Here is a 57,671-nt window from a genome sequence, read left to right on the forward strand (position 1 = left end):
CAAACATTATATCGGTCGTTGTCAAAAGATGTGACCCCGGATCTCAGTGCCCAGGGGCGTTTCAAAGTGGGGGTTAAAACCCTGGATATCAGCAATGATAATTACCTGGACCTTGTTACCCAAGAAAAAGGCTCACGTAAACTCAAGCTTGAAATATGGTATCCAACCAGCGATACCAACTCAAAACCAAGTAGTTATGAAAATGAAACTCGTAGTGGCATTCCTTTTTCAATTCAGGCAAATGCCAGTCGGGATACAGCTTTAACAACTGATTCCGGGCAATTTCCTTTAGTCGTGTTGTCCCATGGCTATACCGGGTATCGCACCATTATGTATTATTTGGGGGAGCACCTGGCGTCCCATGGCTACATAGTGGCGGGTATCGACCATACCGATTCTACTAATGCTGATGTTGATATGGTCAAAACACCTTTTTCTGGTTTTGTCAGCACCTTGCTTAATCGTTCACGGGATCAAAATCTTGTATTAGACAAGCTCCATTCATTGCCTTTTTTTAAAGGGGTGATAGACCCAGACAAAGCAGGTTTGATTGGCTATTCCATGGGCGGTTATGGCGCGGTTAATACCATTGGTGGTTGTTTTAATTTTTCTAAAGAAATGGCCGGGCGTTTTACCGGTCAAACCGATGAGCAAAAAGTGACCTTTATGCAACGTATCCTCAATACTTGTGCCGGGGGTAAAACTTCAGTTGCAGACGTGGATAGTCGCTGGAAAGCCGCCATGGCTTTTGCTCCCTGGGGTGGACAATATCAATTGTTTGATACCCAAGCCTTGGCGCAAATCACTGTGCCTGTGATGTATATCAGTGGCGAACTCGATGATATCTCGGGTTATCAGGGTGTGCATTGGCTTTATGACAATACGGGTAAAGACAATGTATATATGCTGACCTATCGACAGGCTCGTCACAATATCGCGCCACATCCTGCCCCTCAAGAAGCATGGGCAACAGAGCTGGATCTTGGGCATTATTACGAGCCGGTTTGGGATAACCAGGCTTTAAATGCCAATAATAATCACTTTGCCTTGGCCATGATGGATTGTTATGTCAAAGGTGATGCTAAGGCGTGTGAGTATCTAACCCCACGTGGTGAATCAGATCAGCAATCTACTGATGGCAGTGAAATTAAAGCCTGGATAGGCTTTGATAATCGCTTTGCAGCCGGTATGAAAATGGAAGGTAAATAAGCTGAAGTCGGATTAAATAGCAGGTGTTGATGTCATTTTAAAATTACATTCACGCTAAAAACGCCCCTTTTGGGGCGTTTTTAGGTTCGCACGCCCCACACCGCCTGGTTTTTTGTCCGTTGGCCAGGATGTTAACAAGGGCTTCAGGTGTTTTCGCTGTTAGGAGACCAGCATAATATAGCACCGCATATCGCCACTTAGGTGTTCGTTACTGGCTATCAAAAATAGGCTGGTAATACCGTGTATTATGGGAACAAAAGGCAGGAAGTGGGCAGAGCTAGCAAAAAAACAAACGATTCCCGTAGTAAATCCTTCATTCTATTAATACTATACATCATACAAATCAAATCGCTGCGATGTTCGATAAAATTCGAATGCGGATTAGGTAAATATTTACGAGGAGAAAAATATGTTAGGAGTCTGCTATTACCCAGAGCACTGGTCGCCATCTATATGGCAACAAGATGCCAAGGAAATGCGCGAGTTAGGTCTCAAATACGTGCGAATAGCAGAATTTGCTTGGTCGCGCATTGAGCCACAAGATGGGCAGTTTGATTTTGACTGGCTCGATCAGGCTATTGATACCTTGGCTGCACAAGGCCTGAGTATCATTATGTGTACGCCTACCGCAACCCCACCCAAATGGTTGATTGATAAATACCCCGATATCTTAGCGGTAGACGTCAATACCGGGTTAACTAGAGGATTTGGCTCTCGTCGGCATTATGATTTTTCAAGTGAAACGTACTTGCAAGAATCACTGCGGATTAGTGAGGTTTTGGCCAAACGTTATGGTGGCCATTCTGCCATAGTAGGGTGGCAAACTGACAACGAAATTGCGTGTCATGATACAACCCCAAGTGCATCTGCCAGCGCAAAAGTGGCGTTTCAGCGTTGGTGTCAGCAACGTTATGGCGATATCAAAAGCCTGAATGAAGCCTGGGGTAATGTGTTTTGGTCCATGGAGTTTCCGTCTTTTGACAGTATCGAAGTGCCTTATTTTGCGGTAACCGAAACCAACCCCTCCCATCAACTGGCTTTTCGCCGTTTTAGTTCAGATCAGGTAGTACGATTTCACGATGAGATGGTCAGCTTACTCAGGCAATATTGTGGTGAGCGTTTTATTACTCACAATTTCATTCCCATGGCAGATACCCAAACTGACAATTATGCGTTAGCCCAAGGCTTGGATTTTGCCAGTTTTGACAACTATCCATTAGGCAGAACAGATCTGTTTTTTGCCGATAAGAGCCCTGAAGCTTTTAAACCTTATATGCGCACCGGTCATCCAGATTTTTCGAGTTACTATTTTGATCAAACCCGAGGGTTATGTGGCCAAAACTTTTGGGTGATGGAACAACAGCCCGGCCCGGTAAATTGGGCAACCCACAATCCACGCCCGGAACCAGGCATGATTGCCTTATGGTCGTGGGTCGCTTTTGCTCATGGCGCCGATACTTTGTGTTATTTTCGTTGGCGTCAGGCGGGTTTTGCACAAGAACAAATGCATGCAGGTCTTAAACGAATAGACAATTCACCATCAGCCGCCTGGCCCGAAGTTGAGCAAGTCAAGGCGCAACTGGATGCTCTTAGCCTTGGGTTAGGTGACAACATACCTGCTCGAGTGTGTATGGTTAGCACCACTGAAAATCAGTGGGTGACAGAAATTGAGCAGCAAGGTCAGAGCTATAGCCATCAGCAAGTAGAATTTGAATATTATTCAGCCTTGCGTCAATTAGGTTTAGATATCGATTTTATTTCACCCAAACATAACATGTCTGTTTATGATCTGGTGATCGTACCCACGCTGACTATTATTGACGATGCCTTTATAGACGCCTGCAAAGAGTCTGATGCGGTGTTTGTATTTGGACCACGTTCCGGTAGCAAAACACAGGAATTTCATTTAGCACCAAACCTCGGGCCAGGTAAGCTGCAATCTTTGCTGCCTGTTAAAGTGCTGTCGGTTGAAACTATTCGTGGTGATATCGATGAAGACTTGTTTTACCAGGGGAATACTTTTAGAAGTAACAGATGGCGTGAAGAGTTGCAGCTCCAAGATGGATGTGAAGTGGTGGCCCTATACCACGACAACAAACCGGCTATGGTAAAACAGGCCAATGTTTATTATTCGGGGACCTTGACCTGTAATAATTTTCTGGTGGAAATGCTGAATGATATTGTTACTGGATTAGGCATTGAAACCTACCGATTACCTCAGGACGTGCGTTTGGCACAGCGAGGCGAATACGGTTTTGTATTTAACTATTCAGACAAAAACGTGGTTCTGGATCCCCTGGCAGATAAGACCTTTGTTATAGGCGCTAAGGAGCTGCCTGCTTATCAATACGCGGTGTTTGAACGTTAAAAATAAGGTCGCTTCGCTGACATGGAGCGACCTTGCTAATTTAAAATAGGCGGCTCTATTTTACTAACTTATTATGGTCTACTTTAGAGATGCCATCACGACTCCCCCTGGCCAATACTCGTTGATTGTCGTTATGGTTGATATGTTTTCATTGTGACACTCATCTAGCCCTCTCTTTTATGTAAATTGTTTGGAGGATTTAAGGCACAGCAGACAATAAATACCGCAGAATTTGATATGGTTGCTGTGGGACGTTCAATCGCCCCACATTATAAAAGTCTTAATATGATCCAGGCGTTAAACAAATATGGAATATAATCACGAACATAAAGCCGACCGAATAGGCTGGATCAGAGCGGTCGTATTGGGTGCCAATGACGGCATCGTCTCAACGGCAAGTTTGGTTGTGGGGGTAGCCGCAGCCAACGCGGCCCCAAACAATCTGTTGTTAATTGGTGTGGCGGGTTTGGTGGCCGGAGCCATGTCTATGGCCGCCGGCGAATATGTCTCGGTCAGTTCACAAACGGATATCGAACACGCTGAGCTGGCGCTAGAAAAACGCCATATTGAAAAGAACTGGGCCCTGGAAGAGCAAGAGCTGGCTGGCATTTATCAGGATCGCGGTCTAGATCACAATTTGGCCAAGCAAGTGGCCAAGCAGCTGATGGCTGAAGATGCACTGGGCAGTCATGCCCGGGATGAATTAGGCTTAACTGACCTGGCCCAGGGCAATCCTTTACAAGCCGCGCTATTTTCAGCCCTTTCATTTGCCGCAGGGGCCTTATTGCCATTGCTGGCGATAGTGCTGTTTGATGGCCAATGGCTTATCCCCGCAGTGGCGCTTATCTCATTATTAGCCCTAGCGGCTTTAGGGATTGTGTCTGCCAAGGTGGGGGGCGCGTCTAAACGTAAAGGGGCGATACGGGTTTTGTTTTGGGGTGCATTAGCCATGCTGGTTTCGATCGGTGTCGGCCAATTATTTGAAATGGCCTTTTAGCATCTTTGTGTGGCCAGTGATTTGAATGCAAACATGATGAGCAGGCTTGGGTCTCCGCCTTCTCACCATGTTGGGCACTAAGCGGTAACTACAGGCTTAGAGTGATCCTGTTTCTGCCATCAGATTTGGCGCGGTACAAAGCCGTGTCGGCAGCACAAATCAAGGCTTCGGTGGTGCGGTATTGGCCACTGTGTTCACAGGCAATGCCCTGGCTAACACTGACCCGAAAGTTGGTGGGTAGCCCTATATCATTAAAATTCAGGGTATTGATCTGCTGTTGAATACGTTTGGCGACCACCTCGGCATTGGCAGCGTGGCAGCGGGGCAAAATCACCGCAAATTCTTCACCACCATAACGCGCCGCCAAACTGTCTTGTGAGGGTAAACAATCCTCGATGGTTTTGGCGATTTTTTGCAGACACTTGTCACCGTTTACATGGCCGAACTGATCGTTGAACAATTTAAAATAATCCACATCAATCAAGATCAAGCTGATGGGCTGGGCGCTAGTGATGTTTTCATTCCAGCTTTTATCCAGAGTTTTTTCGAGATTAAAACGATTCGCCAAACCGGTTAAATGGTCGGTGCTGGCCAGTTTGCGTAGTTCACTGTATTCGGCTTTATGTTTAGTCAGGTCATGCAATACCCCAACATAAAGCGGGGTAGAGTCGGTCAACGACGCTGGCAAACATGACACCGATAAATCCGCCTCTAACCAGGTGCTGTCTGGGCGATTCAGCAGTATTTCTTTGGGGCCGTGATTAAGGGGCATGTCGCGGTTATCCTGCCAGTTCAGAAAAAGATATTCATATTGCTCGCGGTAGCGGTCGTGTAAAAAATGAAACCACTTTTGCCCGACTAACGCTTCTTGGGGGGCACCAAAAAACTTGGCTGCCAAGGGGTTGATCATCTCTATAACACCTTGGGCATTGACGATAAAAATACCTTCGGCAATCACATTGACCATGTTAGCAAAAGCACCCATTTTTTGATTTAACAGCGGTATGGACAATTTCTGAAGCATAGAAATCGTGTCATCATTTGTGTGTTTGTTATGTTTATCTGCATTAGGTTTTGACATCTTAATTCCCGTGAGTCTGTAGGACTGCAATTGGATGACAAACACTTTACTTAAAAGGTACCGCCTTAACCTTCTGGTAATCTTCTGATTTTAACTTATTGTTTTTAAATGGGTATTTAGGTCTTGGGGAAGGTTTTTTTACTGGCCTAAGTAATGGTGTTAAGGCTTTTTTAATAAAGAGAGAGCGATGGGGTTATAGATTTTAAATAAAAATGCTGGCAAATAATGCCAGCATTTTGGGAGTGTTAGTTAATACGACTGCTTACGATGGATGTCCTCGTAAATCTCTCGTAAATCTTCTCAATTAAAATTTACTACGAAGGGACATTTTTAATCCTGGGATCAGCGCTAATAATGGCGTTGTCGAGGTCTTCGGCATCCCGTTTTATGAGGGTAAGTCTGATATCGATATCTTGGGTATTTTTACAATTATTGGTAAAAGTGATGATATTACCCTCACCATTTATCAAAAAATCCCAGTTGGTATCTGGAGTACAATCTTGTGGTACTTGTTGTAAAGCACCAAAAAAAACATAGGGCTCTGTCGTAATATCGGTATCCAGAGTAAAGATTGCCATACCTGAGGCGTTGAAGGTTACCGTAATATCTTGCTCCCATTGATTGTTAGATGAGTTATAAAACTCAACCACAGGTTGACCGGCTACAGTTGCGACGCGGGTTTGCACAGTTATAATTATCGGGAACATATTTTCTCCAGTTGTTGATTATTATTGAATTAAAATTGGTAATTGTTTACTTGCATTTTTTCTAACTTATCCACAAAATCCTGCACTGCACTTAAATTACCCAAGCAATCTTGTGCTCGCACATAAGGCAGCAATAACTCATAGCTGCTGTTATCGATGATAATGGGCTCCAAGATAGAAATAGCCTGCTGACAGGCATCAAGTTTGGCGTCTTTGCCATCAACAGCTTGTCTCTTCACACTCTGATTATTGACCGCTTGCTTGGCTTGAGCGAGATAAGTATTGCTTAATGATGCCCGCAACATACTATTTTCCGGTCGATTATTGACTAACTCCTCTAACCGGGTTTTTGCTAATATGATGGCACTTTGTGCCAAATCCCAATAGCCGTTGATTTGGTAGCTTTTTATAATATTTGCTATGAAAGACGAGGATTTTTCAGCCCCGCTCAATACTTTTTTAAACTCTTCAAGACTGACAGGCGATACTGAGGATCCACTGTGGATGATTTTGGCCAGATAATGGTGAAAGGCGTTAGCAATGATTAAATTTACCTGCCAAACCTGATTAGAGAAATCCTGCCTTAATAGGGTATTCAGGTGGATTCTGGACGACAAAATGGCTTTGTTAGCCGCTATATAATCGCCCATGTAATATAGAATGTTGGCCTGGTTAAGGTAGGAATAGGCCAAGCTTTCTAATAAATCGCCATTAGACGAAAGGGTTGCTAGTAAGGCTAAAAGAATAGATTGTACTTCTTGTCTGGTTTGCGCGGCTTTCTGCAAATTGCCTAACTGTTCTTCGGTTTCTGCTAGCCATTCCTTTGTGTCGGCTATATAGGAATGGGATATATCATCTTTAGGCAGGGCATCAACAATTTTATATTGAATGGTAAGTGCCGCTTCGAAAGCATTCTTAGCGTCAATTTGTCGCTGCAATTTGGTATTAATGGCCCCGATAGCCAAGTAAGCATAGGAAAGCTCCCACTGCGCCTCTAAATTATCCGGCGCTAAATTGAGCATGGCCTGGCTGTAATTGAGATAAAGCTGAAAAAATGTTTTGCCCTCAATGAAAGCGGCTTTATCCATTGCCAGTTGCCCGAGCCAAAAGGCATTGGCGCCTATGGTTTTAAGTAATTCCAGATTCTCTGGTTGTTCTTGATATAGTCTATCCAGTATCACTTTAGCGGAGACAAAGGCTTGCATAGCTTCGTCGGTTTTAGCCCGTGAGTAGGCCACTTCCCCCATGGCACTCAACGTTTGTGCATGCTGAAAGTGTGCTTTAAAGTTTAAGACTGGGTCAGCTAAAAAAAATAGTGCCGACTCTGCTTGCTGATCATCCTGGTTACTAAAATATTCCAGGGCTTTGTTGCTGATACCATCGAGTAAGTCCATGCGTTTTACGCTGCGCAGTTTGTCGGCAAATTCTCCTACCATAAAACCTAAGAGGCTTTCGGCGTCGAGGCGCTTTTGCTGAGCGAAGACTTCGGCTTGTTGGCTTTTTACGCTCATAAAGATGGCGGTTAAGGTTAATACACATAACAGGGTAATAGTGGTGCGGGTCAACCAGCGCTTGGTGTTCACCCGTTGTTGTGAGGCCTTGATTAGGGCAAGTTCATCCCTGTCTAAAGTAAATACCGAGTTGCCTGCCAGGCTTTGGGCTTCGTGTAAGGGTTTACCCTGGGCCAATAAATAGGCAGAGCTTTTGCCTTCGCTTAACCAGCGTTCGGTTACCCGTTGCAAACGACTCTTTATTTCTAAGCCGTCTTGATGGTCGGCTATCCATTCATTGGCTCTGGGCCAACGGCGCAGCAGCGCCTCGTGAGCGAGACTAAAACAGGCCTCGTCATTTTGCAGGTGTGAAACAAACAAACGGCTGTCGACCAAGGCCTGTACAAATTCATTTTGGCTGGTGCCCTGCAATTGTGACCAGCGGGCTGCGCGGCTGGTGATGGTTTCGCCATCCGGGCTTAGGGTGACTAATAAGGATAATACATAAGCTAATTGGCTTTGATGTTTAAGGGGGAGTTGCTGGTAAACTTCTTCGGCTTTTTTACCGATAGCACCTTCAATACCACCTAAAGCGGTGTATACCGAAAATTGCAGTTCGTTGTCTTCACTGCGCCGCAAATATAACTCTTGCAAGGAGTATTGCAGCATCGGCAGTGAATCGGGATTATTGGCGGCTTCTGCACATAAAATTTCATCCAGTGGGGTCGCGCTTTGTGGATCTGTTGACCAGCGTAGATTGGCCGCCACTGCCGGTAAGCGGATCATTTGCATAAGCTCAGGGCGTTGGGGGTGCATCAAATCAAAATGGGCCCCATTGGCCTTGCCGGCCATTAAACTGGGTTGATTGACCACCAGGGGGTAAAAATCATTGCGACAGGCGCTGAATACCATAATGCAGCCAGAGGTGGCCAGGCTTTCAATGACCTGTAAAAATAATGCTCGTTCTTCATCACTGAAAAGGGGAGATGACAGCAGCACTTCCAGACGGTCAATAAACAAGAAAAAATGCGGTCTGGCAAAAGGGCTAATGGTTTCGTTTAAGGCCTGTTGGCAGAGCGTGATCACCTCCTGACTATTGGTTTGTAGTTTTTCAGCGACTATATCCGCGCTCAAACCCGCAAAAACCGGTTGTTCGTCACAATCCCAATCGAGTAGCGCTGAGGCCAGATCGATAAACAGTCGGGCATGGCTGACATCGGCGAAATCCAGGCTGGTATAAGAAAGCACACCTATGCCGTCGTAGCCATTGTGTTGCAATAGCTTGGGCAACAGGCCCGCGTTAATCAAAGATGATTTACCGCTGCCGCTGGGGCCTAAGATCAAACAAAAGGCCCGGCCAAAAGTGACTTGCGCTGAGATGCGTTCAAGTAAGGTGGCAATTTGCTGATTACGACCAAAAAATACCTGAGCATCATCGGGCTCAAAGGCACTCAAACCAGGAAAGGGAGAGTCACCTTGCCAATCATTTTGCTCGGCTTTTAGGTCATCATCTAGGGGGAAACTAAGCTCGGCAACAATGCGATAACCGCGCTTACGAATGGTTTCGATGTATTTAGGCGAGCTGGGTTTATCGTCAAAGGCTTTACGCAGTTGATTGATGGCTTTGTGCACTGGATTGTCACCAATGTCAGTATTGCCCCAGCATTGAGCGGCAATATCGTCGGCACTGAGTACCACATTCTGTTGTTGGCACAGTAACAGCAATACATCCATGGCCTTAGGCTCAAGTTGCTTGATGTTATCCCCACTGCGCAGGCTGTTGGTGGTGGGTGAAACTTGCCAATCACCGATAAAAAATAAAGTGGCCATTTTATTCACGTTCTTATTGTACCCATTCATTCAGCGCGCTGGCTGAAAACAGAAGTTGGGCCCCCAAATGGGTTGCATTAATTTGGGAGAATGACGTTTTTGTATGTGGGTAGTTTTTACGCCGCAGGCACCGCGTAACTTCCAATACTATACCTGAATATACTTGATAATTAAGTACTTATCACCGCTTTGTTGCCGCTGTGGCATTTTTGATTCTGCATAACTTATTAAACAAATCTACTGGGGTAACTTCAACATAAGCACGGTTGTGCGCATTATTTTGATGGGCGCCGGTGAAGTTACAGGCTAAAAATCCGCTGGAAGCTGCTAGAATTGCCCACCAAAATGCCTGGGCTACTGTCAGGGCACTGCTTGTCTGGCATTTCTTGCGCTTAGCAAGGCATAAACAATAAATCACCTGTGGGTGGAGTGGATCGTTCTGAATACTAAAAATCTTGATGTGATCGTATTAGGTGCCGGCGCGGCCGGATTATTTTGTGCTGCCCAAGCGGGCAAACGCGGGCGCAGCGTGGCGGTGCTGGATCATGCCAAACGCATAGGCGGCAAAATTCTTATGTCGGGCGGTGGGCGCTGTAACTTTACTAATATGTATGCCGCCCCTGAGAATTTCCTGTCTGATAACAAACACTTCTGTAAATCGGCGTTAAGCCGTTACACCCAGTGGGATTTTATTGGCTTAGTCGCCGAATACGGCATCGCCTATCACGAGAAAACCCTGGGCCAGCTATTTTGTGACGACAGCGCCAAAGACATTCTGAATATGCTGCTTAGCGAATGTGACAAAGCCGGAGCCAGTGTCACTAAAGAATGTGAAGTGCTAAGCGTTGCGAAAACCGCCACTGGTTTTACCTTACAAACCAGCAAAGGCCAATACCAGTGCCAGTCATTGGTTATCGCCACAGGCGGGCTGTCGATCCCCAAACTAGGCGCTAGCCCTTTTGGTTACAAACTGGCCGAACAATTTGGTTTACGTGTTAAACCCACCCGGGCCGGATTAGTGCCCTTTACGCTGCACGAGCAAGATAAAAACGTATTGGCCGAACTAAGCGGTATTTCTCTGGATGCCAGCGCCAAAAGCAATGGCACCAGCTTTAACGAAAATATTCTGTTCACCCATCGCGGCTTAAGTGGCCCAGCGGTATTGCAAATTTCCTCATTTTGGCAGCCGGGTGAGGCGGTGGAGTTTGATTTATTCCCCCATGGCGATTTACTGGCCTTGTTACAACAAACCCTGCAAAACCAGCCGGATGTCTTGTTAAGTACCGCCTTGGCAAGCCATTACCCGAAACGTTATGTGCAAGCCGCGCTCCCTTATTTGGGTTTAGAAAATAAACCGTTAAAACAATATCAGGGCAAACAACTCAGTGAAGTGACCCAAGCCTTTCACCAGTGGCAGTTAAAACCCAATGGCACCGAAGGCTATCGCACCGCCGAGGTGACTCTGGGCGGGGTCGATACCGATGAGTTGTCATCTAAAACTATGATGGCCAAGGAAGTCGAAGGTTTGTATTTTATCGGTGAAGTGATGGACGTCACTGGCTGGTTAGGGGGCTACAACTTCCAGTGGGCCTGGAGTAGCGGCTGGGTGGCCGGGCAGGTAGTTTGATTGTGTAGGTATACATAAAAAAATGAGACAATCCATTTATAAAAGAGACAAAGTTAAGTTTGTCTCTTTTTAGTTATAAAAATTATGTGACAAAAATTGCGTGTATTTTGAATAAAAGATCTAAGTGATTTCAGCCATTAGCTTACTTTAATTTAATCGACTGTTTGAGGTACAAAAAGATACCTTTCATCTGCTCTTCCCCCGCAGTTACCCAATTAAATATTTAGCGATGGATACTATGCTACATGGCACATAAAGCTTGGACATCCTCACCCTTCCTTATTAGTTGCAGTTGGCTGCTCTACTACTATATTTTTAGTATTCTGTGCCGGTGGTGTTGATTCTGCGCTTTGTTCGTGAGCCTTGATCGCTGTCGCGCATTCTTCTTCATCTACCATTACGCCAAGCCCGCTCCACAAAGCATAGAAGCAGGCACCAACGATACATGACACTATCAATGGCATTAAGAAAGATCCGCTCTTTGAGGGCTTATCGTAGTCCTTAAAATAAACACCTAATTGACTGTGCTCGATCCCTCTGAATTTGTAATGTTTATACCCCCAAAATAATAAGTAGGCTATAAACGAGGCGGCTATTCCTACGATTGGCCAATATAGAGATTCCTTAGTCTGACATATTTGATACTCATGTTTCCACGAGCCAAATTTCCCACTGAACACTGCGACAAAAAAGGCTGTCAGAGCAATAAATATCTGCATAAATAACTTAAATGTGTCGTGACTCTTTTCGAGGGTAAAATGGATATGATGACTGGTGTTGATGTAACGCTGCTGATTTAACGCGCTCCAATGCGAAAAAGCTTCTTTTACACTGTCAGGTGATCCAGTAGCACTATCTTTCGCTGGAAATTTGCCTAGTTGATCACAGATATTTGATTCGAGAGTTGCAAACCTGTTTGTATTTTCCATTCGTGCTGCTTCATCCTTATCCTTTGTTTGCCGGAGTCTTAGTACCTCTAAAAATTTGTTCAACATAGCCAGCTTTCCCTACTCGTTGATTACGGTGTCTCTTAAACTTCCAAATTTTTTGACTAGGGGGTCACCAGAGATTTTAGTTAAATAAACAATAGTCTGCGTTAATTGAAGATTCAAGTTACCCCGCAAGTCCAATATATACAGTGCAGCAATTAAATGCCCGGAATCGGAAAGGATAATCCAGATTATGTTTATTGAATAACGTTATGACCGTTAACCAAGTCTTGGCTTTTACGCGGGACTTTTCTAAATGGAAGAACGTATTCCTATATCAAACCTTCGGAGCCGCGCCGAAGAGATGCTTGCTTTGGGTCTGAAATGGTCAAATAAGCTAAAATCTTCAAAGTACCGCAACTGTTACGTTTCGGATAAAAGCAAGGTATAGAAGATGTACATTGGCATTGAGCGTTCTGCACCGACCGCCAAGTTAATCACGCTGTACAATTTTGTATTATCAAATCGGGTATTACGCTAATACCAATAAATTTAATAACATCAACGTGTTAATTTTGTCTTCTTTTTAATTACATCACTAGGTTGATTTTATGGCCAATTTTACTGGGGTAGCAGACTAGATTGTCTTCGTTTTAAATCTACGAATACATGATTGACAAGAGATAATTAGAGCGAACAAATTGTTTCTTGTGATCCTGCGGTTAACTGTAATGGTTTAGTATATCCGCCTGTAATAAGGGGGCACAATTAGATCAACATATGCTCTTTCAAATAGCCGAACAATTAGAACAGTGGGATCTTCCCTACCAAATTGACCTATCCATTTATGCGCAAATTGAGAATGCCGGTTTACGCGAGCACATTGCGCGGGTGGGCAAAGTTCTATTTCATCGCGCGCTTTAGGCTGGTATTTTATCGCCGAAGTGGTGCACGTTACCGGCTAGCCGGTGGCTAAATGGTAATTACAGGTTTCTGGTTATGCACTTTACGAGATGTCAGCATTTGCTGGATCGCCAGTGCACTGTTTTTCAATGTGCGTTTTTGGGTTTCATAATCGACATGAACGATACCAAAGCGTTTTTCATAACCCTCTGCCCACTCAAAATTATCCATCAAACTCCAGACAAAATACCCCTTAATATTGACACCTTGTTTGATGGCTTTCATGACGGCATCCATATGGGTTTGTAAATAGCGAATACGTTGTTGGTCATTAATCTGGTTATTTTCTATGACATCGTCGCTGGCCAGGCCATTTTCAGTAATTAATATGGGCGGTAGAGCGTAATCGTTATGCATTTGTACCAGTAAGTCGCACAGTCCTTGGGGATATACTTCCCAACCCATAGCGGTAACCTCTTTGCCTTGTGCCGGTGGCAATTGTTCAGGATCGTCAGTGCTATCGTCGCGACACACATTACGCGTATAATAATTAACCCCTAAATAGTCTATGGCATAAGAAATAATACCCATATCGCCGTCGTGTATTTCAGGCTGATGGTCAGCGGGCAAACTCTCTAATAAATCAGGATACAGGCCTGCCAACAGTGGGCGAATATACCAATCGTTAAAATGAGTATGGGCTAGTTCTGTCGCTCGCTGATCGGCGATAGATTCGCTGGCTGAATAAAACGGTGTAAAGTTTAAGACGATACCATTTTCAGTATTTGGACTTAATCGGTCAAGCACCTCCATCGCCAAGCCGTGAGCCAACAACAAGTGATGGATCGCCTTTTTGCCATATTGTTTACCGACCTTTCCTGGGGCGTGTACGCCAATTTCGTAACCTAAATAGGCACTGCAAAACGGTTCATTTAAGGTTGCATAGGAAAAAACTCGATCACCAAATGCTTTACAAACGACTTCAACGTATTGAGCAAACTGATAAGAGGTCTCTCGATTCAACCAGCCGCCGTTGTCTTCGAGTGACTGGGGTAGATCCCAGTGGTATAAAGTCACATAAGGCTTTATACCACGAGTGTTAAGCTCGTCAAGAATATCGATGTAATAGGTCAAGCCATTTTGATTCACTGAGCCATCGGTATTCATCACCCTGGGCCAAGAAATCGAAAATCGATAGGCATCAACATTTAACGATGCAATCATTTCTATGTCTTCACGCCAGTATTTAATGTGTTCGCAAGCTAATAGACCATGGCTGGCATCACGTATGGCACCGGGCTTTTGGCAAAAAGTGTCCCAAATACTGGGTTCTCGGTGGTCTGCGCCCCCTTCAATTTGAAAAGAAGATGTAGCGACTCCTATGGTAAATGTCGGATCTGCAAACGCAGAATCCGGCGAAATCTTTATATCCATAAGACTATTACTTTCCTAAACAATTAAAATTAAGTAGGCAGACAGGTTGTGGTTTCTCGATACACCTGAGACGGTGTCATTAACGCCAAACCCTGTTTGCACACTGCTTTGCAATGAGAAATATTTCACAATAATACCACTTGTGTAAGCGCTTTTATAACGTGGATATATCTGACTTCATAAACTCTATTTGGGATTATTACAGAGCAAATTACGCCTGAGTTGTCCTAACTACTGTTTATGTCTGGGCTGTCGTTCAACCCTGCGATCAATCTTGTTTTGTATTGCACATGTAAGGTTGGGCTCTTGGTCCTACAGATTACCTATGTAAGCGCTTTCACGGAATGTTACGGATTCTGTCAATGTAATTCAAGTGTTTTTATTTTGTTAATGATACTGTGGGTGAATTATTGATTGAGTCTTGATGTATGCAAATGAAAGCGCTTACAATGAATTTACCGTTCAATCTGTCCAACCAAGAGTAGCCAGTATGAAATCTAATCCCGCATTAAACTTTACTCTCATCATTTCACTGGGTGGATTTATATTTGGTTTTGATGCTTCGGTTATCTCAGGCACCCTTGGTTTGGTTAGTACTGAATTTAGTCTGTCCCCCTGGCAGCAGGGATGGATAGTCGGGGCACCTACTTTAGGGGCAATACTGGCAACCTTCCTTGCGGGTTATGTCTGTGACGCGATCGGTAGGCGGAATACCCTGATGATCATTGCCTTGCTTTACCTTGTGAGTGCTATTTTCTCTGCGCTTTCGTCAACGTTTATGATGCTGGTGGCTGCTCGTTTTATCGGGGGTTTAGCATTTTCTTGTTTAATTATCGCGCCTATGTATATCGCCGAAATTAGTCCCGCGAAGAGCCGAGGGAAAATGGTTTCGATCAATCAGTTAAATATTGTATTCGGTTTGTCAGCTGCTTATTTTGCAAACTACTACATATTGCAAATCAGTCACCTAGATGCTCAGTGGGTGGCTGATCTTGGTCTTGCCACACACACCTGGCGCTGGATGCTTGGGCTGGAAGTTGTGCCGGCCCTGCTTTATTTCGGCCTATTATTTACTATTCCTAAAAGTCCTCGCTGGCTGGTGGTTAAGGGGCGTGATGCACAGGCCAGGTTGGTCTTGCAGCGTTTAAACCCAAGACACAATGAAACTCAAATCGATCTGTGTCTACAGGATATAAAAGACAATACAGGCAAAGGCCAACCGTTAGCAAAGCGGCTAACTGAATTATTTGGTCCATCACTAAGATTTGCGGTCATGATAGGACTTATTGTAGGTATTGCTCAGCAATTATCCGGGGTAAATGCGATTTACTTTTACGCCCCCAGCATCTTTGAGCAAAGTGGTGTCGGTACGGATGCCGCTTTTTCCCAGGCGATCTGGGTTGGTCTTATTAATATACTCTTTACGGTTGTCGCCATGTTGCTGATCGACCGTATCGGCCGTAAGCCCTTGTTGCTTGGTGGTCTTATGGGCGTAATCATTAGTATGGGCATTTGTGCCATTGGCTACTATCAGGCCAGTTATGTTCTCACCGCAGACACTCTAACCCAATTGCAAAATGTATTGGGGCATAACCAATTAAACAGTTTGCAGAATATTATTTTTGATAATGATGTCAGTTTTAAAACTGCTGTCATAAATATATTGGGAGAGCAGCAATTCCAGAGCAATCAAGGGGCTATTATTCAAGCGGCAGCTAACCTTAATGCGACTCTGATTTTATTTGGTATTCTGGCATTTGTGGCCTCATTTGCATTTTCACTTGGCCCTGTTATGTGGGTGTTATTTTCTGAAATTTTCCCGAACCATATCAGAGGCCTCGCCGTGTCGTTAGTTGGTGTTATCAATAGCTTGGTCAGTTTTATGGTACAGGTGATTTTCCCCTGGGAGCTGGCGACTATGGGAGCGACATTTACCTTTGCTTTTTATGCAGGCTGTGCATGTGTCAGCCTGTTTTTGGTATGGCAAAAACTCCCAGAAACTAAAGGAAAATCCCTGGAACAACTAGAACGGGATCTCATTGGCCCTGCAATGGTTAAAGGGGCCGTATGATTAAATGGGGGTATTAAGTGCAGGGCGCATCACCTTTACATTTCAGCTTTAAATTACTGGGGCCAAAAAACTGTTTTAGCGAGATAATGAGGCGACCTTTAAGGCCAATCTACTATTCCAATTTTATTTTGTGTTTGTTTTTTTGTTGGCTTAGCGATTAATAGCAAAATGCTCCCTCCATCAATATGCTTAACTTAGCTTTTTTGATGGGCTTAATTTGGTTGATGAAAACCAGTTCAAAGATATGCATGGCCTGATGTGGCAATTTAATTAGGCGATGCACCAGGCGATGGATTACAACATCAAACTGCCAACGCAATGTAAATTATCACCCACTGATTTTAAGGCTCATTAAAAGAAGATGCACCACTGCCTCAGAGGTGTGAAGGGTTGTTAGTCAGCCTTAAGTTGATTGACATACGTGTGCTCAATAAACCTCAGAAAACAGAATTGAAAAAGGCACAGTCAGGTTTGCCGCCTTTCTTAGCTATGACAATCTCAAACAACAATTTAACTATTTTGGCGACCAATGGCAGTTTCACAGGATCTGTTTTAAGCACCTGAAATTACAAACGACTAGAGCTTGCTCACACTTTTTGAACACGCTCTAAGTTTATATCTTTGCCCAAGTGTTTTTCTACATATAGGGGGTGTTTGTGAATACAAAATCAAACTATAAAACGGCTGACTTCTCCCGATAATAATTTTGCAACCGAGTCTAAACTACTGGCGGTCTGCTTTAACAAGGCCGCATTTTCATTTGTGCTATGGTAGGTTTGTTGGATATTTATGATATTTCGATTAACTTCATCTACGGTCGCTGACTGCTCTTCGGTTGCTGCTGCGTTCTGTAAATTCATATCACTCAATTGTGATGACTGACTGGTAATATTTTCTAATTGAGCGAGTACGCTTTGGAATCCTACAACCGTTTGATTTGTTGATTCCTGACTACTGAGCATTGCTTGGACTGCTTGTTTACTGCGGCTTTGCAACTGCTCTATCATTCCTTTAATACGCGCAGTAGACTCAGCCGTTTTTTTCGCTAGGGAGCGCACTTCATCAGCGACAACTGCAAACCCACGTCCTTGCTCACCGGCACGGGCAGCTTCAATAGCCGCATTTAGGGCTAATAAGTTGGTTTGATCTGCTACGCCATTAATCACATCCAAAATGCCACCAATCTCATCGCTATCATCTGCTACCAACTGAATGATGCGTTTTGATTGGTCAATCTCATTTGAAAGTTTGGTCACATCTTCACTCGCTTCGTTAACGAGTCGCTCTCCGCTATTTGCAGCTTCATGTGCCAGTCTAGACTTTTCTGCCGTGCCCGCGCAGTTGGCCGCCACTTCTTGCACGGCGGCTTCCATTTCATTAATAGCTACGGCCACCTGATCTGTCTGGCTCAAGCCTGAACGAACCTCGTCGTCTACGGTGTTAGTGATGTTCAGAATTTCAGACACTATCTTAGTGAGGTCACGGCTGGCGTCTCCTACATTGGTCGTTAGCGATGCCACATGTGTAACCATTTCATTGAAATCAGCAGCCAATATACCTAATTCATCCGTGCTCAGCTGTTTAGCTCGGGAGGTAAGATTTGACTGCTGTTGCACTTCCATCATCGCCTGTGAAAGAGAATTAATTTGCCTACCAATTTGACGCAGCAAAAACAGACTCAGACTTAAACTAATAATTAAAGTCACAGTGGAAAGGGCGATAAGCCATTGCAAGTTCCCCACAGCATCCGCTTTTGCGTTTTCTATAGATTGGATCAGCTGTTCAGCGAGTAGGTTTTCAAATTTTTTCAATTGATTGATTCGACCTGTCGCGACCTTAAACCACTGGGTTGCCGCAATCCCAAAATTATCTTGCTGTTGTAAAGCAATCTTGCGTATGCGCTCTACTTCATCAACATCCTGTCCCGTTACAATCTCATCAAGCGCTTTTGATTGCTCTTGTGATGCAAAATCCAAAAACACATTCAGGTAAGTAGTTTGTTCTGATAAGAGTGTAATAAACTTTTGAAAATCTCCTTTTGAAAATTGACCTGTAGAAAAAGTATTGCTTAGCACCGCCCGTTCAATACCCGCTCGTTCTTTACTCTGCAAGAAATTCAAATAAGCAGAAATTTGGTTGCTGATGCGGGGCTCATCAATGGTTGTAGAAATAATACTGCTAATACTTAACAAAAAAGCATTTGTTGAGGTGTAGTAACTAATAGCTTCGCCAACGGGGAGTGTTTTCTGGCGAACATCCCGGCGCATATCACCAAGCTTTTTAAAGCGTTGTGCTAAAGATGAAAGCAAAGAGGAAAGCCGCTGGTCATAATTTTCACGTTTAAGCTGACCAACCAACTGTTGATAATTATTTAATTGAAGATCAGTAGCAATTAGTTGAGTGTTTAACTCTGTTTCAAATTTCAGGCCTTTTGAACCAAGGTAACCCGCCGAAAAGCCCCGTTCTTTCTGCAGTTCGTGCACCAATTGACTAGCTGCTGTTGCCAGGTTTCCTAATGTTTGGGCCTGTTGCATAGAAGTAAGCACTTGATAATTTTTAAACACCCCATTCAAAATAAAAATTAATGCTAAAATTAAAGGTGTCAACGCTAAAAAAAGCAGTTTGTATCGAATTGACAAATTTCTTAAAAAAACCATATATATCCTTTCAGCCTACTCTAGGCAAAAATTTGCGCTTGTATTAAACGTTGAATTTATAAAATAACCATCTTAACCATTACCTTTAATCGAACAGGCATTCAAACGATACACGGTTAGCCCTTTATAAACATCACTTCAATCGCTCATGTTAGACGAAAGTTCTAGAAAAAAAGGTCTATTAATCTATTTTGATGACAGCCTGCCCCCTTAAATAAACATGATAATTACAAAATAAACATTTAATTAACATTACTGGGAGGGATCGAATCAACAGAACTAGATCAGCAGGAGTTCCATTTTAGTTTCTCCCGAGTACATTAGGTAAGTTTGGTAAACGCAATAGATTATATTTGCCCTTAAAAAATATGTTAGTTATAGGCAAAATTAATACCTATGGTTTTGTTTAAAGGCGTTGATAGCTCACAAATTGAATTATGAAGAAACGGGAAAGTGTGACGCTTCGAAAATAAAAAAAGTTAAGCCTGAACTTATAGCGGGTTTTAATTCAAAGAATGTCATTCACTTTTTGCCCTGCAGTATCCGCTACTCTTACAAAAAGCACTAGCCGACCTTGCAGGGGTAGTATTGGCGTTTTATCGGTTCGATCGGCTGCTATATAACAATGGCTGCACCCTTAAGCGCACACCGTTTCGCCAAATTATTCCCGCGCCGGAAACTCCTTAATATACAAATCATGTTTCGAATAGGGGATCTCGATTTCATGCTGTTTAAACAGCCTAAAAATTTCACAGTTTAATATATCTACTACTCGGCCTCTCAATGCTGGCTTGTCGATCCATACGAGTAATTCAAACTCTAGGGCAGAGGCGCCATAGCGGCGAAAGCGCACTCGAGGTTCAGGATCCAGGCAGACGTATTCTTTTTCTGCCAAGGCGATTTGCATCAGCACCGCTCGCACCAGGTCGATGTCCGCGTTGTAGGCGATGCCAATGGGTATCCTGCAGCGTGACTTTTCATGATGGCCGCCTGATTCGTTGATGATTTTCGAGTTGCCCATGACCGAATTTGGAATAGTCACTTCAACATCTTCCCGGGTTAACATGCGGGTGCTGCGCATACCAATATGGGTTACTTCACCGCGCTCGCCGGAATCGAGCACAATATAGTCACCGATTTTATAGGGCGCATCGGCCATTATAAACACCCCGGAAAACAAGTTAGCCAAGGTGTCTTTTGCGGCAAAACCCACCGCAATCCCCACTATGCCAGCCGATGCTAACCAGGCTGTCATGTCAACTCCCCAGCCTGAGAACACAAAGTACACGGCCAAAACGAGAATGATAATATTGATAAGATTAAGAAATAGCGGCAGGGTTTTATTATTGATCGCATTAAGGCGTTTGGGGTTTCTGGCTATGCTGATCAACAATACCCGGTTGGCCCGCAGCAAAAAGACCGACCAGATAATAATCGCCAGGGATTGCAGGATGGCAAAGATGATGTGTTGATAGGTCACTGCAGGGCTCAAAATAAGCGTCGCACTGGCAAAGCCAATCAGTAAAAAACTGAAATACACCGGAGAATGAAGTAACTCTAAGAAGTGATTATCCACATTCACCTGGCTGGAAGTCATCAGTCTTTTTAAACCCGCGATAACGACGTATTTAAAGATCGACGCAATCACAAATGAAAACACGATAACTACCGTCGCCTGGGTATGAGGATCTTGGCCAAAGGTATTTAATAATGGGGCAATAGCGGCTTGAAATTGCTCGAACATGTTTGGTTTCCACAGGTATATAAGCTCAAAAGTATAACTGAATCGTGCATTGAAAGCAGTTGCACGTTAGTCGTAGTGCAGTGACTATGTTCTCATGGTGTATAGGGCTCCCTTAAAAGACCGCTACGTTTTTACTTTTATCGGCAAGCAGCCGATAACAGCAAAATAAAATGGCTGCTGTGACTTTTTCCTATGCGGGGAAGTCTATTAACCACTATCTAGTCTATCGCGCGTTGTGAAAACTCCCTCGCCCTAGACCCTATACCGAGGAATCATACCTGTGTCTGTGCCCATAAAAACCCGTTCTTTGCCCTTTGGTGCCATGCAAGGCACAACTATCGAAGGTGTCGTCGCTTATTCATCGGATTATGATACGGTAAATGAGGCTCAATATCCGAATCGCAAAGCATTTCGTAGTTATTACGACGGCATTTATATGGGGTACAAATGGCAATGTGTTGAGTTTGCCCGCAGATGGCTGTACATCAATTTAGGGCTCATTTTTAATGATGTGTCCATGGCCTATGAAATATTCAAACTACGTTCGATTCGCGATGTGATTAACCACACCGAACTGCCTCTCTACGCCTTTGCTAACGGTTCGTCGCGCCATCCAGAACCTGGCTGTTTGCTGATTTGGGACGAAGGCGGTGAATTTGAGCACACCGGTCACATTGCCATTGTGACCGAAGTCTTCCCGGACAAAATCCGCGTGGCAGAGCAAAATATGAACTTTGAACCCTGGCCAGAGGGCGCGCGCTACTCCCGAGAAATCGAAGCCAAAATAGGGGCTAAAGGCGATTATTGGCTTAAATGTGCCTATAGTGGCTCAACTATTTTAGGCTGGGTAATTCAAACAGATCAGGAGCGCTATAGTGTTAAGTTGCCGGAGCCAGTGGCTGAGTTATATCAGTTAAAAGCCCACCAACTGGCTAGTTCAACCTGCATCGATGATCCCTGGTTAAATATTGCCAATGAAGATGAAGCCGCCTATGTGACTATGATGGATGGCCATTGGTTGAGCTCCAACCCAGATGATTATTTCAAATACTTTGCCGTGTCACAAAGTGCCCTTGAAACTTTGGAGTCTGCCACTGACGAATTGCACGGCCTATTCATGCATGCCACCGATTACGTTTTGCAGCATCCGGAACTACTGCACACCTTTGAATTACCCGAGTCGATTTTGCCCAAGGTAACGCGCTCCTGGGACAACCGTGACAATCAATTGATTACCAGCCGGTTCGATTTCGCCATGACTGAACACGGTTTAAAGGTATACGAATATAACTGTGACTCTGCATCCTGCTACATGGAAGCCGGTAAAGTTCAGGGTAAGTGGGCTCGCCACATTGGCTTAAAAACGGGCGCTGATACAGGTGCAGAGTTATTTAGAGAGCTAGTAAAAGCCTGGCAGGCATGCGAGGTCGATAGCACAGTGCATGTATTGCAAGATGTGGATGCAGAAGAAGATTACCACGCACTGTTCATGAAAAAAGCGATTGAAGCCGCTGGCTTTACTTGTGTTCGGGTCATTGGCTTGGGCTCATTAACATTCGGTGCACAAGGGCAAATACTCGATGAATTTGGTAACCCAATACGATGGGTATGGAAAACTTGGGCGTGGGAGACGGCGTTAAATCAGTTGCGTGATGAAGATAACACCAGCGACATTTACCGCCTAGATGATCAGCTACATGCTTTACAAGGTGTGCCCAATTTATCGGATGTTCTGCTTAACGATGATATTATGGTTTACGAACCCCTGTGGACACTTATCCCCAGTAATAAGGCCATATTGCCCGTACTGTGGTCATTATTCCCAAACCATCCACTGTTACTCAATACCAGTTTTGAGCTCAGTGACGAGCTTATAGCCACAGGTTATGTCAGCAAACCTATAGTGGGGCGCTGCGGAGAAAATATTCAGCTGATTGACGCAGATAATCATATATTAGCCAACAAAGACGGTGCGTTTGGCGAACGCAAAGTGATTTATCAACAGTTGTTTGCGCTACCAAAAATCAACGATTATTACGTGCAAATCTGCACCTTCACGGCCGCTGGGCATTATGCGGGTGGGATCGTCAGGGTCGACCCGTCAATGATCATCACTAAAACCAGTGATTGCATGGCACTACGCACTCTGGACGACGACGCCTTTTTAGCATTGTAGTTATGCCATGCATTCAATTTATTCTATCTGGAATACAACCTTGCCGGTGTGGTGTACTCCAGATAGTTGCGGCCAATAACCGGAGTGACAGATTATCGGGTTAGGGCGCGGGTAGTCCCAGCAAAACAATAGTGTAGCGGGTGTCCAGTTCGACTTTGTTATCGTGCACTGTCACTAACGTGTCCGAGTAATAGTCTTTGAGCACTGAGGCGTCTTTAAATAGGCCATGCACGGCTAACACCTTTTTACCTTTGGGCATGTCAATGCCCACCAAAACCTGGTCTGAATTGTCTGTGTTTTGCCATATACGGCTAAAGATATAGGGGGTGTCGCGACGTTTCTTATGCACACCTGCACCCACTGCCAAGTGAGCTTGGCGAAATTTGCCTAACTTCTGCCAGTGCTGCAGCAACGCTTGAGTGTCGCCTTTAGCCAGGTCTGGCCAATTCATGAAAGATCGCCATGTAGCATCTCCCACAGCATCCGGGTAGGTGAGATTACGAGCTAATTCATCTCCGTAATAGATTTGCACCGCTCCGGGTGCCAGCATCAGCTTTAGTGCGGTTTCATAAGGGGTGTTATGTTCGGGGTCGTAAGGCTCTGGATCATCATGTGAGACCACATAGTTCATGATACCCACGCCCTGCAAGGGCCCCTGGTTTAATTCCCGTGAATACCGGCTAAATATCTCTTCCATGGAACTTGCGGCATGAGTCGCAAAACCCATATTGATCAAGCTATCAAAGCCGTGGGCGAAAAAATCTACCTTTTTGTCACCGTAATCATAAAGGCGAGTTCCCGGTGCCGTACTTTTGAAACCGTCAACTCCAAAATGCATTACTTCCCCCACCATAAAAAAGGCTTTGTCATCCAGTACTTGTTGGGGATGGTTAACCTTCCATTGTTGGAAAGCCAAAGAGGCCTCCTCTTTAAGCACTTGCCACACTTGAGCTTCAACATGTTTGGCGGTATCCACGCGAAACCCGTCAATGCCGTATTCCCTGACCCAATCTGTTAGCCATTTCGTGATGTAATTTTTCGGTGCGCGGGGCAAACCTGTGCGGACAAAAAAAGCGTCCAGTTCGTCAATCTCTTGGGTTAGGCGTCCTTCGTTGCGCCACTTTTCAAGTAAAAAAGGGGGCAAGGCTACCTCTGCATCTGATTCGGTGCGAATATCCGTTAGGCTGGGAGCCAATGCACAGTTTACGTTGGCGGCATAACTTGTCCACTGGCAGGTGGGAAGAGTTCTGATCCAGTCGTCTGGCCACGCCACATCCACTTCGGTTTTCGGGCCGGTGTGGTTAATGATCACATCGGCCAATACTCGCATGCCATGGGCATGGGCGGTGGCGATCATTTTTTGCATATCCGCTTCGGTGCCGTAATTGGGGTCGATAGTGGTCCAGTCTTTTGGCCAGTAGCCATGAAAGGAATAACTTCTGCCCCAGTCCTCATCCCAATAACCATGGATTTGTTCGTTTAGAGGGGTCATCCACAAGACACTTACGCCCAGGTCGGCAAAATAACCTTCTTCAATTTTGTTGGTGATCCCTTTGATATCGCCGCCCATAAAATTTCTGAGTACCGCACCATCCTGCTGGCGGTCAAACGTTTTATCATTAGACTTGTCACCATTGGCAAAGCGGTCAGTCAGCATGAAATAGACGATGGCATTGTTCCAGAAGGGATCCAACTGCTGAAGTGGCTGCTGCTCTTGCTTAGCGGTGGCCTGGGGCGTGTTTATAAGCGTCAGTGCAGTCAAAATGGATAATGCTGTCAAAATGGATAATGCTAAACTCGTCATCTGTTTTTTCACCCTAGCTTCCTTTTTCTAGTCTCATTGATCAGTAAATGCCTGTTGCTCGCCCGCCCAGTTAATATAACGGGCTCACAATACGTGATCAACAGGGTGACGCGCACTGCAACTGGCGTCTTAAGTCGTTGTTTTATTATTGATTAATCATGAAAAGAAGGATAGTGCTGTGCATACGTATTCAGAGGGAATTTAGGCACTAGGCTAAAAAATGATGTTTTGGCGGGGCAACCCTGACTGGGCTGCAGGCAGCGTTTGCCCCCCATTGATGTTTAGAGGAAAGGCAGAATTTTGCCGACCCGTTGTTTGTACTCAAGGTAGGTGTGTCCAAATTCCTTGATCAGGTCTTTCTCCTCGAAATACAGACCCACAAATATATAAGTGGTCAGCCCGCCGGCTAAAAATAGATGACTGAGGGTAGCGGTGGGCACAAACCACATGCCGATTAAGATACCCGTCTGAATCGGGTGACGAACCCATTTGTAAAAGCCTGGTTGTTTAAATCGCGAGCTGGGCATCGGTTTACCGGTGAAATGACAATAAACTTGGCGCAATCCAAACAGCTCGAAATGATCCAGTTGGAAAGTAGCTATAACCAGCATCAGCCAGCCAAACGCTCCAATTAATCTCACCACAGCGATTCCAACGCTAGACTCCAGTTGCCAAACTTGCCCGGCGATGGGGGCCCAGCTACAACACACAAAACCCAGCACCAAACCGGTCATTAAACAGTAGGTGGCGCGTTCAACGGATGGATGAAAATAAGTTTTAAGCCAGTTTTTAAATTTCCCTCTGGCCATCAGACTATGTTGCAGACCAAACAGGGCGAGCAATCCCAGGTTAATCAAGGTTGCCGGAATAACTGGCTGGGTGTATGGGCCGGAATTGACCGTTATTGGGATGTAAAAATCACTGATAAATAAAATAAAATACACCAGCGCTAACATGGCGGTGGCATAAGCGACTAAGGTGTAACCTAATCGCAGTAAACGGGCCAGCAAGCTGACTGGCGGGTTAACACTCTGGTCGGGATCAGCGGCCAAGATTAAATTAGTTATAGACACTGTGGAAGGGATTGGATTGTGCATGTTGTCTCCTGTTCCCTTATACCCCAGGGAATAAATGATAGATTAAGTTTACGATTTTATTGCGAGTTATCGTAGGCACAATCCTAGATCGAACGACCACGATTAACATGAAGAACACTTGAAGCAACCCTGAAGATTGGCTGGAGGTTGGCTGACAAGTTCGACTAATCCGGTTCTGTCACTTATGTTTCTAACAGGCCTAATAAGAAAATGCGAATTTAGGATAACCAGGTGATATATCAATTCGGAGACTGTCGACTCGACACCCAGTTAGTCGAACTGACTTACCGCGGGCAATTGCAGCCCATCGAACCGCAAGTTTATAAGTTACTGCATTTGCTATTAGCAAACTCGGCTAGAGTGTTAAGCAAAGACGAAATAATGGCCCACATTTGGCAAGACAGGATTGTCACCGAAGCGTCTCTGTCAAGTTGTGTAAAAGCGGCTCGCCATGCGATCGGCGACAGTGGTGACAGTCAACAGTTTATTAAAACGGTTCGCGGTCATGGTTTTCGCTTTATCGCTGAGCTGCAGATTACACAGCGCGCGGCAGACACCAGCCTATCTATGGACACCGCACCGGCACTGTTACCCAATGTATCACTGACCGGGCGAGAGGCAGAGTTAGACCAACTGCGAGACCTTTTGCAGCAAAGCCTAAGGGGAGCGGGTGGGGTAGCTTTGCTCAGTGGTCCTGCAGGCATAGGCAAAACCCACTTACTTGAAACACTTGAGCTGACAGGCCACCAAAAAGACATGAAGGTGTCCTGGGGAAGGTGCCGTGAAGATGCCGGGGCACCGGCGTATTGGCCCTGGCGGCAGATGTTGGTCGATCAGTTTAGCGATCAGCAGTTTGTCTGCCAAAACGACGCCAGCGAGCTGGCCAATTTGGTTCCTGAACTGTTTGGCTTACCCAGCGTCAAGCCGCTGCCAGAAAATGGGCAAAATATCGAACAAACTCGCTTCAAGTTGTTTCATTGCGTGGCTGAGTTGCTCAGAAAAGCCGCGCAGAAACAACCTTTATTACTCATTTTTGATGACTTACACAGGGCGGATAGGCCGTCTTTATATTTGCTTGAATTTGTGGTTTCACAACTGAGTCAAAGCCGCGCTCTGATCCTGGGTACCTATCGGAATACGGATTTACATGCAGAACATAGGTTTCACGATACCCTATGCGAATTGTCCCGTTTGCAACACTTTCAGCATCACAGCCTAGGTAATCTGGATAAGCTGTCATGCAATCGGTTAATAAAAACCCATTTACCGGACGCCTCCGACACTTTATCCAGCCAAATTTATCAGCGTACCGAAGGCCACCCCTTGTATCTATTGGAAATTTTGCGCCATTTACGCCAGGGCGGTGCCAGGCTCACCTTACCCGCAAGCTTAAAGGCCATTATTAATCGGCGTTGCCGGGATTTGCCGGCTGCTACCCTAAACACATTGCGCTCAGCATCTGTTATCGGCAGACGTTTTGAGCTGGAATTATTAGCCGCCATTACTTGCCTGCAGGTTGGGCCCTTACTGGATACACTAGCGCCGGCGCTGCATAGTGGCCAACTAATAGAATGCCAAGCAATGGGTGAGTTTCAATTTGGACATGCTCTAATTCGGGAGGCGTTGTACGAGGCCTTATTGGGCCGAGAAAAGCTGCAGCTCCACGCTAAGCTAGCCCAGGCGTTGGTCAAGCGTAATGCCGATAAGGCGGAAATCGCCTATCACTTTCAGTTGGCGGCGCCTCTGGGCATGTCCGAACAGGCTACACGGTACTCCACAGAGGCTGCCCAGGACGCAGAACGACTATTGGGTTATGAAGTGGCCAGTCGTTTTTATAGCCAAGCACTGCGCACCGCCCGGCCGGATAAATTCGCCCAACTATCCCACGCTTTGGGCAGGACGCAGTTAAGGGCCGGTGAAAGTTTGCAAGCGATGGTGACATTTGCTGATGCGGTGGATTTCGCCCAACAAACCCATGAAACCGAGATCATGGTTGATGCGGCAATAGGTCTTGAGGAAGCGATGTGGCGTCCAGGAATGCCCGGTGACAAAGCGGTACACGTATTAACCAGAGTATTAAGCCGTTTAAAGCAAGGCCAGGCCCTGTTGAAATTGCGCATCATGTGTTCCTTGGTAAGAGCCTACATGATGAGTGGCAAACCTCAAGCCGCGCTTAATTTGCAAAAAGAAACAGAAGCCAAAGCCAGGGAGATAGGGGATCCTGAACTATTGGCTAGGGCCTTGATAGCAGGCATAGTGGCCAATCAACTGCAACCCCAGCGTGGTCAGTTTTTACCAGCGAGTCTAATTAAAGCCGAAGAAGCTAAGCGTCTGGCGAAACGAAGCGACAATCTGTTATTGCTGCTGGAAATCCTGGCTTGGCAAAGCCATGATCTGCTGACATTGGGCCATATTGGCCAGTTGGAGCAACTGCTTGGCGAACAACTATCGCTATTACTGAGGATCAAACAGCCTTTTTACCAATATTACGTTACCTTATATGAGGGGCTGCTAGCGGGTGCCAGAGGCCAGTTCTCCCAGTGCGCCCAGCATGCAAATGACGCCTTAGCCCTGGGGCGTTGGTTGCCTGGGCAAGACGGTGAAGGCGTTTACGGCATACAAATGTTTACCCTCAAACGTGAATTGGGACAATTGGACCAATTGGCACCCATGGTCGAACATTTCGTACGAACGACACCAGACAGCGCCACTTGGCAGCCAGGTTTGGCGATAATCTATTGCGAGCTCGGCCAGTATGACAAGGCGAGGACTATCTTTGATGCCTTGCTGGTTGATGACTTGCAAGTTTTGCCCCGGGATGGTCTGTGGATCACCTGTTTGGCTTATCTGGCTGAAGTATGCACTCAGCTCCAAGATGGCCATTATGCCCAAAAGCTCTACGGTTACCTTGAACCGTTTGCGGGTTGCAACGTAGTTATTGGAATTAGCGTCAGTTGCTTAGGTAGTGCCGATCGCTTTTTGGGTATGCTGGCTACCACGATGCAAGATTGGAGTTTGGCCAAGTCGCATTTTGAGCGGGCCATAGAGATGAACCGTAAACAGGGTTTTAGCACCTGGTTAGCCCATTGTTATGTGGATTACGCGGCCTGTTTATTGGCTGCACAACAAACTGATTATCGCCGCCATGCCCAATCAATGCTGGACGACGCGCTGAAGATTAGTGAACAATTGGGCATGCCAAGCTTGAACAAACGCGCTTTAGCTATGCGAGCAGGGCCCGTTCTTGGCCTTGTCAGCATACACGGGCACCCGATCAGTTGAGCAACTAAGAAGTTGAGGTGTTGGGGGTGATCGCCCCAGGCAAAAATAATTGTCGATTCAATCAGATTTTGGTTAACGGCAACAATCTGCTGACCCTCGTTGACCAAATCGGTTAGTCCCTGAGTGTACTGGCGAGCCAATAGTCAATACTGCCTTTGTTAGACAAACATTTCCGGACGAATGGTTTCGCTAATCTCAATGATCGAATCTGCAGGAATATTGGCGCGTTTGGCCGCATCTCTGATTGAAGCAGCATTAGCGGCTTCATACAGACAGTAAGTCTTTTTCTTATCCGCACTCAAGAACGAATATAACCAGCGCACGGCGCTATCATCATTGATTCGGATAATATCTTTAACCGTCTTGGTGTCGAGTTCAAGTTGTTGGGCAAATTCTCGTTCTATCACAAACAGCGGCATAGCATCCTCTCTCGCGATTGCTGGGTAACCCATTATCTATTCGTTAGATTAGCCTATACTCGGGCGAAAGCACGCTCAATTGTGCCTAGATGTCGCAGGCAAGGTGTCGGTAACCGCCTAATTCTGGGGAGGTAATCATTAAATTGGGGTGCATAGAGGGTAACAGAGCAGGAAAACGCCTTATTCGGCGCTGTCCTGCTGTGTATTAAAGCACTAGTGGCGGGAGTGGATTGAGGCGAACCCGTCAGTGCACACCGGGTTACAGGCAAGGTGTGCGGAGCCTAACTGATCGGCAACTGAGATAATGCTGCCATCACCGGTTGGACCATGGGAGCGTAACACCAGATGGATTTCAGCGCCCCGTAAGTTAGCCAGGCCGTAATTTTTAGTCTGGGCGAACAGCTCTCGTTGTGTACGACCAGGTGTTAGCTCCAGATAAGTTGCGCCATTTCCCCCGGCGTCGGCTAGCAAGCCCCCACCATAGAATACTGACACCTTGACGCTGGGATCCCCACCAAATATTTCCAAGTCGGTTACACGGCACTGATAGGGCTGAATGCAATGCTGGGGGTGGTTAAATACCGCCCACCACACTGAGTAAGCATCATTGGGGGTCAAGGCATGAGTGGCAACATTGGCGGTGACGATGCGGCGCCTAAAATCTCGCTTTAAGATGGTTGCTCCTGCCACCTTAATGTCAGTGTTGAAAATATAATGATCACTGACCTCAATGGATTCCCGTTGCATACGCGGTCTTTTGTGCAAACCTTCAGTTGCTATAACCTGTAAGCTCAGAACAACCAGACCCGTACTGACTAAAATTCGCGATAAAGTTTTCATCTTTCACTCCATATATGATTTAACGGTTGGGTGTAAACCAGACTCAACCTTGAGTTGGGTTGAGGCAGATATAGAGTGTGGGGTATGTGCGGTGGTGGGGCTTGAAGCTTAGGTGAAGTTACCTTGATGTTTGGCTGATTTTTATCTCCAGCAGATGGCTGCCAAGTCGTCCAGCATACCTGAAGCGCGACACATTTTAGCTAGGCTGGAACGATAAGCAGGGTAAATGTATTGTTTATAGATGATTTATAGACGTGTAGTGCAAACGTTGGTTGTGCAGATATTTTACAAAGTTAGCACCCGGGGCGGGATTAAGAACCGTACAGCGAAACCTCTAAAATTAGCGCAAATAGCCGCCTAGATTGTTTGGCTTATCAGCCAACTATAAAACGTGGCTAGGTGAGTATGTCAAGCATGCATCCGTGTCGGCTCAGCCTGTGGCTAAAAAGCCGAATCACTACGTGCAGAATAAGATGCATAGCTGCACCTTATTCTGCCGGGATTTAGAACGAGTATCGTCCTGATACTGTGATCATGTCTATATCGTCAGATGTACGATAGGCGAGATTGATGGCGGCCATGGGTGTGATGTAATAACTCGCACCCAGGTTCAGGTAAGTTTCGTCATTATCATCTATGTCTATATATGACAGCCCACCATCCAGTTCAATATTAGGGGTAACAAAAGACCGAACACCTGCCGTTAGGCCATAGCCATTATCATCAAAATTCCCTACTTCCATTTCTTCGTAGCTGATTATGCCGTATACATCGGTATTACTGGCTGCTGGTACGCGGTAACCCAAACCTAAGCTAAGTTGGTTAAAATCAACACCGTCTGAGGTATCTGTATAGGAACCATTAACAAAAAGGTTTTGACTGACCGACGCCGAACCTGAGATTTTAAAGCCATCCGGTTCAAAGTTAGCGTTATCAAAATCTAGCTTGGTGTAGCCACCTTCAACATAATTGAAATCGGGGCTGGCCGCGAAAACTGCTGGGGCACTGAGGAATGTCATGCTGATCAATAATGCGATGTTTGAATTTTTCATGTAATGTCCTTAAAAAGTAGAGTGAGTGAGCAACGTGTTTAAACCACATCTGCTACCGGGAAAACCTGGCTACAAAAATAACAGATGAGGTGAAATATCTAACGCGTTCTCGAGTCTAGATGTAATGACTAAAAGTTGAAATTCAATGCACTGTGGTAAAATTAATTGGCTGGCTTTTTAGCGGCGTCTGTGCATCGATAAACTTGGCAAGTACATGAAAATAAAGATTATTTTGTTTTTGATGGGTATCTTTTTTGCGACACGATCTGGTCATTCACATCGCACTTAACCCTGTGCAGGTATGGGTATAGACAGCCAGGGACGACAAATCCGTAGCTGTCTGTTTTTGCAGTCTAGGTAAGAGATTAAAACTAATCTTTGGTAATGAGGTTAGATTCTATATTATCCAGAAATTCATGGATGCGTTCGGCATTTTTACCTACATCACTTTTACCTACCCGTGATTTACTGCGTATATCCAGGGCGCTGACTTGGCCTTGCTGGCGAATGCGGATCACCACATCATCTTTAAAACCAAACCAGGCAGTGGTGTGGGTGGCCTCGATTAACCCGCGGGCTTTATCTGCGTTGGCCAGTTCCCAGCCGAGGTTATTTACCGAAGCTAGCGCGGCATCAAATACTTGATCCTGAGGCTGGGCATATTGTTGTGTCACTAGTTCAGGGTAGGCCTGACGTTGCTGGGCAGCGGTCTCTTCCCCAGGATAGGCAACCGGATTGGGGGCATCTATGCGCAAGGGTACTATGGCTTCAAATTTGGGTGGATCAACCAGATCCGTGCTGATGTCGTGAATAGGAGGCACCGATTTGGCCTTAAGCATCAAACTTAATGGCATGGCAACGGCGATCAGGGCCAGTACCAAGGCGAAACTTGTGGATAGCCAGGCCGTACTCCTACGCATAAAAATCAGTTGGATTAAGATCAGCACCAGTGCTGTGCCACCAACGTATACCCCCCAACGCACGGCGGTAAATGCTGGGCCAAGATCCAGCAGGCCGAATTTATATAGCGGGCCGGGTAAGGCGACGAGCAAAATAGCCAATAGGCTAACCAGACTGACCAAAGCTTTCATAGGAGGACTCCGTTATTGTTTTGTTAGGTAATTGTGTCTTAACATAATGATACTATCAGTAAACGATTTTGGACTTAACTTTTCGCCATTAATTTAGCCTCAACTCGGAATAGGAAGTATATGCACAATGAAACATGGCTGCGTATCGGCAGCTTTATAACCGTGTTAGTGGTAATGATGATCTGGGAAGCCTGTTTACCCAATCGCACCTCGTCTGTGGCTAATCCCCAGCGCTGGTTAAGCAATTTTTTCTTGGTATTTTGTGGTGTATTAGTGGGACGCCTATTGGTGCCCACGGGTTTGGCCGTTGTGGCGGTATTTGCTGCCGAGCAGCAGTTTGGGCTACTTCACCTTCTCGGTTTGCCGTATTTGCCATCCATAGCGTTGTCCGTGGTGCTGTTAGATGGTTTGATTTATTGGCAACACCGCTTGTTTCACAAAGTGCCGCTATTGTGGCGTTTACATCGGGTACATCACGCGGACCCACACCTTGATGCGTCCACCGGTTTACGTTTCCACCCCATAGAGATCGCCCTGAGTTTGCTGGTAAAAGCGTTAGGGATCTTACTGCTAGGTGTACCTGCTGAGGCGATTTTAATTTTTGAAATTGTATTAAATGCCAGCTCGATTTTTAATCACAGTAATATTAAATTGCCTGATTGGCTGGAATGGCCGCTGCGTAAATGGATTGTGACCCAAGCCATGCATCGCATTCACCATAGCCAAGTGGTGACGGAAACTAACAGCAACTTTGGTTTTAGTTTATCCATATGGGATCGCCTGTTTGGCAGTTACTGCCATGAAGCCGCCGCTGGGGATGACGGCTTAATCCTGGGGTTGAAAGAATATACCACCCAAAGCAGCAACACTGGCATCAAAACCGTATTACTTATGCCGTTTAAAAAATGACAACTATAGATTATTGCACTGGTTGGGAAGGTGTATTTGTGGCTAGTAAGGTGTGGTAACCGCTCCATATGCGAATAATCGCCGTTAACCAGCAAATGACCGAGAATACGCTGGCAATAAGTACAAAGTGGTTGGGCAGCAGGCAGAATAAACACAACACTAAAATGGTTTCAAAACCCTCGGCTAGCCCGCCCATATAGTGCAGACTTTTATGTGGATAATTTGGGCTGTCGATACCATGTTTGCTGGCCATAATCGCAAAAGCCAAAAAGCTGCCACCTGTGCCCATAAACGAGAGCATTAGAAAACTACCGGCTATGGCGTTTTGCGTAGGTGAGGCGCATACAAAGGCAAACACTATGGCGGAGTAGAAGATAAAATCCAGGGTGATATCTAAAAATCCTCCGGCGTCAGTAGGGGAGGTTTCTCGTGCGATAGCGCCATCTAATCCATCCCCAAGGCGGTTCAGTAAAATCAAGCTCAAGGCCAACATATAGTGGCCGTAAAAAATGGCTGGTACCGCTAACAAGCCAATCATAAAACCTACCAAGGTCACGGTATCTGCATTGGCTCCAAGTTTGATTAACTGCTTAGCCAGGCTGCAAAGTGGTTGTTTCAGTAGCCGGTTTAAAATGGGATCGATCATGATTTACCTTGTTAATTAAAATATTTACGCCTGTTGGCTTACAGGGCAGGTTATTTCAGGTTAATTGCCTCAGTTTATGTCTGTTTTGGCGATTACTTTAGGCTGCGATAATGCTTGGCTAAATCCAGGTGCTGGGCCTTGGGCGGTATGTTGTTTAGATCGTGGCTGACCATAATGGCTGGCACACCTTGCTCTTGCAGTTGGCTAAAAGCCCACCGACTTACCTGGGTACAAGTAAGGGGGTCGAGGGCGGCGAAGGGTTCGTCCATTAACAAAACCTGGGGCTGATTCGCCAGCGCCCGGATCAGTCCCACTCGCGAGCGTTCACCGCCACTTAATTGCTCGGATAAATGTTGTGCGACATAACCCATATCAATCTTATTTAGCATGTCCGTGGCAGCTTCCCGGCGCTGGGCTTTGTTCAATTTACCCTGGAGTTCTTTGGGAAGAGCAAAACAGATGTTGTCTACTACATTTAAATGCGGGAACAGATGTACGTCTTGCATTAACAAGCCAATACGACGCTGTTCAATCTTAAGAGAGGTCAGTGATATATCGTTAAGACTGATGTCACCACTGATGTTGGCATGCCTAATAGTGTCGCCTAATAACCAATGTAAAAACGTCGATTTCCCCATGCCGCTTGGACCGGTGATCACCAATAACTCGCCGCTATCCAGGGCAATGTCAGGCAGGTCGATAGACCAGTTTTGGGTGTGGATCCGGCAATCAGTGATGCGTAACATCGAAACTTCCTCGCATACGTTGGGCCAATAGACTGGCCACTAAGAAGGCAATAAAAGGCAGCGCTGCTTGCACCAGCATATATACCGCCGTGATGTTTTGCTCGTTGCCTGAGGCGATCGCCACCGCTTCGGTGGTGATGGTCGTCACGCGACCTGCGCCAATCATGAGCGTTGGAATATACTGGGCAATGCTCACCGAAAAAGCGATAGCCAAGGCGCTTAACAAAGCTGGGCGCAGTAAGACGAAGCGTATTTTCCACCATCGCTGCCAATAAGAATAACCAAGGCTGGCCGCAACCAGCTCATAATGGCGATTTAGACTTTGAAATGGCCCTCTAAGTACCAAATAACTATAAGCGAAAGTGAAGGGTAAATGAGATAGAACTATCCATGCACTGTGGTAACCGCCGGATACGCCGGTATGGGCCAATTGCCAACCATACACCATGGAAAGTTGTGGCAGCAGTATGGCCATCAACCAGATATGATCCGGAAAATAACGGTCTCTTTGGTGCTGTAACTCAAGGGCAAGCAAGGTTAGACCAACACCTATCACACTGCTCAATAACCCAATGTTAAGGCTGTTGAGTAAGGGCTTTTGCATGAAAAACCATTCTTCTTGCCACAGGGAAAAAGACAAGTCTGTCATATTGACAATGTTTTGGTTGCTCCACCCAATGGACCACAGTAAAAAGGTGGCCAATATCGCCAAGGTCAAAAGGCTAAAAAATGTTAACCACAGCACAAATACTCGACTCACCCGGGTTAGTTTAAGTGGGTTGGCCATCACCCCGAGGTGGGTCAAGCGTCTGACCGCGAGCCACTCGTGCACATAAATGGCTCCAACCAAGGCCCCGAGCATTAATAACAACATTATGTTTCCCAGGAACGCTTGAGACTGTTCCAAGGCGCCAAAACCGGTTTGCCAGTTGTAAAGTACTACGGCGTAAAGCTGGGGAATATTTGGCCCGATAAGTAAACTGATATCAAGCACAGACAGGGTATACGCCATGGCCGCCAGTAGCGCCAAACGGGATTGTTTCAGTATCACAGGAAGGACTAATAGCCACCAACTGGCCCCTTCGCTATAACCCAAGGCTCTGCCTTGGCGCAACCAGTCTTTAATAGGTAATTGGCGGCCCAGGGCGCTGAAGATCAACAGAAAAAATGGCACTTCCTTGATACCAATGGCTAAAATCATAGTGATCAGGCTTTTACGGGGCAGGCCCAGCCAGTCAGGGGGGACATGTGCAAATAAGCCCCAAAGTGCGCTCCATACCATGCCGCCAGAGCTAAATAGATACACCAGACCCAAAGCCACGGCTAAATGGGGTAGGGATAACAAAGGGGCAAGACGTTTTTCTAATGTTTGCCAGCGGGGACTAAAGCGATATTGGCTGTAGACCATAAAAGCCACATATAAGGCCAAAAGAGGCGCGGCCAAGGAAAGTAAAAGCGTACTGGCAATAGAGGAACCTAAACCGTTGTAGGCAAAAAAACGCGTAATATCAACCCAGGATACGGGTGCAGCTGGCCATAAACCCAGTACCACCCCAAACAGGGGTAACCCGGCAATAAGGGCAACCGTCAGCCAGCCTGCGCTGAGCGTTAAGCGCCGTATTTTTGTTGCCATCTATCTTCAATAATGTGCTGCCAAGAGCTATGTAATTCTTGTTGAGCGGGCAGGGTTGAAGTCTCATCTAACAAAGGTGTTATTACTGCTGGATCGCCCCAACAGCCATTGAGTTTTTGCCTTTGGGCTGGTTCACTCAATAAAAAGTTAATCACCACCTTTGCCCCGTCGGGGCTTTGCGCGCCTTTAGGAATGGCTAAGTTGTGGCTATTGGTTATCGCACCCTGGGCAAAGTACAAGCGCTGGGTTGTACTGGGAATCCGGTTTTCTCCTTGCTCTTTCGCCATTTGATTGGGGTTAAAGCTCACCGCTATCACCAGTTGCTGCTGGGCGAACAGTAACATTTGTTCGGTATTTGAACTGGGGAATGCCCGGCCTTGCTGCCAGCTAAGTGCATGAAGTTGGTCGAGGTAATCCCATAATAGCGGCAGTAATTCATCTTGTGCCTTGTGAGTTGCGGGGGCAAAGAGGCGCTTATCGTTATTGCTTAGTGCAACCAAGAGTTGTTTTAAAAAGGTGGTGCCGTGAAACTCGGGCGGGCGCGGGTAACTTACACCTCCGGGATGTTTTTTGGCGGCTGCCAGCAGGCTACCGGGGGTGATCTCGTTTTGATTAAACACCGCCGAATTGGCAATCAAATTGAACTGACCCACCCCCCATGGCACTTCGTAACCTTCCATGGCTACACCAAAATCACTGTACAGGGAGAGTTTTTGGGTGGCTAGCAGGGCGGTATTGGGGATCTGCGCCCATAACGAACCAAGCAATAAATGCTGCTCCTTAAGATAACTAAAATTTTCGCCGTTAACCCAGAGCAAATCTATGGCACTTTGACTGCCATCTTCTGCTTTTAAACGACTCACGGCTTCACTGATATCCGCGACTTTCACATGACGTAGACGAACGTTGTAGCGACTGCTAATTTCTCTGGCAGCCCAGCGTAAATAGTCATTGACCGGTTTTGATCCGCCCCAGGCATAAAAATACACGGTTTCACCTTGAGCCTTAGCTAAGGTTTGTTGCCACTGAGGGCTATTTGCTTGCTGAGTCTGTTGTGTTTGTTGGGCATTGATCCCGGTTAAGGGCAATAGCAAGCAAACGCCCAGCGCGATTAAACGCCTAGTACGTTTGCTAATTTTGCCCCAATGGGATGAGTTAGAAGTTAGCCACATCATTTAAGCGCCAGTCGTAGTCTTTAAATATAATTGGATAATTGGCGCTTTGTATTAACTTGCGCTGAGCTTGTGGGTCATTGTCATCTTGCACCAATGCATCGCTATAGGCGCTGAGCAAATCAAATAACGAGTTAAAATCCTCGTCGCCTTTTTCAAAATCACCACGATACCATTTGAAAATTGATGATAAGGAGGCTTTGCCCTGCTGACCATTCACAAGGATTTCATTGCGGTTGTTATCAGCTAAAAATAACTGCATTTGGTTATCAAGCTGTTCCGTCAGTTTATCGGCAACAAACGCTTCATCACGTAGTGGCGGGCATGAAACCGCTGCACACACTAATGCAGCATGGATACGCGGTTCTTTAAACCATTTACGTAGCATTTCGTGTTCGATGTCGTCTAAGTTGTGTTTTTTGGCAAATAACGTGAAAAACTTATTTTCCCATGGTGTGGTGAATAAGCTGCCCAAATCGCGAATAGATTTAGCATCGCCTTGTTTGAACTCATGCCAATTATCAACGATCAGTTTCAAGGTAAAGCCATTATAGGCGTTGATTAAAAAGCTAAGCTTTTGATCCTGGCTCCAAGCATCATATTGGCTTTTTGTTGTAACAGAAAACGACTGTAAAATTGTATCTAACGTGTCTAGTTTAACCGCCAGTTGCTGATACTTAATCCGGGTTTGTTTTTTGTCGTCAGAGACCTGCACCACTTCCTTTAGCAGCTGATCATAGTTTTGGTAAGTGTGGTCAAAGTCAGCGGCATGCACTTTAGTGGCCAATGCCACTAATATAAACAGGCTGCCAGCGAAGGTGTAATTTAGTAAACGGCTAGAAATACGTCGTTGCTTACTCATGCTATTCCTCGGTAAATTATCGTTCATCTGATGAATGATTGGATAAAAGTAAAGTCGAAGCAAATGCTGTTACAAATGCTGCGAAATTTTGCTGTCTGACTTTTTTATTGGCATCGTGGATATTAGCGATGCCAGGCCAGTGACTTGAGACATTACTTACGACGCCAAGTGTGAAAACGCTCAACGAAAGCCAACAGCTTTTGCGGGGCATGTTCACGTTTCCAGACACCGGCCACATTTTTGTTGGCTTCTGCCATAGTGGGATAGATGTGGATAGTGCCAAGCAACTTGTTCAATCCTAAGCCATGTTTCATGGCCAATACAAACTCTGCTAACAGTTCTCCGGCGTTTGCGCCGACTATGGTGGCACCGAGGATTTTATCTTTGCCCGGTTTAGTCAGTACTTTAACAAAACCACGGGCATGATCGTCAGCCAAAGCGCGGTCTAACCCGCCTATGTCGTAACGGGTGACTTCGTACTCAATGCCTTGTTTTTTAGCAGCAGATTCGTTTAAGCCAACTGTGGCAATTTCAGGCTCGGCAAAGGTCGCCCAAGGAATAACGCTGTAATCCACCTTGAAGGTTTTAAACGGTCTGAATAAGGCATTTACCGCTGCGTACCAGGCTTGATGGCTGGCAGTATGGGTAAACTGATAGGGCCCTGCTACATCACCGGCCGCTAAGATATTCGGATATTTAGTTTGTAAAAAATCGTTGGTGATAATTGTACGATCGGACTCAATGCCCAGCTTCTCTAAACCAAAGCCGGTTAAGTTTGCCTGGCGACCCACAGCTACTAAAATTTTGTCAAAGGGTATACGTTCTTCTTTGCCTTCAAATTCGACAACCATAACATGGCCTTCGTTGCTGCTCTGAACAGCCATCGCGCTGGTATTAAGGCGCAAATCAACACCGTCTTTTTCCAGCTGAATTTGCAAGAGTTTGGCTGCGTCTGGGTCTTCTTTGCTCAGCACATGTTCGCCCCGTTCAATTTGGGTGACATGGGTGCCTAAACGGGCAAACGCTTGAGACAATTCACAGCCAATGGGCCCGCCACCTAACACGATCATGTGTTTGGGCTGTACACGGATTTCCCATAAGTTATCGGCAGTTAAATAATCGATATCTTTCAAGCCTGGAATATCAGGCACAAACGCACGGGCACCGGTGGCGATCACTATATTGCGGGTGGTTAACGACTGCACACCTTCTGCGGTTTGAATATCTACCTGCCAAGGGGAAACAATGGTTGCACTGCCGATGGCAACATTAACGCCAAGGGATTCGTAGCGCTCAACCGAGTCGTGGGGTTCGATTGATTTGATGACGCTGTGCACCTTGTTCATAACGGCTTCGAAATCTATTTTTGGCGCCTCATACGTAACGCCTGCATTTTGTGAGGTATGGTGAACTTGGGCTAATTTACTGGCGTGCAGTAAGCTTTTAGATGGTACGCAGCCTGTATTCAAACAGTCACCGCCCATTTTGTGACGCTCAACTAAGGTCACCTTTGATTTAATTGCTGCAGCAATGTAAGCCGTTACTAAACCAGCCGAACCTGCGCCGATAACGACCAGGTTACGATCGAATTTTTTCGGTTTTTTCCAACCTTTGTACACACGGCGCTGCTGTAAGGCACTTAAAATAAATTTAGCCAAAATCGGGAAGATACCCAGCAATACAAACGACAATATCAGTTCGCTGGAGACGATGTCAGACAGTTGGTTGATTTCCACCAACTGGGTACCTGCATTGACGTAAACTGCGGTGGCAATGAGCATACCCACTTGGCTTACCCAGTAATAGGTCCAGGTTTTAATGACGGTCACACCCATGACTAAATTTATGATAAAAAACGGAAATATAGGCACAAGGCGTAAGCTGAGTAAGTAAAAGGCGCCGTCTTTCTGGATACCTTTATCGATTGACGCGAGTTTTTTAGAAAAGGTACTTTTCACCCAGTCACGAAGCAAGAAGCGTGATACCAAAAACGCCAACGTCGCCCCGATGCTAGAAGCGAATGATGCTAGCAACAAACCCCAGCCAAAACCAAACAACGCACCTGCACCCAAGGTTAAAATAGCGGCGCCTGGCACACTAAGCGCAGTGGCAGTGGCATAAATAAATAAATAACCAATGAAGGCCACCAACCAGTTGGCCTGAATGTACTGGGCAAGATCTTGTTGATTGTTTTTTAAGCTTTCAAGGGTGAGATATTGGTTTAAATCGAATATGAAGAAGCTAGCAATAAGCGCTGCAATGAGGACGACTAATATTGTACGTTTACTATTCATATCGAATTTAAGCCTTAAAATTATAGGTGTAGGTTAATTGAATATTTCTGGGCAGTTCGGGAAACACCAGGGTCGAGCCAAAATAGCCCCCTTCGAATACCGGCCGCCAATTCTTTTCATCTGTCAGGTTACGCACTTCTAAGCGCAAGCTCGATTGCTCGGTTAGGGCTACATTCGTGTTTATATTCACGGTGATTTGGTCACGAATTAACACCGTGGCCAAATAATCTAAAGGATAACTTTTGCTGTAAATAGCCGAACCAGAAATGTCCCAGTTATGCAAAATCTCGTAACCGGCACTGGCAGAAAGCGTCTGCTGTGGTATGCCTTGTACACGCTGGTCTGAGGCAGCAAAACCGGCAAAGTTTGGTGCGCCTAACCCCGTACCCTGAATAATATCAGCACGAGAATTATCAAAGGCATCAGCGACTTGCTCAGAGTCTTGGGCGCTGGCTGAATTATCATAACGGGCATCCAGGTAGCTGTAACCCATATTCGCCCATAGATCTTGGCCTTGGTAAAAAACTTGGGCTTCAAAACCTTTGGCGATAATACCTGTGTTACTGCCATCGCGGTTTCGCAAGCTGCGGGTTTGCTCGAATACTGAAGCATCCCCGTACCAAGGCGACCCTACCGGTGAGTACTTAATACCCAGCTCGAAAAGCTCGTTTTCGGTGGCAAAATTAAGTGGGTTAATTTTGTTGTCTGCACCTAAAACCGTGCCGCCGCCCATGCTGTTAGATGTTGCTTCGCTGTAGCTGTATGTCGCATAGGTCACCATGTCGTTATTGGGTTTAAAACGAGCGCTCGCTGAGCCCGAGTATAACCACTTGCTGAAGCTATCTTTGGCCGCATTCTGACCCTGTGGTGCAATGGCATCACGGGCGGTCACGTCATAATGATCCCCGCGCAGGCCAAATGTGGTGCTGAATCTGTCACTCCAGTCGCTTTCTTGTTCAGCGAACAAGCCTGTTTGCCAGGTGGTCGAGTCAGTGGTGTCAGACAGGGAGAAATCATTGGAGCCATCCCCGTCTACGTCATAATTAGCACCGGGAGAAACAAACACACCAGGGCGCAGTTCAACTAACCTGGCTTTTTGGGTATCGGTTAGTGGAATACGACGCTGTTCTAGACTGCCCAGTAAATCTATGGGTAAGTCCGCTTCTGTAGTGAATTGGCTATAGCCTAATACGTTGTTGTAGCGAATATCGACTCCCCAAGTGGTTTGCTGCTCGGCGCTCCATGCTGAGTTGACTTCAATACGGTTTTGCGCGGTTTTAGCCCCATCGATAATTTCAACAAAGCTGTTTTGGGCAATCTCTTCGCGGTCTAAATACTGAAAATAACTGCGGTTGCTTACGCTGTGAACCGAGTTTAACTGGCGCTCATAGGTGCTATGCAATAGGTAAGTCTGGGCGTTGTTGATGTTATCTGGGTCTGTGAGCACTGTGCTGCGTGCAATGCGCACTTCATCAGTGGGTGACACGACAGCAAATGCGCCTGGTACTTGTGACCCATTAGGCTGCACGCCTTGGCCGGTTATATACAAACCGTTATCGATAAGGTTTTGCGTGGGGCGGTTAATGCCCGCATTATCGGTAAAATCAACATCATAGTATTCAAAGCTGATATCCCAGCTTGATGTATCGTCGGGTGATAGCCGATATGCAACGAATAAGTCTTCACTCTGGTATTGGCTAAAATCGTAATAACTGTCGTTATCAATATATTCGGCGCTAACCCGGATCCCGCTTTTATCTTCCTCTATTGGGGTATTTACATCGACTTGTGCGCGATAATGTTGCCAACTGCCGGCACTGGCTTGCAGTTTTATATCTGTGCCTGACAAGGTCGCCACTTTATTGTTTAAATTAATAAAGCCGCCGTTACGTTGGCTAGTGCCCAGTAACACCGAAGGTGCCCCTTTGACCACATCGATTTGCCCGACACTGTTGAACGACAGAGGAATACCAAAACCGTTGTTACCCGCTTGGCGGCGTAACCCTTGCTGAAACAACTCACCTAACTGGCCACGAATAGTGGGTAAACTTGGGGAGCCAAAGCCGCTGGCTGAATACGTGTTAGGCACCAACGTCAACACGTCTTGCAAGTCATCGATGGACAATTGCGTTAACATGTCGCTGGAAATAGAAGTTAGTGAGCGAGCAATATCGGTTAGATTTTTATTTTTACCAAAGGGGCCATCCACTAACAGACTTTTAGGAGAGAGGATCATAACGTCCGTGGATTCGCCCTTGACTGTTATGTACTCAACTGAATTGTCTGGGGCCTGTTGTGCGTGGCTATTTACCGCCATTAGTAATGTGATTGTGGCGAGTGCTCCCCGGGGCAAGGTGGGCATATTTGTTTCCTGTTTATAGTCATCTGCCCTGATAGACCTGACAGTTACGACATTTATTACGTGGTAGTGGCTATTCTATGTATTTTACTTTGCATTTTGCCCAATTAGATTCGATAACGTGGCAATAAAAGCCAGAATGCTGGCGTTAGTTATAATATTTGCGTGGCTTAACTGGATTTGTTCGAGCCAGTGCCTTGTTCAATTTGGTAGAGGGAAAGAGATAAATGACTCGTGATCCCGTGATCATAGTGGGTGCCGGATTAAGTGGTTTGTACCTGGCGGCCCAATTGGCGCAACAAAAAACTGCTTATCTGTTGCTTGAAGCTCGCCAGCGTTGTGGAGGACGCATTGCGTCAATCGACGGCTTCGATCTTGGCCCCGCCTGGTTTTGGCCGGCGCATAAGGCTATACACCAATTGGTTGAACAGTTGGGGTTAGGTTATCAACTTCAGCCGACCCAGGGCCAGGCGTTGTATCAAACGCCAAATGGGGTGCAGCGCTTTGCACAGCCCGCATCTGGGGAGTCATATCGCCTCGACAAAGGCATGCAAGGCTTGGTGGATGCCTTGCTCAAACAGATCCCAAAAGACAATATTCAACTTGGCTGTAAGGTTACCGCTATCGCTCAAACCCCCGAAGGGGTAAATGTGGATATGTTACTCAGGGGCCCGACTAACCAGGCGTTATCTGCCGATGGTCAGACAAACAGCACCCAAGGTGGTAGTAAAGTGGTGCTGACGCTGCCACCAAGATTGGCAGCCTCTATGCTCAGCTTCAGCCCAGAATTGGCGCCGGCGTTTATTGCTGAACTCGCTGCTACCCCGACCTGGATGGCGGGTCACGCCAAGGCGATTATTCGTTTCGAGCGACCTTTTTGGCGCGCGGCAGGGCTCAGTGGTTTCGCATTCTCACAAACAGGCCCGCTGATGGAGATCCACGACGCCAGTATAGAGCAGCAGGGCAAGTTCGGTTTGTTTGGCTTTTTTGCCCTATCTGCAGCTAAACGCAACGCCCTTGGATTAGAGGCACTCAAACAACTGGTAGCCAATCAACTGGTTAGTTTGTATGGCGATCAAGGTAAACATTTCCTCAGTATTGATATTATGGACTGGGCGTCTGAGCCTTTTACCGCCGGCCAAGCCGATCAAACGCCACTGGATTATCATCCTGTATATGATCTGAGTCAGCACCATTATTGGCACAAAAAGTTAATTTTTGCCTCCACTGAAACATCACCCCGCCACGGAGGTTTTTTGGAGGGGGCTTTGTTAGCCAGCCAACAAGCCCTAAAGCTCATTGGTCAGTAGTATCCTTGGCCAGCTGTATTATTAGCTTAGCGACGATACTAAAACGTTTGATATGTTGGGTGTTTCCCAGCTTCCCAGGTGAATGATTTGGGCCATTATCCATTTGTTGCAACCCGCTAATACTAAGGGCGACAAATGTTGGCAGCATAAAAAAGGCCCCCTTCGTTAACGAAGAGGGCCTCACTGACTAACCTTTTTGTTAGGTGTTAGCTACTGGCCGAGGCAGGTTTTTGACCACGGGTCAGCAAGCGCTTGGGTAACCTTGCCAGCCCTACAAACATAGCCTTTAAATCATCCAGGATCAGGTACAAACACGGCACCAATATCAGGGTGACTAAAGTAGCATACATCACCGAGAAACCTAGGGCGACAGCCATAGGGATGACAAATTTAGCCTGCAAACTGGTTTCAAACATGATTGGTAATACCCCGGCAAAGGTGGTGATAGAAGTTAACGTGATGGCCCTGAAACGAGCACAGCCTGCAGCAATCACAGATTCCGCTATCAAGTAGCCTTTAGCGCGTTGCTGATTGACATAGTCGGTCATCACCAGACTATCGTTGATCACCACCCCTGCTGCGGCAATCAGACCAAAGGTCGACATCATGCTCAAGTCGAGGCCAAAGATGAAATGCCCCCAAATCGCCCCTGTCAGACTAAAGGGGATGACCGACATGATGATCAGTGGCTGACCATAGCTTTTAAGCGGCGCCGCCAACAGGATATAGACCATGATCAGCCCAGCTACCAGAAACATCATCTGCTGACTCTGTTGGGCTTGTTGTTCTTCTATGGTGCCCCCCAGTTCGGTTTTCACTCCAGGGAAAGCGGCGGTCAGTTTGGGCAGCAGATTTTCTTCGACCTTGGCAACAACCTCATTTGGCTCAACGGCTTCTTCGTCGATGGAACCAAAGACATAAACGCTGCGATAACCATCTTCCCGGCGAATATAATTAATGCCGGGTTTTTCGGTCAGGTTGACCACATCCCCTAACATGACTTCTTTGCCAGCTGGGGTAGTGATAACGGCATATTTTAACTCAGCAAAACGTTCCCGCGTCAGTTTAGGGTAACGTACCATCACTCGCACTTCTTCACCGCCGCGAATAACCCGCTGGGCTTCACCGCCGTAAAAACTGCCCCCTACTTGACGAGCGATGCTGGTCAAATTTAAGCCCAGATCGTAGGCCACGGGTAACAAGTCCATTTGCACTTCTTTACTGGCAGGATCTATGGTTGAGCTGATATCAAACAGGCCTTCTTGTTGCTGCAACATAGCGATAAACTCACGGCCTGCGGCGTTGAGGGTAGCAATGTCTGCACCGTACAACATATAACCAAACTCACCATCTTCACCACCGCCATTGATGTCGTCGCGAATAGTTAATGACTTCATACCCGGAATAATGGGTATTTGTTCGCGCCAGCGTCGGGCCAGTTCAAAGGCATCGAAGTGACGTTTGTCTTCATCTACCAGTGGCACCAAGACGCGCCCTTCAGTACGGCCCTGGTTAAACACCATGATATCGCGCATCATGGTGCTGCCGTATTCATCGATGATTTGTTTGTCAACTTGCAGGACTACCGCCTCAATCTTTTTCAAGGCATCGATAGTGGTTTGATCCGACACGTTTTCATTCATCTCAATGGAGATCCCCGGAAAATCATGGGGCACCTTAGGTGAGGGGATCATGCGTACGTAGTTTGCCGACACTAAGCCCCAGCTAATGATCAACACGGCGATAAAGATGGTAAACACCAGCCAACGCCATTCTATGCAGCGGGTCACCAGACGTTTATAGGGGCCGTTAACAAAACCGAAAAAGCCCTTGTTGAAACGTGCACGCCAGCTGCTTTGTTTAACCGGCGTAAATTTCATGTGAGCCAAGTGGGCCGGCAAAATTAGTTTTGATTCAACCAAGCTAAACACCAGGCACAAGATCACGACCGCCGCTATATTATAAAAAAATGCACCCTCGGGGCCGGTGGAAAACAGCGCCGGTGCAAAGACCGCTATAGTCGTTAGCACCCCAAATGTGGCAGGAGTAGCTACGCGCTTGGCACCGCGCACCACGCTTTCCACACCGCCACCTTTTTCTTCTATTTCACTGTAGGCGCTCTCGCCTATGACAATGGCGTCGTCCACCACTATCCCCAGCACCATGATAAAGGCAAATAACGACAAGATATTGATACTCACGCCTAATACCGGCATCAGCATAATGGCACCCAAGAAACAGACAGGTAAACCCAACATGACCCAAAATGCCAACCTGAAGCGTAAAAATATGGTCAGCATCAACGCCACCAAAAATGCCCCTTGCACCAGATTTTTTAACATCATGTCCAGGCGTGCATTGAGGTAATAGGTCATGTCTACCAGTACTTTAAGCTCCAGGCCTTGGGGCAGAGTTTTATTGCGCATCTCGATATAATCTTTGACAGATTTTGATACCGGTATGGTGCTTTGATCCTTGGTTGCCTTGACCGACATGTAGATAGCATTCACGCCGGAATACTTGAAATAACGCTCCCCTTCTACAAAACCATCTTCAATAGTGGCGACATCTTCTAGTAAAACTTTGGCCCCGGTATCACTTATCTTGATAGGAATGCGGCGGAATTCGTTACCACTGTATAACTGATTCTCCACTCGCACAGCCACTATGCCGGATTCCGTGCGTAACTGCCCGGCAGATATATTGGCCGAATAATTATTGATAGCCTGGATAACGTCAGTCAGCGTGATATTGTATTTACGTAACACCTCAGGTTTGATCTCAATGGCGATCTCGTCCTCAGGGGCATCCACTTCCACCAGGGATACATTGCCTAGTTGTAACAGTTCATCTTCAATTTTTTTGGCTATGGGTTTGAGCTCAGTGATGGGTAAGTCACCCACGAGGGACATTTCAATCACGTCCTGTTGGTACTCAATTTGCGATATTTTCGGCGGTTCCATGTCGGTTGGGAAAGTGGCGATACTGTCGACTCTGGCTTTAACTTTATCCAGTACGTCGGTCAGCACCTGATCCTTTTTTATTTCCAGGGTGACGCGCCCGTTATCTCGGAAGGCTCGTGCGGTGGATTTCTTAATTTCGGTGACATCTTTTAATGCTTCTTCGATCTTAATTAAAATGCTTTCTTCTATTTCCTGAGGGGAGGCGCCGCGATAAACCGCTTCAATATTGATGTAATTAATTTCAATATTGGGAAACATTTGTCGTTGGATAGTGAAATAACTAAATAAACCCATGATAATGATAAAAATCATCATCAAGTTAGCGGCCACCGAGTTATTGGCAAAAAAGGCGATCAGCCCAGTTTGTTTTGGCTCGGGGGGGCGGTGATCAAGGGGAATAAGATCTTCAGTTGACATGCTCAGCCCTCGTTAGTTTTCTGAGCGGTGAGCTCTTCTTTTGCCGCGATCTTGACTTCCATCCCGGATTGGGGATATTCAGGCAAGGTAATAACAACCTGGTCTTCATCGTTTATACCCTGGCTGATCAAAAAGTATTCATCTTCTTCGCGTAATATTTCTACTTGTTGCGGACGCAGTTTTTGCTCTTCGTCGACCACCCATACCACCCTGTTGTTGACTAAATCCTGGGGCAGGCGATAAATTTTACTTAAGGTGAGCCCGGCAAAACTAACCTGTACATAGCTACCAAATTTAAGTACTGCTTTGTTGTCTTTAAGACCATAAGGATCGTTTATTTGCACCACTAGTTGACTCATACGGGTGCCCTGGTCCACCAAGCCCAAATCACGGGAAATGGTGCCTTGGCGAGTGACTGCATTGTAGCCGTTGGTGCTGACAATGGCATCTTTGAATGCCAGATCCGCGGGTAAAAATTCGCGGTCAAAACCAGCAACGGGAAAAATGATCTCCGCCGCTTCCACATTGTACAATTCGCCGACACTGGTACCTTGATTAATAAACTGGCCTACCCCTAATTCACGACTGACCACTAAGGCATCGTAAGGAGCGGTAACTGTGCAATTGTCCAAATCACGTTGAGCGATTTTTAATCCCGCCTGGGCAGACTTCAAGGAAGCCTGGGCGCTCATCAATTGTGGTTTACGCAGGTATAAATCCGAAACTTTGCTATCCGGTAGGCCTTTTGCCTCGCGTTTGGCCACATCAGCCCTGGCCTGCTCTTCAATTAGTTGGGCCTGGGCTAGACTCACATTAGCTTGCGCCTGCAACAGTCCCGCCTCATAGGTGTCTTTTTCAATGCTAAATAACGTGCTGCCTCTGAGCACCAGACCACCGGCCACAAAATTGGGATGCCAGCTCAGTACTTCACCTGATACCTGAGCCGAAAGGGTGGTTTTTTCTAAAGGTTTTACTTCGCCATAACCGGTTATCTGAACTTGAAAGTCCTCTGCAAATGCCCTTTCAACCTTGACGGTGGGGCGGGTATCCAGTGGCGCTTTTTCCTTATCTTCGGTGGCACTAGCGTTAATCACCAGCATGCCACCAATCCCTAAGCCTAAAGCCAGGATTGGTAAACCTATTTTCATCCATTTGTTTTTCATGCGAAGATAAAACCTTATGTATATTTAGTTATTATTCTGTATTGATATTAATCGACTTATGTAAAATCTTGTGTGTCTATTTGTAAAGAGATGTGAGTGTCTCGATTAGCAGCCCATTCTCGCATGTTCAAGTTTAATTAGTTTGCTTTTAATTAATCGATAAAATTTAGCAACCTAGGCATCGCAACTGACAACTGCCCTCCGACTGCAAATTCTGCTTGGTTGGGTGGTCATTATTTTTCAAAAATTATGAGGAGTAAAATATGAAATTACGTATATTGGTAATTGGCTGTTGCGCAGTTTTCAGTAGTTGGGCCGCCAGTGCGCCATTTCAAGATGGCCCATTAATTAACCAGTTCGGGAAACATGCGCCGGTGCAGCAAGACTTGAAATTAGATAATAGCATGCAGTTAAAAGTGGTGTTCGACGTAGACAGCTCTGAGGATCCTAAAGAGCTCAACAAACGTTATGATCGTCTGGCGCGTTTTTTAAATATGCATGTGGCCAACGGCATCGCGCCCGAGCAGCTCCAACTGGCACTGGTGGTACATGGTAAGGCGAGTAATGATGTGCTCAACGAGGTTGCCTATCAAAAAAAATTCGGGGTAGGCAATCCAAACCACGAGTTGTTACAGGCGTTGCTAAAACACAAGGTGCGTATATTGCTCTGTGGCCAGTCTGCGGCCAAACACCAGATAAAAAATGCGGATTTGCTAGAGGGGGTGCAAATGGCTCTGTCGGCAATGACCGCCCATGCAGTATTGGCGAAAGAGGGCTATAGCCTGAACCCGTAGTAGCTTAGTTTGTTGACGACTTTAGCTGGTAATGTAAGGGGTGTATGCTAGCACCATGGAAGACACAGCAATTCAAATCGGTTTACCTTGCGTTTATCCACTGCTTTGCCAGTGGATAGGCATTCTGCTGGTTCTTGGGTTTCTCGTTATGCTTGTTGGCATCGTATATTCGGTGTTAAAAGATAAAAAACACAAGCAGCTTCAGCGTAAGCAAAGACGTCAGCGCCGTGAGATAAGCTTGAAGCACAAGCAAGATTCGAAAGGTAAACCATCATAGCTTCTGCTAATGCTATCAGTGGGCGTGAACGCCATGAATAAAGCCGCCGTGTTCGCTGATGGCAGCCTGTTATTACGTATCTATTTACAACCCAAAGCTTCCCGTGATGAAATTATTGGCTTGCATGGTGATGAGCTTAAAGTCGCCATTACTGCCCCGCCAGTAGATGGCAAAGCTAATGCGCATTTAATAAAGTATATCGCCAAACAATTCGCCGTGGCCAAATCCAACGTCAGTATCGTTAAAGGGGGATTGAATCGTCATAAGACGTTGCGGGTTATGCACCCCAAAAAAATCCCTGGGCAAATTACCGCCATTCTCCAGGCAGACTGATAGCTTTGAGATGGAGTGGCTAAAACGTGATATGCCAGATTCAGTCAGTTCAACTGGGGCAAAGATGACTGGCGATTAGGAGCGATCTATTGTCATTCGACCTTACTCATTTAAATCGAAGTTTTAACCTCCCAAAATGACAGCTATTAATTCAAGAACATAGCTCTGAGCACCCTAACAGTTTTGTAAAAAAGGTTGAAGTGCTTTGCACATAGAATAATTTGCATTTTACAAAATCTGCCATATTTCACAGTGAATAGTTGTAATTATTCAGCCCGTTAAGAAATAAATTTGCTCAGTAATTGGTTAGACAGTTTTCCTTGGTAATGACACGACGACATTTCTGAACGACTAAGTTCTTCGATTAATTGTTGTGGCTATCCTACTTTGTAATGGCACTAACTAAACTGACTTCGCAGAATCGGCAAGTAACAACAAATCAGTACCTTGAATTATCTCCATTTTCATAAAAGACACAATGGCGTGCATGATGATGAGCAGCTCTTGATAGTTGACTGGGTTTTGTTGCAGGCGTTGTTTGGCTTCTCGGTAACCAAGCTCTTTGTAGACTGCTATTAAATTGACGCTATTTTCTTCCGGAGTATTAACGCGCGCCTTGGGTGTGTAACCTAGGGCTTCAATAACGTCTTCTGCCAATGTCCACACTGACCAAGGATTTTGGCCTGTGAGTAATTTTTTATCGTGAACGACTTGTTCTAAGTAGGTTACTCCTGCTTGAAAGTTCGCTCCTTGGTCAGACAGCTTATCTTGCAAAAGAAAAGGAAAAATTGACTCTGCATCGGGGATTAAAAAGAGTTCTTCTTCATTGGTAAATGCGCTGATGTTCTTATTGCTGGCAAACCACTCGCCGTTATCGAGTTTGACGTTGACTAAAGCTGCGGGGCCATGACAAACAGCGGATATGACTTTGTCATTTTGGTGCAGGTATTTGATTATATTCTTAATCGCTTGATTATCAGGGAAGTCGAACATAGCACCTTTACCACCGACAAAATAAACAGCTTCATAATCTGCCGGATTGACGTCATCGACTAACAAGGTGTTAGTGGCTTTAGCTTGCGCAGTAGGATCATTTAGAAAGGCATAGTCATATTCACGCATATCATCGTCGTCAAGTACAACGGGTGGTTTACCACCTTTGGTACTGGCAATATCGACTTCAAAACCATTAGTTTGAAATACCCAGTAAGCTCGGGCTAATTCGGTGAGTTCGTAGCCGGTTTTTTTACCGGACGCGCCCATCTTATCTGTGCTGGTGACAACGGCTAATATTTTACCTCTTTTTTCCAATATAGGTTGTTGAAGGTAGATTACATCGTTCATTTGGCTGGCTTTAATCTGGGCTATTTCGGCAGCGTTAGGTGTAAAACCTTTTAGCCAATAAACGGCAGAGCCACCCAATGCCGTGAGTACTAAAATGATGCAGCCAATAGTAATCAGTATTTTTTTTAACATGTCGTTTCTCCTATTTTTAGACATGTTAAAAGTGAGTAGGTGAAACCTATGTGAAATTTACCAAAAAATTAATAATAGATACTAAAAGAAAAGATATTGTTGCTTTGAGTAAGCTTATAACGCCAGCCAAAACTTTCAACTATTCGTGTTACTAGATATAAGCCTTGGCCTACACCCTGACTGCTTTGGCTTTTTACCCCAGAAGCAATAACATCCTTTGGTGAAAATTCGTGAGTCGTATTTTCGAAAATGAGTGAGTCATCTTGTTGACGTATTGTGAGTTGATGTGACTGAGCATGCTGTATTGCATTGACAATTAAATTGTTAACTAGCAGGGTCAGTAATGCAGGATTGGCCATTAGGGTAAACTGCGGATCGACATTGAGTGTGACATATATGTCACTTGCGGCATTATTTCCATGAATCAGAATGGCTTGTTCCAGTATCATTTTTAAGTTGCAAATTTTTTTTTCGATAGATTCTGCACGGGCTAAGGCCAATAAAACGGTTACCGTATTTTCCATTTGCAAACAGACACTTTTCATTTCTGTTAAATCACTGTCTTTGTAACCCCGTTGTTCAATTAAGGCGGTGTGATTTTTTAGGATCGTGAGTGGTGTACGTAGTTCATGACCCACATCAGTGGTGAAGTTTTTCTCTCGGGCTAGTGCCTGTTCTAAGTCATTAAAAGCTTTTTGAAAGGTGTTTGATAGATAGCCCAGTTCATATTCAAAATTAGGTAGTGAGTTGGACTGATTGCTGATTTGACCTGATTTTATAGCTTTAGTTAGTAAGACTATAGGATTAACAATTTGTTTAGAGAATTGATGCGCTAAATATATCGCTAGCAATAAAGCTAAAATCAAGCCGATAAGGAAGATGATAAATATACTGGGGTTCTGACTTACCACTAATAAATCTGAAACCTCAGCCACAATATAGCCTTTCTGCTCATTGCCTAAATCTAACGTTTTAAAATGGTAATGGGTATTATCGGGAGTGAATATTTCTTGGTCGCCGGAAGATTGCTGAATACTTTTATACAGCTCTTGGGGCAGAGCAGAAGGGCTTTCGTACAGCTGAATATAGCCTAGGTCTAAATCAGGAAGTTTGCCTGTTGATTGGTATTGTTGCTCGGCGTACTGAACATGCTTTTGCAGCAATTTGCTTATTATGACATCTTCAACGACAAAGCCAATTATCACCGCCAAGCCCAAATAAAGCGCTGTTAGACCCAGAGCAAGTGATACCAGTAACACCAAAGATTTGTATTTAATACTTGATATTATTTTCATTTAAAACTCTAACCTGTAACCAACGTTCATTATGGTTTTAATTTGTGGTGCTTTGGAATGTTCAGCCAGCGCTTTTCTAAGAGCATAGATATGGGACTTCAAGGCGTCACTTTCTGGCGGTGAGTCAGCCCATATTTTGTGAATGATCAACGACCGGGAAATGGGCTTGGGATAGACCTTGGCTAACAAGGTTAAGATGTTGAATCCTATGGTTGTTAACGCACATTCCTTACCATCAATCAGCGCGTTTTTGGCTGATAACATAAGCGCCAATGTGCCTACTGTGATGTTGGTTGATTGATGTAAATCAGAGCGTCTCGCTAATGCTTGGCAGCGTAACGCCAGCTCACGCAAATCGAAGGGCTTAGTCAGGTAATCATCTGCACCTTGTTTAAATCCTGCAGCTTTATCTGCGAAACTATCTCTTGCGGTTAACATCAATACAGGGGGAATAACCTGCGCCTGTTTTTTGATAATTGCACACACCTCAAGCCCGTCCATATCTGGCAGGTTAAGGTCGAGTAAAATCACATCAAAGATATTTTCACAAGCTAACTGAATGCCAAGTTTGGCATTGTCTGCATAATCGATTTGCCAATTATGGGCAAATAAAAATTCAGTGATCTGCTGAGCAATAACACGATTATCTTCAATTAATAGAATATTCAAAATATGTACGTTTAAAAGATGCCGTGCACTTAGCATACGTCAGCCGAAGTGAAGACCAAGTGAAATTTACAAGCTGGTATGGGTATGTAAACATTAAGATCTGTTGCAGAGATTCTACCCCTTTATCCAATCACCTTGGATAGTGTAAAAAATAGCGCATGGTTTACACAAGTTTTAAGATACTACAGTTAATTGTTTATGATTTACAAGGCTACAGCCCTCGCAAAGATAATTTTAGGCCTTGGGGAAAGAGCGTCCTGAAAAACCTCACGCTGCATAAAGCACCAAACGTTACTTCGCTGCGGTGGGGCTTTTTGTTACCAATCGGAAGGTGTTTTCTGCCAATGTGAATCAAGTTATTAGCGTGTTCGTTATTCGCATTTTTGATAGGTAGATAGGTAGTTAGAACCATTCGCGACTGGCTTCTGAGGGCACATATTTGCCAGTAAGAATTAGTTCATAGCGTAAGATAAAAGCCTTGATTCACCTGCTGTTCCTCAGCTTTCTCTGTTCGCGGGACCCGCCGCCCTCCGTGGTGAAAATACTTTGCCGGTCAACGTCGCATAGCCATTACCCCTTATCCATTGCACTTAGTCGAGCTTAAAATGAGTTTTCATCGGCAAGGGTTTTGCCGAATAAAGCTTTGGACTTAACAGCAATCTAGGGACTGTAACTAGGGATTAAGCGAAGCAACTTGAGCATGTAAAAATCCTTGATGTCGATGCATTAAAAACAAGCCATAATGGAATATTACACAGTGCCGAAAGTAACAGTATTTCACCCGCTACAGTTATTCTTACGATTAGATGCCAATCTCATTATTATGCTGGTTTTCAGTGCTCAGACTTAAGATTTTATGTATTTACCTACACCTCCAACCCAATTTGCTAAAAAACCGGGTCAGTTATCTACTCACAAATATCTTAAATGGCCCCAAATTTACCGCGGCATTTAAACTTAAATGCTGCTTTTTTATAAATAATTTTAAGATTTTGACAACGCTAAAACCGCTTTATAACCCTAATCGAAGGGGGCACCCAACGCAAACTAGTGGTACTTCACGGTGAAAACTAAAATCAGATCAGCCCACTAATTCTCAATCCCGTTTCGAATAAACCACTTCACCATTCACTACCGTCATCTTAATTTTGACATCTTTAATTTCTGGCGGAGTGATTTCAAAAATATTTTTATCCAACACTACAAAATCAGCTAAAAAGCCTGGTTTAATTTGACCCAGTTTGTTTTTCTGAAAACCCGCGTAGGCATTACTTTTTGTGTAGGCGGTTAACGCCTCGGCAACACTAATTTTCTGCTCGGGGATCCATCCATCAGGATTTTGTCCATCAAGTGTTCGGCGCGTTACCGCCGCATAAATACCTTCCATCACATTCATCGGTGCCACTGGACTATCCGAACCAAAGGTCACTGTCGCCCCAGCATCGAGCAAACTTTTAAACGCGTAAGTCTGTTTAATTCGTTCTGCACCAATGCGTTTTTCTGCCCAGCGTCCATCATCGATGGCATGATATGGCTGCATGGAAGCAATCACCGAGAGTTGCTTAAAGCGGGGGATTGCCGCGGGCGATAAGTGTTGCGCATGTTCGATGCGCCAGCGACGTTGTGGGTTAGGCGGGTTTTTCTTAGCCACGGATTCGAATGTGTCTAAAATCCAGTCGTTCGCTCTATCACCAATTGCGTGAATGGTAATATGCAAACCTGCTTTATCGCTAGCTTCTATCCAGTTAGAAAATTCCTGCAAATCATGAATAGGAAATCCGAATTTGTCTGGCTCGTCAGTGTAAGCGTTATAAAACCACGCAGTGGTGCTACCGAGTGAGCCATCGACCATGGCTTTGAGTCCACCCCAACGATGCATGTCGTCGCCGCGACCATCACTGGCAACAAATTTATCCAGTTTGTCGTAAGTTTGCAGCGGCACAAAACTGAACACTCTCATGGTTAATTGGTTACGCGTATGCAAAGCTTCAAACGCCTGTAAATCTTCCCACACGCCCATATTGTGAATTTGTGTCACGCCAAATGACTGGGCATGTTTGATACCTTCAAGAAATAATTGCGATCGTTCTTCATTGGTTAATGGCGGAACGACCTGGTAAATTAGATCCATCGCCGCATCCTTAAAAATGCCCGTTGGCACACCATTTTTATTCCGAACGATTTCGCCACCGTCAACCTCTTGGGTGTTTTTATCGATACCCGCTAGTTTCATTGCCGCGCTGTTAGCTAATGCCATATGACCGTCGGTGCGCCATAAAAACACCGGAATTTGGCCAGTGACTTTATTAATCCACTCAGCTTTAGGTAATTCGCCACCCCAGGCTTCATGATCCCAGACGCCATAAAGCATCCATGAGCCGGGTTTCATTGTGGCTGCGTATTCGCCGATGCGCTTCACAAATTCAGCTTTACTGCTAACGTCGCGCACTTGAACGGCTGAAATTAGTCCCGACACATCGAGAAAGTGGGTATGGTTATCGATAAAACCGGGCGTGAGTAATTTACCTTCCAGAGAAATGATTTGCGTGGTAGGCGAGGCGATAGCTTTAATTTCTACATCGCTACCCACCGCGATAATACGATTGCCTTTAACCGCCAAAGCGGTTGCAGTCGTTTGACTTGATTGTTGTAATTCAGATCCCAGCCCAGTCCAGATTTTGCCGCCGATAAAAATCTTGTCGGCAACCTCGTTGGCGCTGCTGACAGCGGCACTAAAGAGTAACAGCGTCAAAACCAGTCGATAAATTAATTTTTGCAACATCCTGATCCCCCTACTTTTTTAGAAACAAGTTTTAACCACTATAGTTGAGTTTTTTTTAAAAAAATTGACTGACCTTATTAAATCAGTATAACGGTGGTTTAAGCTCAAACGAGTCAGAAAAGAGATGCTGGCTTTACTATAAAATCGTGGCCAACATTACTTGACTACGTGCAAGAAGATGAACCCTTGCTATCGGCAGAGCAATCTACGATTGGTATCGCCGCATTAACAAGTAGTCGTCGGGAAATCGCAGTTAACTTGATGAAGACTTCAGCAGGGGGGATTTTTGATTCACCTAATGACTGCTTTGACACTAAACGGCCTGCCAGACTCTGATTTTCGCGGACTACAAGCGCCAGTTTGGTCAGAGCGTTTTTGAACTAATCCAAAGCCTAATGATACTCGTGGGCGGGCAGGATTTTTTGCTGACGCTTTTCACTTTTTCAGATGTGATCAATATCTCTGATCAACCCCTTTATCATTGATAAGTCACCGATGGGTATTGGGGGCTTTGGGTTGAGGCGCTCATCGTGTAAGTATGGTGAGGTCACGTCCGATATACTGTCGGTTTTATTCAATCTTTCAATCTGAATATCTCCTATTATCCCTGGCATCGCAACGTAGCACTTCATCAGATAAGTAACTCACATTCATTCACGCTACTGTTTACGGGAATTTGAAGGTAAAAAGCCATGTTAGAAATCAAAAAAATTGAGTCATTAATCGAAATCAGCGAACTTAAAAAACGATACTTCATATTATC

The 57,671-nt window shown here is 45.5% G+C and carries 40 protein-coding genes (2 of these 40 running past the window's edge); 14 read left to right on the forward strand and 26 right to left on the reverse strand.

Going from position 1 to position 57,671, the window contains the following annotated elements; genetic code table 11:
• The 3 genes from AC3RV5_RS01855 to AC3RV5_RS01865 all read left to right on the forward strand — a co-directional run.
• Positions 1-1,209 carry the 3' portion of an alpha/beta hydrolase family protein gene (locus AC3RV5_RS01855; RefSeq protein ID WP_489730302.1) on the forward strand. 93 nt of this gene lie to the left of the window's left edge, so the window shows 1,209 of its 1,302 coding nt (coding positions 94-1,302); its start codon lies off the left edge, out of view; the stop codon is at positions 1,207-1,209.
• Between the two features lie 409 nt (positions 1,210-1,618).
• A complete protein-coding gene (locus AC3RV5_RS01860) occupies positions 1,619-3,577 on the forward strand; it encodes a beta-galactosidase (RefSeq protein ID WP_489730303.1) in 1,959 nt (652 codons plus the stop codon).
• 307 nt (positions 3,578-3,884) lie between these two features.
• Entirely contained in the window at positions 3,885-4,574 is a 690-nt protein-coding gene (locus AC3RV5_RS01865) for a VIT1/CCC1 transporter family protein (RefSeq protein ID WP_489730304.1), read from the forward strand.
• Positions 4,575-4,662: 88 nt separating this feature from the next.
• On the opposite strand, the gene AC3RV5_RS01870 is transcribed toward AC3RV5_RS01865, so the two are convergent.
• The 3 genes from AC3RV5_RS01870 to AC3RV5_RS01880 form a co-directional block, all read right to left on the reverse strand.
• Positions 4,663-5,655 (reverse strand): GGDEF domain-containing protein, encoded by a 993-nt coding sequence (locus tag AC3RV5_RS01870; RefSeq protein ID WP_489730305.1) that lies wholly within the window; start codon positions 5,653-5,655, stop codon positions 4,663-4,665.
• A 314-nt stretch (positions 5,656-5,969) separates the two neighbouring features.
• Positions 5,970-6,362, reverse strand: coding sequence for a DP-EP family protein (locus tag AC3RV5_RS01875; RefSeq protein WP_489730306.1), 393 nt, complete (start codon positions 6,360-6,362; stop codon positions 5,970-5,972).
• A gap of 29 nt (positions 6,363-6,391) precedes the next feature.
• Entirely contained in the window at positions 6,392-9,682 is a 3,291-nt protein-coding gene (locus AC3RV5_RS01880) for an nSTAND1 domain-containing NTPase (protein WP_489730307.1), read from the reverse strand.
• A gap of 439 nt (positions 9,683-10,121) precedes the next feature.
• Here AC3RV5_RS01880 and AC3RV5_RS01885 point away from each other — a divergent pair, with 439 nt between their 5' ends.
• The gene (locus AC3RV5_RS01885) at positions 10,122-11,309 is read left to right on the forward strand and encodes a BaiN/RdsA family NAD(P)/FAD-dependent oxidoreductase (protein ID WP_489732072.1); all 1,188 of its coding nucleotides are present in this window, start codon (positions 10,122-10,124) and stop codon (positions 11,307-11,309) included.
• Between the two features lie 269 nt (positions 11,310-11,578).
• On the opposite strand, the gene AC3RV5_RS01890 is transcribed toward AC3RV5_RS01885, so the two are convergent.
• Entirely contained in the window at positions 11,579-12,304 is a 726-nt protein-coding gene (locus AC3RV5_RS01890; protein WP_489730308.1) for a hypothetical protein, read from the reverse strand.
• Between the two features lie 714 nt (positions 12,305-13,018).
• Here AC3RV5_RS01890 and AC3RV5_RS01895 point away from each other — a divergent pair.
• Entirely contained in the window at positions 13,019-13,162 is a 144-nt protein-coding gene (locus AC3RV5_RS01895) for a hypothetical protein (protein WP_489730309.1), read from the forward strand.
• A 48-nt stretch (positions 13,163-13,210) separates the two neighbouring features.
• On the opposite strand, the gene AC3RV5_RS01900 is transcribed toward AC3RV5_RS01895, so the two are convergent.
• Entirely contained in the window at positions 13,211-14,575 is a 1,365-nt protein-coding gene (locus AC3RV5_RS01900; protein ID WP_489730310.1) for a GH1 family beta-glucosidase, read from the reverse strand.
• A gap of 490 nt (positions 14,576-15,065) precedes the next feature.
• Here AC3RV5_RS01900 and AC3RV5_RS01905 point away from each other — a divergent pair, with 490 nt between their 5' ends.
• Positions 15,066-16,646 (forward strand): sugar porter family MFS transporter, encoded by a 1,581-nt coding sequence (locus AC3RV5_RS01905; RefSeq protein WP_489730311.1) that lies wholly within the window; start codon positions 15,066-15,068, stop codon positions 16,644-16,646.
• A gap of 668 nt (positions 16,647-17,314) precedes the next feature.
• Here AC3RV5_RS01905 and AC3RV5_RS01910 read toward each other — a convergent pair.
• Positions 17,315-19,303 carry a methyl-accepting chemotaxis protein gene (locus AC3RV5_RS01910; RefSeq protein ID WP_489730312.1) on the reverse strand — a complete coding sequence of 663 codons (1,989 nt, stop codon included), beginning with the start codon at positions 19,301-19,303 and terminating at the stop codon, positions 17,315-17,317.
• A gap of 661 nt (positions 19,304-19,964) precedes the next feature.
• A complete protein-coding gene (locus AC3RV5_RS01915; protein WP_489730313.1) occupies positions 19,965-21,047 on the reverse strand; it encodes a mechanosensitive ion channel family protein in 1,083 nt (360 codons plus the stop codon).
• Between the two features lie 322 nt (positions 21,048-21,369).
• Here AC3RV5_RS01915 and AC3RV5_RS01920 point away from each other — a divergent pair, with 322 nt between their 5' ends.
• The gene (locus AC3RV5_RS01920; protein WP_489732073.1) at positions 21,370-23,223 is read left to right on the forward strand and encodes a glutathionylspermidine synthase family protein; all 1,854 of its coding nucleotides are present in this window, start codon (positions 21,370-21,372) and stop codon (positions 23,221-23,223) included.
• 100 nt (positions 23,224-23,323) lie between these two features.
• On the opposite strand, the gene AC3RV5_RS01925 is transcribed toward AC3RV5_RS01920, so the two are convergent.
• Entirely contained in the window at positions 23,324-25,039 is a 1,716-nt protein-coding gene (locus tag AC3RV5_RS01925) for an alpha-amylase family glycosyl hydrolase (protein ID WP_489730314.1), read from the reverse strand.
• A gap of 269 nt (positions 25,040-25,308) precedes the next feature.
• Complete coding sequence (locus AC3RV5_RS01930; RefSeq protein WP_489730315.1) at positions 25,309-26,124, reverse strand: methyltransferase family protein; 816 nt, start codon at positions 26,122-26,124, stop codon at positions 25,309-25,311.
• 231 nt (positions 26,125-26,355) lie between these two features.
• Between AC3RV5_RS01930 and AC3RV5_RS01935 the strand changes: the two genes are divergently transcribed.
• On the forward strand, positions 26,356-29,406 hold the full coding sequence (locus tag AC3RV5_RS01935; RefSeq protein ID WP_489730316.1) for an ATP-binding protein: 3,051 nt from the start codon (positions 26,356-26,358) through the stop codon (positions 29,404-29,406).
• Between the two features lie 158 nt (positions 29,407-29,564).
• On the opposite strand, the gene AC3RV5_RS01940 is transcribed toward AC3RV5_RS01935, so the two are convergent.
• The 4 genes from AC3RV5_RS01940 to AC3RV5_RS01955 all read right to left on the reverse strand — a co-directional run bounded on the left by AC3RV5_RS01940 (position 29,565) and on the right by AC3RV5_RS01955 (position 32,808).
• Positions 29,565-29,858, reverse strand: coding sequence for a DUF4242 domain-containing protein (locus AC3RV5_RS01940; RefSeq protein WP_489730317.1), 294 nt, complete (start codon positions 29,856-29,858; stop codon positions 29,565-29,567).
• A gap of 180 nt (positions 29,859-30,038) precedes the next feature.
• Positions 30,039-30,665 carry a hypothetical protein gene (locus AC3RV5_RS01945; RefSeq protein ID WP_489730318.1) on the reverse strand — a complete coding sequence of 209 codons (627 nt, stop codon included), beginning with the start codon at positions 30,663-30,665 and terminating at the stop codon, positions 30,039-30,041.
• Positions 30,666-31,168: 503 nt separating this feature from the next.
• The gene (locus AC3RV5_RS01950; RefSeq protein ID WP_489730319.1) at positions 31,169-31,717 is read right to left on the reverse strand and encodes an outer membrane beta-barrel protein; all 549 of its coding nucleotides are present in this window, start codon (positions 31,715-31,717) and stop codon (positions 31,169-31,171) included.
• Positions 31,718-32,088: 371 nt separating this feature from the next.
• Complete coding sequence (locus tag AC3RV5_RS01955; RefSeq protein ID WP_489730320.1) at positions 32,089-32,808, reverse strand: DUF1499 domain-containing protein; 720 nt, start codon at positions 32,806-32,808, stop codon at positions 32,089-32,091.
• Between the two features lie 120 nt (positions 32,809-32,928).
• Between AC3RV5_RS01955 and AC3RV5_RS01960 the strand changes: the two genes are divergently transcribed.
• Positions 32,929-33,717 (forward strand): sterol desaturase family protein, encoded by a 789-nt coding sequence (locus AC3RV5_RS01960; protein WP_489730321.1) that lies wholly within the window; start codon positions 32,929-32,931, stop codon positions 33,715-33,717.
• A gap of 10 nt (positions 33,718-33,727) precedes the next feature.
• Here the strand turns inward: AC3RV5_RS01960 and AC3RV5_RS01965 are convergent, their stop codons facing one another.
• The 7 genes from AC3RV5_RS01965 to AC3RV5_RS01995 all read right to left on the reverse strand — a co-directional run bounded on the left by AC3RV5_RS01965 (position 33,728) and on the right by AC3RV5_RS01995 (position 43,432).
• A complete protein-coding gene (locus AC3RV5_RS01965; RefSeq protein ID WP_489730322.1) occupies positions 33,728-34,363 on the reverse strand; it encodes a CDP-alcohol phosphatidyltransferase family protein in 636 nt (211 codons plus the stop codon).
• Positions 34,364-34,455: 92 nt separating this feature from the next.
• Positions 34,456-35,109, reverse strand: a complete 654-nt coding sequence (locus AC3RV5_RS01970; protein ID WP_489730323.1) for an ATP-binding cassette domain-containing protein — start codon at positions 35,107-35,109, stop codon at positions 34,456-34,458.
• A complete protein-coding gene (locus tag AC3RV5_RS01975; protein WP_489730324.1) occupies positions 35,093-36,742 on the reverse strand; it encodes an ABC transporter permease subunit in 1,650 nt (549 codons plus the stop codon). Before AC3RV5_RS01975 ends, AC3RV5_RS01970 begins: the two co-directional genes overlap by 17 nt.
• Complete coding sequence (locus tag AC3RV5_RS01980; protein ID WP_489730325.1) at positions 36,718-37,917, reverse strand: ABC transporter substrate-binding protein; 1,200 nt, start codon at positions 37,915-37,917, stop codon at positions 36,718-36,720. Before AC3RV5_RS01980 ends, AC3RV5_RS01975 begins: the two co-directional genes overlap by 25 nt.
• Positions 37,898-38,776, reverse strand: a complete 879-nt coding sequence (locus AC3RV5_RS01985; protein ID WP_489730326.1) for a DUF547 domain-containing protein — start codon at positions 38,774-38,776, stop codon at positions 37,898-37,900. Before AC3RV5_RS01985 ends, AC3RV5_RS01980 begins: the two co-directional genes overlap by 20 nt.
• Positions 38,777-38,928: 152 nt before the next feature.
• Entirely contained in the window at positions 38,929-41,070 is a 2,142-nt protein-coding gene (locus AC3RV5_RS01990; RefSeq protein WP_489730327.1) for a dihydrolipoyl dehydrogenase family protein, read from the reverse strand.
• A gap of 7 nt (positions 41,071-41,077) precedes the next feature.
• Positions 41,078-43,432 carry a TonB-dependent receptor gene (locus AC3RV5_RS01995; protein WP_489730328.1) on the reverse strand — a complete coding sequence of 785 codons (2,355 nt, stop codon included), beginning with the start codon at positions 43,430-43,432 and terminating at the stop codon, positions 41,078-41,080.
• A gap of 224 nt (positions 43,433-43,656) precedes the next feature.
• Between AC3RV5_RS01995 and AC3RV5_RS02000 the strand changes: the two genes are divergently transcribed.
• Positions 43,657-44,739, forward strand: a complete 1,083-nt coding sequence (locus AC3RV5_RS02000) for a flavin monoamine oxidase family protein (RefSeq protein WP_489730329.1) — start codon at positions 43,657-43,659, stop codon at positions 44,737-44,739.
• Between the two features lie 206 nt (positions 44,740-44,945).
• Here the strand turns inward: AC3RV5_RS02000 and AC3RV5_RS02005 are convergent, their stop codons facing one another.
• Both AC3RV5_RS02005 and AC3RV5_RS02010 read right to left on the reverse strand, forming a co-directional pair.
• Positions 44,946-48,119 (reverse strand): efflux RND transporter permease subunit, encoded by a 3,174-nt coding sequence (locus tag AC3RV5_RS02005; RefSeq protein ID WP_489730330.1) that lies wholly within the window; start codon positions 48,117-48,119, stop codon positions 44,946-44,948.
• Between the two features lie 2 nt (positions 48,120-48,121).
• On the reverse strand, positions 48,122-49,282 hold the full coding sequence (locus tag AC3RV5_RS02010) for an efflux RND transporter periplasmic adaptor subunit (RefSeq protein ID WP_489730331.1): 1,161 nt from the start codon (positions 49,280-49,282) through the stop codon (positions 48,122-48,124).
• 263 nt (positions 49,283-49,545) lie between these two features.
• On the opposite strand from AC3RV5_RS02010, the gene AC3RV5_RS02015 reads away from it, so the two are divergent.
• The 3 genes from AC3RV5_RS02015 to yggU are packed head-to-tail and all read left to right on the forward strand — an operon-like array spanning position 49,546 to position 50,686.
• A complete protein-coding gene (locus AC3RV5_RS02015) occupies positions 49,546-50,076 on the forward strand; it encodes a DsrE family protein (protein WP_489730332.1) in 531 nt (176 codons plus the stop codon).
• A gap of 55 nt (positions 50,077-50,131) precedes the next feature.
• Positions 50,132-50,353 (forward strand): hypothetical protein, encoded by a 222-nt coding sequence (locus AC3RV5_RS02020; protein ID WP_489730333.1) that lies wholly within the window; start codon positions 50,132-50,134, stop codon positions 50,351-50,353.
• A gap of 33 nt (positions 50,354-50,386) precedes the next feature.
• Positions 50,387-50,686, forward strand: coding sequence for a DUF167 family protein YggU (gene yggU / locus AC3RV5_RS02025; protein ID WP_489730334.1), 300 nt, complete (start codon positions 50,387-50,389; stop codon positions 50,684-50,686).
• A 402-nt stretch (positions 50,687-51,088) separates the two neighbouring features.
• Here yggU and AC3RV5_RS02030 read toward each other — a convergent pair whose 3' ends face one another.
• From AC3RV5_RS02030 to AC3RV5_RS02045, 4 genes are all read right to left on the reverse strand, one after another.
• Positions 51,089-52,162 carry a type 1 glutamine amidotransferase domain-containing protein gene (locus AC3RV5_RS02030; RefSeq protein ID WP_489730335.1) on the reverse strand — a complete coding sequence of 358 codons (1,074 nt, stop codon included), beginning with the start codon at positions 52,160-52,162 and terminating at the stop codon, positions 51,089-51,091.
• A 68-nt stretch (positions 52,163-52,230) separates the two neighbouring features.
• Positions 52,231-53,457 (reverse strand): sensor histidine kinase, encoded by a 1,227-nt coding sequence (locus AC3RV5_RS02035; RefSeq protein WP_489730336.1) that lies wholly within the window; start codon positions 53,455-53,457, stop codon positions 52,231-52,233.
• Positions 53,458-54,126, reverse strand: coding sequence for a response regulator transcription factor (locus tag AC3RV5_RS02040; protein WP_489730337.1), 669 nt, complete (start codon positions 54,124-54,126; stop codon positions 53,458-53,460). It lies immediately after the preceding gene.
• Positions 54,127-55,222: 1,096 nt separating this feature from the next.
• Positions 55,223-56,908 (reverse strand): amidohydrolase, encoded by a 1,686-nt coding sequence (locus tag AC3RV5_RS02045; RefSeq protein WP_489730338.1) that lies wholly within the window; start codon positions 56,906-56,908, stop codon positions 55,223-55,225.
• Between the two features lie 692 nt (positions 56,909-57,600).
• Here AC3RV5_RS02045 and AC3RV5_RS02050 point away from each other — a divergent pair.
• Positions 57,601-57,671 carry the 5' portion of a GNAT family N-acetyltransferase gene (locus AC3RV5_RS02050; RefSeq protein WP_489730339.1) on the forward strand. Its footprint extends 748 nt past the window's final position, so the window shows 71 of its 819 coding nt (coding positions 1-71); it begins with the start codon at positions 57,601-57,603; the stop codon falls past the right edge of the window.

Source organism: Paraglaciecola sp. IT1134 (genome assembly GCF_058068185.1).

Excerpts from the sequence above, each read along its gene's own strand:
- AC3RV5_RS01860 (WP_489730303.1), top strand. The coding sequence starts at position 1,619 with ATGTTAGGAGTCTGCTATTACCCAGAGCACTGGTCGCCATCTATATGG.
- AC3RV5_RS01865 (WP_489730304.1), top strand. The coding sequence starts at position 3,885 with ATGGAATATAATCACGAACATAAAGCCGACCGAATAGGCTGGATCAGA.
- AC3RV5_RS01870 (WP_489730305.1), bottom strand. The coding sequence starts at position 5,655 with ATGTCAAAACCTAATGCAGATAAACATAACAAACACACAAATGATGAC.
- AC3RV5_RS01875 (WP_489730306.1), bottom strand. The coding sequence starts at position 6,362 with ATGTTCCCGATAATTATAACTGTGCAAACCCGCGTCGCAACTGTAGCC.
- AC3RV5_RS01880 (WP_489730307.1), bottom strand. The coding sequence starts at position 9,682 with ATGGCCACTTTATTTTTTATCGGTGATTGGCAAGTTTCACCCACCACC.
- AC3RV5_RS01890 (WP_489730308.1), bottom strand. The coding sequence starts at position 12,304 with ATGTTGAACAAATTTTTAGAGGTACTAAGACTCCGGCAAACAAAGGAT.
- AC3RV5_RS01895 (WP_489730309.1), top strand. The coding sequence starts at position 13,019 with ATGCTCTTTCAAATAGCCGAACAATTAGAACAGTGGGATCTTCCCTAC.
- AC3RV5_RS01900 (WP_489730310.1), bottom strand. The coding sequence starts at position 14,575 with ATGGATATAAAGATTTCGCCGGATTCTGCGTTTGCAGATCCGACATTT.
- AC3RV5_RS01905 (WP_489730311.1), top strand. The coding sequence starts at position 15,066 with ATGAAATCTAATCCCGCATTAAACTTTACTCTCATCATTTCACTGGGT.
- AC3RV5_RS01910 (WP_489730312.1), bottom strand. The coding sequence starts at position 19,303 with ATGGTTTTTTTAAGAAATTTGTCAATTCGATACAAACTGCTTTTTTTA.
- AC3RV5_RS01915 (WP_489730313.1), bottom strand. The coding sequence starts at position 21,047 with ATGTTCGAGCAATTTCAAGCCGCTATTGCCCCATTATTAAATACCTTT.
- AC3RV5_RS01920 (WP_489732073.1), top strand. The coding sequence starts at position 21,370 with ATGCAAGGCACAACTATCGAAGGTGTCGTCGCTTATTCATCGGATTAT.
- AC3RV5_RS01930 (WP_489730315.1), bottom strand. The coding sequence starts at position 26,124 with ATGCACAATCCAATCCCTTCCACAGTGTCTATAACTAATTTAATCTTG.
- AC3RV5_RS01940 (WP_489730317.1), bottom strand. The coding sequence starts at position 29,858 with ATGGGTTACCCAGCAATCGCGAGAGAGGATGCTATGCCGCTGTTTGTG.
- AC3RV5_RS01945 (WP_489730318.1), bottom strand. The coding sequence starts at position 30,665 with ATGAAAACTTTATCGCGAATTTTAGTCAGTACGGGTCTGGTTGTTCTG.
- AC3RV5_RS01950 (WP_489730319.1), bottom strand. The coding sequence starts at position 31,717 with ATGAAAAATTCAAACATCGCATTATTGATCAGCATGACATTCCTCAGT.
- AC3RV5_RS01955 (WP_489730320.1), bottom strand. The coding sequence starts at position 32,808 with ATGAAAGCTTTGGTCAGTCTGGTTAGCCTATTGGCTATTTTGCTCGTC.
- AC3RV5_RS01960 (WP_489730321.1), top strand. The coding sequence starts at position 32,929 with ATGCACAATGAAACATGGCTGCGTATCGGCAGCTTTATAACCGTGTTA.
- AC3RV5_RS01965 (WP_489730322.1), bottom strand. The coding sequence starts at position 34,363 with ATGATCGATCCCATTTTAAACCGGCTACTGAAACAACCACTTTGCAGC.
- AC3RV5_RS01970 (WP_489730323.1), bottom strand. The coding sequence starts at position 35,109 with ATGTTACGCATCACTGATTGCCGGATCCACACCCAAAACTGGTCTATC.
- AC3RV5_RS01975 (WP_489730324.1), bottom strand. The coding sequence starts at position 36,742 with ATGGCAACAAAAATACGGCGCTTAACGCTCAGCGCAGGCTGGCTGACG.
- AC3RV5_RS01980 (WP_489730325.1), bottom strand. The coding sequence starts at position 37,917 with ATGATGTGGCTAACTTCTAACTCATCCCATTGGGGCAAAATTAGCAAA.
- AC3RV5_RS01985 (WP_489730326.1), bottom strand. The coding sequence starts at position 38,776 with ATGAGTAAGCAACGACGTATTTCTAGCCGTTTACTAAATTACACCTTC.
- AC3RV5_RS01990 (WP_489730327.1), bottom strand. The coding sequence starts at position 41,070 with ATGAATAGTAAACGTACAATATTAGTCGTCCTCATTGCAGCGCTTATT.
- AC3RV5_RS01995 (WP_489730328.1), bottom strand. The coding sequence starts at position 43,432 with ATGCCCACCTTGCCCCGGGGAGCACTCGCCACAATCACATTACTAATG.
- AC3RV5_RS02000 (WP_489730329.1), top strand. The coding sequence starts at position 43,657 with ATGACTCGTGATCCCGTGATCATAGTGGGTGCCGGATTAAGTGGTTTG.
- AC3RV5_RS02005 (WP_489730330.1), bottom strand. The coding sequence starts at position 48,119 with ATGTCAACTGAAGATCTTATTCCCCTTGATCACCGCCCCCCCGAGCCA.
- AC3RV5_RS02010 (WP_489730331.1), bottom strand. The coding sequence starts at position 49,282 with ATGAAAAACAAATGGATGAAAATAGGTTTACCAATCCTGGCTTTAGGC.
- AC3RV5_RS02015 (WP_489730332.1), top strand. The coding sequence starts at position 49,546 with ATGAAATTACGTATATTGGTAATTGGCTGTTGCGCAGTTTTCAGTAGT.
- AC3RV5_RS02020 (WP_489730333.1), top strand. The coding sequence starts at position 50,132 with ATGGAAGACACAGCAATTCAAATCGGTTTACCTTGCGTTTATCCACTG.
- yggU (WP_489730334.1), top strand. The coding sequence starts at position 50,387 with ATGAATAAAGCCGCCGTGTTCGCTGATGGCAGCCTGTTATTACGTATC.
- AC3RV5_RS02030 (WP_489730335.1), bottom strand. The coding sequence starts at position 52,162 with ATGTTAAAAAAAATACTGATTACTATTGGCTGCATCATTTTAGTACTC.
- AC3RV5_RS02035 (WP_489730336.1), bottom strand. The coding sequence starts at position 53,457 with ATGAAAATAATATCAAGTATTAAATACAAATCTTTGGTGTTACTGGTA.
- AC3RV5_RS02045 (WP_489730338.1), bottom strand. The coding sequence starts at position 56,908 with ATGTTGCAAAAATTAATTTATCGACTGGTTTTGACGCTGTTACTCTTT.